Here is a 56706-nt window from a genome sequence, read left to right as displayed (position 1 = left end):
ATTAAGTTGTTCTGTAAATCACGGTTTGTATGGCTTGATAATTAGTGAGAGAAGTTATTTGCACGGTCATAAAAGAAAGCGGTACAATAGAAGATGATGATAAGGTATCGGTGTCATATCCGAACCTTTTGAACAATTACCTACTCTGTAAGAAGAAGTATAAGAAGAAGCATGCTCATTCTAAAGGTTGCGTTCTAACAGTGAGTTGCTTATGATAAATGAACAGAAGAGAATATTTTTTAGAATTAAAGGAGACGTTTATGCAAAAGTTTGAACAAGCTGTTTCATATATTGAAAATGGTGAGGCGGAAAAAGGATTACAATTATTAAAAGAACAATTAAAAATTGCAAATGATGAAGAGAAGTATGATATCGCTCGTTACTATCATACACTTGGATTTACAGATGAGGCATTAGCGATTACTGAAGACTTACGTTTACTGTATCCGGAAGAAAGTGAATTCACTGTATTTTTAGCAGAATTATATATTGATTTAGATAAAGAAGATGAAGCGATTGAAGTACTTCATGATATTCCAGAAAATGACGATTTATATGTTCAATCTTTATTACTTGTTGCAGATTTATTCCAAATGCAAGGTTTTGATGATGTAGCAGAGCAAAAACTATTAAAGGCAAAAGAAATGATGCCTGATGAACCTGTTATTACGTTTGGGTTAGCAGAATTATATAGTAGTAAAGGTGAAGAACAAAAGGCAATTACTTATTATGAATCGCTATTAGCTGAACATAAAGTAATGGGTGGTGTTGTGATCGCACTTCGCCTTGCAGAAACGTTAAGTGCGATTGGAAACTGGGAAGAGGCGATTTCTTATTATGAAGCAGGCCTAGAGGAACAAAAAGATATTCACTCATTATTTGGATATGCCTTCACATTATACCAAGGTGAAGAATATCAGAGAGCAATCGGTGCTTGGCAAGAACTAAAAGAATTAGACCCTGAGTACGCATCACTGTACATGTATTTAGCGAAAAGCTATGAAAAAGAAGGAATGCTTCAAGAAAGCTATGAAACGCTTCATGAAGGAATTAAAGTAGATGAGCTTTCAGTTCCGTTTTATGTAGAGTTAGCGAACATTGCGGCGAAATTAGGAAAAATAGTAGAAGCAGAGGAAGTTCTTCAAAAAGCACTTGAGTTAGACCCAGGGCATTTAGGCGCAACATTAAAATATGCGTATATCTTAAAAGGACAAGAAAAGTACGAAGAGTTAATTGCAATTGTAGAGCGTGCTATTGATAGTGGAGAACCAGATACACAACTACTTTGGGACCTTGCGTATGCAAAAAAACAATTAGAAATGTATTTGGATGCATTAAAACACTATGAAAGTGCATATACTTCTTTTAAGAATCATCCAGACTTCTTAGAAGAATACGGTTATTTCTTATTGGAAGAAGGAAAGCGAAAAGAGGCGAAAGAAGTATTTACCCAGTTATTACAACTAGACCCGACACAAATTCATATTGAAGAGTTGTTATATAATTTAGAGGATTTTTCATAAGTTGGAAGGAAACTGAATGCCGCTTCTTGAATCTAAAAAGAAAAGAGAAAGACAGAGGAGGGACTTAATTGCTATGAATACCCCTGTTTCTGTAAACGAGAAGAAGGATTTTGTAAAATGGTTTTTGAATAATTACCAACTGAAACAGCGTGAATGTGTATGGATTCTGAATTATTTAATGAGTCACGACCAATTGATGCATAAAGTCCACTTCGTAGAGCATGCAAAATATTGTCCGCGTGGCTTAGTGATGTCAGCGAATTGTGTGAAAGACACACCGTTTCACTTTTTTAAACAAAATGTTATGACAACAGATGCTGAAAAATCGTTTCATGATATTCGTTTAAATCGAGATGAGGATATTTATATTCAACTCAACTTTAAATCATCGTTTCAAAATGCGAATTATGTAGCTGTATTAGAAGAAAACCCATATCTACCAAAGCATATTGAAGTAAATGAAAAAGATCGTTTACTTGCAGAAAGGTTTTTGGAAGAAAGTGTATTTTCATTTAGGAGAGAACGCCTTTTGAAACAAATTGATGAAGCGTTAGATAAGCAAGATAAGGAAGCGTTTCATAGATTAACGGCCGAGTTAAAGACTTTATAGAATTTATTTGGATTAATAAATTTTTACAAATTTCAGACTTTCACCAAGAAAAACTACCTATATTGGGTAGTTTTTCTTTTTTTACCTCTTTTAGTATGGTTTAATATATATAAAGTGAAAGTTCTGTCATTTGCAAGTGAAGGAGGGAAGGAATTTGAAGTGGAGTGTAAAAGATGTGGAACAGTTTGAACAAGCAAGAGAGTATGTTGATACAGGAGTAATACCGCTTTTATCAATTTCGGCAGCACAAGAAATGAAAATGGTTGTAGAACAAGGTGAATTTATCGAATTGTTGAGCACGGAATTGGAAAGAGAGTATAAAGGAAGAGTGCTTTTACTACCTGCGTTTACGTATTTGGTAGAAAGTCAAAAGAATGAAAAAGGTCGTTTGCAAGAATGGACAAATCATTTACGAAGCGAAGGTTTTAAGCATATTGCTTATGTTACAAGTGATTTTTCATGGAAAGAGGATATGCAAGAGTTACAGGGAGATTTATTTTGGTTTCCTTCATTAGCATTAGAACAATTTAGTGATCAAGCAAAAAGAGAAGTTATTCATGCGCATATAAAAAATATAATGGTGATGTTGGAAGAGAAGTGGGGAAACTCGCAATAAACAGAAAGTTCTTATTATTATGAGTAGTATGATATTGACCTGTGCATGAGCGTATTATATCATGATAGTGTCCTAGTTTTTATTTTTTATATAATTTATCACGAGGGGACAATTTCTGATAGAGGGGGGAAATTTTCGTGAGCGAGAAAGAACATCGCGTGTCAAGAAGACAATTTTTAAATTACACACTCACAGGGGTAGGAGGCTTTATGGCTGCCGGTATTTTAATGCCGATGACGCGATTTGCGCTTGATCCGGTGTTAAGAAAAGAAGCCGGAACAGATATGGTTGCTGTTGCGCAAGTAAAGGATATTACAACAGAGCCGAAGCGTTTCGATTTTAAAGTGAAACAGGTTGATGGTTGGTACAAGTCTGAAGAACCAAAATCGGCTTGGGTTCATAAAGATGAAAGCGGAGACATTGTTGCGTTCTCTCCAGTATGTAAACATTTAGGATGTACAGTTAACTGGAATTCGGACAAAGCACATCCGAATCAATTCTTTTGTCCATGTCACGGGGGTCGTTATACAAAAGATGGGATGAACATTAAAGGTACGCCACCCCTTGCTCCGCTGGATGTGTACGAGTCTAAAGTGAAAGATGGAACGCTGTATCTAGGAAAAGCGAAGCCAAGAGGGGGTGCAAAGTAGATGTTAAATAAAATTTATGATTGGGTAGATGAAAGATTAGATATTACACCGATATGGCGTGATATCGCTGATCATGAAGTACCTGAACATGTAAACCCGGCACATCACTTTTCTGCATTCGTCTATTGCTTTGGAGGACTTACCTTTTTCGTTACTGTAATTCAAATTTTATCTGGAATGTTTTTGACGATGTATTATGTGCCTGATATTAAAAATGCTTGGGAATCAGTTTACTATTTACAAAATGAAGTTGCTTATGGGCAAATTGTTCGTGGTATGCACCACTGGGGTGCTAGTCTCGTAATTGTAATGATGTTTTTACATACACTCAGAGTTTTCTTCCAAGGTGCGTATAAAAAGCCCCGTGAGTTAAACTGGATTGTTGGTGTTCTTATTTTCTTTGTTATGTTAGGTCTTGGTTTTACCGGATATTTATTACCGTGGGATATGAAAGCTTTATTTGCTACAAAAGTAGGGATTCAAATTGCAGAGCAAACACCGCTCATTGGTCCTTATATTAAAACATTACTCGCTGGTCATTCCGAAATTGTTGGCGCTCAAACATTAACTCGCTTCTTTGCTATTCACGTCTTCTTCTTACCAGCAGCACTTCTAGGTTTAATGGCCTTCCACTTCATCATGATTCGCAAACAAGGTATTTCCGGTCCACTATAAGAGATTGCTAAATTAAAGGGGAAAGAACTAAAGGAGGGAGATTATGCATCGCGGCAAAGGGATGAAGTTTGTAGGAGATTCTCGGGTACCGGTAGCTCGGAAACCAAATATTCCAAAAGACTATTCTGAATACCCAGGGAAAACAGAAGCATTTTGGCCGAACTTCTTGTTAAAAGAATGGATGGTTGGTGCAGTTTTTTTAATCGGTTATTTATGTTTAACAGTGGCGCATCCGTCGCCGCTTGAGAGAATGGCGGATCCAACAGATGCTGGATATATACCACTTCCAGATTGGTATTTCTTATTCTTGTATCAGTTATTAAAGTATTCTTATGCTTCCGGTTCATTTACTGTAATTGGAGCGTTTATTATGCCAGGGATTGCGTTTGGTGCATTACTGTTAGCTCCATTTCTTGATCGAGGTCCAGAAAGACGTCCATTGAAGCGTCCTGTAGCAACTGGATTTATGCTTTTAGCAATTGCATCGATTATCTTTTTAACTTGGGAATCTGTAGCACACCACGACTGGGAAGCTGCAAAGAAACAAGGAGCAATTGTAAAAACCGCGCCAGTTGATAAAAATGATGATGGCTATAAATTAATGCAAAAAAATACTTGTTTAACATGTCATGGTGACAACTTACAGGGCGGGGCGGCAGCACCAGCACTGCAAAACTTAACTTTAAAGCCAGAAGAAATTGCTAAAATTGCGAAAGATGGAAAAGGTTCCATGCCTAAAGGTGTATTTAAAGGTACAGATGAGGAACTGAAGAAGCTTTCGGAATTCGTTGCAAAGTATAATAAAAAATAATAAAAAGCTGACTACAAAATTTGTAGTCAGCTTTTCTATTTAGTTGGATGAAGTTTGTTATAATAGAGTAGGATTTAGTGAATGAATTACTTTGCTTGAAAGGTGTTGGACATACAGATTGGTGTACTTGTATGCAATGTTAAGACAACGCTCGGTATTATTATTTTTATTGGTTGTTAACATATTAGGTACAATTTACGGGTTTATATGGTACGGAAATCAACTGAAAGAAACGTCACCTATATTTTGGCCGTTTGTACCAGATAGTCCTATGGCGAGTCTCTTTTTTGTCTTTGTTTTAATTGCTTTTTTGACAAAGAGAAACTGGGGATTAATAGAAGCGCTAGCAATTGTTACTTTAATAAAATATGGTATTTGGGCTGTTGTTGTAAATGCGATTATGATTTACGTAAAAGGTCCTATTGGCCTTATGGGCTACATGTTAATGCTTTCGCACTTTGCGATGGCAGTGCAAGGTGTTTTATATGCTCCATTTTACCGTATAAAAAAATGGCATTTTATAGTAGCGGGTGTATGGACGTTGCATAACGATGCAATTGATTATTTATTTTGGCAAATGCCACGATATGGAATTATGCATTTGTTTGTAGAGGAAATTGGTTATTTTACGTTTTGGTTAAGCGTTGCTGTACTATGTATTACATATTATTGTTGCTTACGTGAGCACAGGAAACAATTTTCTTTATGATGGTTAGAACATTTAGGGGGAGAACATGGAGAAAAATAAGAGTGGTACAAAAATATTGGATCGATTGATTACTTTAGTTGTTTCATATAGCATAGCATTTTCTATTTTTGCACTCGCAACAACGGCAGTTGTGTATGGAAAATGGCTGTATTATTTTGAAATTGATTTTTTAAATATTCCTGATTTAGCGGATATGACGAAGGATGAAATTAAAAGAAATTACGATGTGCTTATTACATATTTATCCCCGTTTTATGACGGAGCATTACATTTGCCAACATTAGATATGTCTACAAATGGCCGTATTCATTTTGTAGATGTTAAAAATATTTTAGTAAAGATTCAATATGTGATGTATGCGACAATTATGATTGCAGTGATAGGTGGAATTTATTTATTAAAAAAGAAAAATGAAAAGTTTTTACTGCACGGATCGATTTTAACAATCATTTTTCCGATAGCGCTTATGTTACCAATCGCTATTAATTTTGAAAAGAGCTTTGTATTATTCCATAAGCTTTTATTCAGTAATGATTATTGGATGTTTGATATTGAAACGGATCCAGTTATATTAATGCTACCAGAGGAGTTCTTTATGCATGCTGCGTGTGCTATTTTATTATTCATTTTAGGTGGTAGTATACTTTGTTATAGCTTATATAGATATTTCGTAAAAAAGAAAAGGATGTCAAAGAAAAAATTCTCTGCTTAAAGAGAATTTTTTCTTTGTAAAACGATAATATATTTTTCGGTTCAGTTCTGTTCTATTCTTGTCCCAATTAACATATTTTGTACTAGTAGTTATAGGGGGGACCGGGATGAAGAGAACATTAATTGGATTGATAGCATTTCTAATTATAATGTTTCCGTTACGTATATATGCTGAAGAGTGGAATGAGCTAACAGGGTTGTTAGACGACTCGTTACAGTTAGTGAAGCGTAATGAAGATGAAAAAGCGGTACAAGTATTACAACTTTTCTCAGAGCAATTTTTAATGAAGGGGAATGAAAAGAAGCATGAAGTAACACCAGATCAAGTTAGAGTTATTTCTTTAGCTTACGACAAGGCGCAGCAATCGCTCTCTGAAGAAGGTTTAGGTAAGCAAGCTAAAATGGATAATGTGTTGGCATTACAACTTGCTGTTGATGCACAAGTATCGAAATATCAACCACTTTGGATGGAAAGAGAAAGGAAAGTAATGGATGCCTTTTCTCAAATGGAAAAAGCGATGGAAAAAGAAGATGCTGGGCAGTTTCAACAAACATTAAATACATTTTTAAATGAATTCAATATTATTTATCCAAGTTTAATGATTGCTTTGCCAGAAAACGAGGTACAGCGTGTAAATGTTCATTTATCTTATTTGGATGAATTTCGTAACGTTATGTTAAAAACGAAAGGTGGCCAAATGCAATTAGGGATTATTAAAGGGGATTTGCAAAAGATATTTCACACAGTAAAAAAGGATGAAATTGCACCTTCTCTCATTTGGTTTATGACAATTACTGGGGGACTTATTTTATTCACATTAACTTATGTTGGATGGAGAAAGTATAAAGGAGAGAGAGAAAAAAGAAAAAGTAATGTGCATTCTAAAAATAGATAATGTAATAAGTAAAGATATGGATTGTAAGGTTTATTCATTGACAATAGTGGCAGAAGAAAATAGAATGAGAAGTACTATAATTAAAACTTCAATGGAGGTTCATGATGTTTTATTTAATTTACTTCGCGATCATAATGATCATACCGTTGTATGCACAGTCAAGAGTACGAAGTGCCTATAGCAAGTATTCACAAGTTTATTCAACATCAGGTATGACAGGAGCGGAAGTGGCTCGAAAAATTTTAGATGAAAATGGATTATACAATGTAGCTGTGGAAGAAACACCAGGTCATTTATCAGACCATTATGATCCAACGGCCAAGACGGTTCGATTATCAACAGATAACTATTATGGACATTCAGTTGCTGGTACAGCAGTGGCAGCACATGAAGTAGGACACGCAATTCAAGATGCGCAAGATTATAACTTTATGCGTATTCGTCATTCGTTAGTTCCTGTGGCGAATTTTGGATCGAATATATCATGGGTATTTATTATGATTGGTATATTTGCGACAATGTCGAAACTATTGTTATTAGGAATTATTTTAATGGCTGCAGGTGTTGTGTTCCAACTTGTTACATTACCAGTTGAGTTCGATGCTTCAAAGCGTGCAATGCAACAAATTGAAGCGTTAGGTATCGTATCAACAGATGAATATGGCCAAGCTCGTAAAGTATTAAATGCAGCAGCATTAACATATGTAGCAGCTGCAGCTGTAGCGGTATTTGAATTATTACGTCTCGTATTAATGTATACTGGTATGCAGCGTAGCGACGACTAAAGACTATCAATTTTGATAGTCTTTTTTTGTTGTGTGGATTGAATTATATAATGTATTACAAATAGAAATAATAGAAGTAATGCGGAAAGGCGGTGGGGGAAATGAAATATCCAGACCATTTAGTAAAACAAGTGAAAGAGCGTAGTGCTCCTTATCAACTAGAAGGTTTTTTAAGTGGACAAGGTCCTGAAAATCCCAAATTTATGTTGTTAGGAGAAGCGCCTGGTGAAACAGAAATTCATAATGGGATTCCGTTTAGCGGGAGGTCGGGAAAACAATTAATGGGTTTTTTAGAGCGTATTCACGTTACGAGGGAAGAAGTATATATTACGAGCGCTGTTCGGAGTAGACCTTATAAATGGCGAGAGAAAAAAGAACGAAATGGTGAAAGCATACAAAAAAAGTATAATAGAACGCCAAATCAAGGAGAAATAGTTGCCCATGCGCCTTTGTTAGATTATGAATTAGAGAAAATAAATTCGAGGCTTATCGTCACGCTTGGAAATATTGGTCTTCAACGTTTAACAGGAAAAAATAAAAAAATCACAGATGTACACGGGCAATTATTAAAACAGCCCATTCAAAAATTAAAGGATATGCAAAGTGCAGAGTTTACATGGTCAGAGAATGAATATCATGTTTTTCCAACTTTTCATCCAGCTTCCATTTTTTATAATCGGAGTTTATTGGAGCTTATTTATGAGGATTTGGAGAAGCTTAAAAGACTTGTAATAAAAAACTAGAAAAGCTAAGGCGCTTTTCTAGTTACATTTAATTATGTAAAGGGTTTTTATTTTCATCTAACGTAAATCCTTCACCAACTACATCATGTACATCACTTACAGCGACAAATGCATGAGGATCTACTGAAGTAATAATATTCTTTAATTTCACGATTTCATTTTTAGCAACAACGCAATACAGTACGTTACGTTCCACTTTTGTATACGATCCAACAGCCTTTAAAAAGGTTGCTCCGCGCTCCATTTCAGATAAAATTTTGGCAGCAATTTCATCGTTTTTCTCTGAGATAATAGTCGCTCCTTTGGCGGCATAGGCTCCTTCTTGCATAAAATCAATGACTTTAGCCCCGATAAAAACAGCAACTAACGTATACATACCCTCGCGGTATGATAAATAGGTAAGAATAGAGACGACGATAACGACAGCATCGAACATAAACATCGTTTTACCCATACTCCAGCCAACATATTTGTGAGCTAGTCGTGCGATAATATCTACACCGCCAGTAGTCCCGCCATATTTAAATATTATCCCAAGGCCGATACCGATAAATGCCCCGGCGAATAAAGCTGCGAGTGTCATATCATTTTGCAAGTTTAAATGTAAGTTGAGCACTTCGTAACGCTGGAAAATCCATAGAAATAAAGATACGCTAAATGTGCCGATTAATGTATATAAAAATGTCGTTCTGCCAAGTAACCTCCAACCAATAAAAAATATAGGGATATTTAAAATTAAGTTTGAGTAGGAAGGATCAAACTTAAATAAAAAATACAATAATAGTGTAATACCAGTAAACCCACCTTCTGCAAGGTGGTTTTCAATATTGATATTGACAATACCGAAAGAAAATATAGCGGAACCGATTAAAATAAAAATAATATTTCGCATCTTCAATTTTGATGTCATATAGAAATCCCCCTAATTATGTAATGATTACATTGCTCCGCTGAAACGGTAAAACATAATAATAAGTAATTTCTAGTTGCTAGTGAAAATAGTAAGAACTCGATTAGTATGGGCTAATCTTTTGCAAAAAGCGCAAAAGAAAGTTTCACTTTATTATAGTCTATCCAAAAAAGGGTCGCAAATAGGTGTTTGGCGGGGAATAATATTTGTCAAATCGCGATGAATTGGCTAACATGAAAGAGGAAGGATTAGAGGTGAATAGTATGGAAGCAAAAACGATGAAAGATATGCAGAAAGAAGTAGATGCATATATTGGTCAGTTTAAAGAAGGTTATTTCAGTCCGCTTGCAATGATGGCTCGTTTAACGGAAGAAATGGGAGAGCTTGCGAGAGAGGTAAATCATTATTATGGTGAGAAACCGAAGAAAACAACTGAAAAAGAAAGAAGTATTGAAGAAGAGCTTGGAGATGTATTATTTGTTATGATTTGTATGGCAAATAGTTTAAATATTGATTTAGAGACAGCACATAACATTGTAATGAATAAATTTAATACACGTGATAAAGATCGCTGGACACGTATTGATGAGGGAGAGAAAGAATAATGAAAGAAATTAAAGTAATTATCGCCGGACCAAGAGGACGTATGGGACATGAAGCAGTCCTTCTTATGGAAAGAACGGAACATTTTAATTTAGTAGCAGCAGTGGATTATAAGCATGGTGGTGAGAAGATTTCTGATTTACCTGGCATGCCAGCATTACATGCACCGATTTACGCTGATTTACATACTTGTTTAGATGAAGTAGAAGCAGATGTGTTGTTAGATTTAACAACACCAGAAGTTGGGAAACAACACGTTACACTTGCAGTTGAGCGTGGACTTCGTTCTGTTATTGGTACAACTGGATTTACAGAAGAAGAATTGGCACATTTAACAGAGAATGCAAAAGAAAAAGCAGTAGGAACAATTATTGCTCCAAACTTTGCAATTGGTGCAGTTCTTATGATGAAATTCTCACAAATGGCAGCGAAATATTTCCAAGATGTTGAGGTAATTGAATTACATCATGATCAAAAATTAGACGCACCATCTGGTACAGCTGTAAAAACGGTAGAATTAATTCGTCAAAATCGTGAATCAAAGCAGCAAGGTCATCCAAATGAAGTAGAGCAACTAGCAGGTGCACGTGGTGCAAATGTAGACGGTATTCACATTCATAGTGTACGTTTGCCAGGGCTTATTGCACACCAAGAAGTAATGTTTGGTGGAGATGGACAAATGTTAACAGTTCGTCATGATTCATTCAATCGTGCATCATTTATGTCAGGTGTAAAACTATCAATTGAGACAGTAATGAACCTTGATCATCTTGTGTACGGTTTAGAAAATATTATCGACTAAAGGGGAGACAACGGATGAAAATTGCCTTAATCGCACATGACAAAAAGAAAAATGATATGGTTTCGTTTGCATACGCATATAAACCAATTTTTGAGCAACATGAATTATTTGCAACAGGAACGACAGGGCTTCGTATTATGGAAGCGACTGGATTAGTTGTAACAAGATATCAATCTGGCCCTCTTGGTGGAGATCAAGAAATTGGTGCAATGATTGCAAAAAACGATTTAGATATGGTGATTTTCTTCCGCGATCCATTAACAGCACAGCCGCATGAACCGGATGTGAATGCATTGCTTCGTTTATGTGATGTATATGCGATTCCACTTGCAACGAATATGGCAAGTGCTGAAATGTTGATGCACGCATTAGAGCGAGGAGATTTAGATTATCGTAAGTTAAGAAAATGAGGGGAACAATTATGAGTGGATTACATATATTAGCGTTTGGTGCTCATGCCGATGATGTTGAAATCGGCATGGCTGGTACCATCGCTAAATATACAAAGCAAGGGTATGAAGTAGGTATTTGTGATTTAACAGAAGCTGATCTTTCTTCCAATGGAACGATAGAGTTGAGAAAAGAAGAAGCAGAGGTCGCAGCTCGTATAATGGGAGTAAAAACGAGGCTGAATTTAGCGATGCCAGACCGTGGTTTGTATATGAAAGAAGAGTATATACGTGAAATTGTCAAGGTGATCCGTACATATAAACCAAAACTAGTTTTTGCGCCATACTATGAAGATCGTCATCCAGATCATGCAAATTGTGCAAAGCTTGTGGAAGAGGCTATTTTTTCAGCAGGAATCCGTAAATATATGCCGGAACTTTCACCACATCGTGTGGAGTCTTTTTATAATTATATGATTAATGGTTTTCATAAACCGAATTTTTGTATAGATATAAGTGAGTACCTCTCTATAAAGGTGGAAGCATTAGAAGCATATGAAAGTCAATTTTCAACAGGAAGTGATGGGGTTAAGACACCGTTAACAGAAGGATACGTTGAAACTGTGATTGCTCGTGAGAAGATGTTTGGAAAAGAAGTTGGAGTCTTGTATGCCGAGGGATTTATGAGTAAGAAACCGGTTTTATTACATGCTGATTTATTAGGGGGATGTAAATGAAATTAAAAATAGGTATTACATGTTATCCTTCTGTAGGTGGTTCTGGAGTTGTTGGAACAGAATTAGGAAAGCAATTGGCGGAACGCGGGCATGAAATTCACTTTATTACATCGGGTTTACCATTCCGGTTAAATAAAGTATATCCAAACATATATTTTCATGAAGTGACGGTAAGCCAGTACTCTGTATTTCAATATCCACCATACGATTTAGCGTTAGCAAGTAAAATGGCAGAGGTTGCACAAAGAGAAAACTTAGACATTTTACATGTGCATTACGCAATACCACATGCAATTTGTGCATATTTAGCAAAACAAATGATCGGAGAGCGTATTAAAATTGTTACAACCTTGCATGGAACAGATATTACTGTGTTAGGTTCCGACCCTTCGTTAAATAATTTAATTCGTTTTGGTATTGAGCAATCGGATGTTGTTACTGCTGTCTCGCATTCATTAATTAACGAAACGCATGAGCTTGTAAAACCAAGTAAAGAAATTCAAACGGTATATAACTTTATAGACGAACGTGTATATTTCAAACGTAATATGTCTCAATTAAAGAAAGAATACGGTATAAGTGAGAGTGAAAAAGTACTTATTCATATTTCGAATTTCCGTAAAGTGAAACGTGTGCAGGATGTTGTTGAGGCATTTGCTAAAATTGTTAAAGAAGTAGATGCGAAGTTGCTTCTTGTTGGAGACGGACCAGAATTCTGTACGATTTTACAGATAGTGAAGAATTTACATATTGAAGATCGTGTTTTATTCCTAGGGAAGCAAGATAATGTTGCAGAACTACTTGCGATGAGTGATTTAATGTTGCTTCTATCAGAGAAGGAAAGTTTTGGTCTTGTTTTATTAGAAGCAATGGCGTGTGGTGTACCTTGTATCGGAACACGGGTTGGAGGTATTCCAGAGGTTATTCAACACGGGGAAACAGGATATTTATGTGAAGTTGGCGATACAACAGGAGTGGCAAATCAAGCTACTCAGCTATTAAAGGACGAGGAACTTCACCGTAATATGGGAGAACGAGCAAGAGAAAGTGTTTATGAGCAATTTCGCTCAGAAAAAATTGTTTCACAATATGAAACGATTTACTATGACGTACTAAGGGATGACAAAAATGGAAAGATTTAAAAAAGCTAGTTCTATTATTGAGACATTAAAACAACAAGGACATGAGGCTTACTTTGTTGGTGGGAGCGTACGAGATCTTATTATCGATAGGCCGATTGGAGATATTGATATTGCGACATCTGCTTTACCAGAAGAAGTGATGGCTATATTCCCAAGAAATGTTCCTGTTGGTCTTGAGCATGGAACTGTAATTGTTTTAGAAAATGGTGAGCCTTATGAGGTAACTACTTTTCGAACAGAAAGCGAATATGAAGATTTTCGAAGACCTAGTAGTGTTCAATTTGTTCGTTCATTAGAAGAGGATTTAAAACGTCGTGATTTCACGATGAATGCAATTGCTATGACAGAAGAAGGCGAAATGGTTGATTTATTTGCTGGACAGGAAGCCATTCAACAGAGAGAAATTGTGACAGTTGGAAATGCTGCGGATCGTTTTCAAGAAGATGCCCTGCGAATGATGCGTGGTATTCGGTTTGTAAGCGCGTTAGGTTTTTCATTAGAAACGAAAACGAAGCAAGCGATTGAAACGTATGGACATTTGCTAGAACATATAGCAATTGAGCGCATTACAGTAGAGTTTGAGAAATTGTTAACTGGTACATATTGTGTGAAAGGTCTCAAAGAATTAGTAGAGACGAAGCTATTTTCTCATTTGCCATATTTACAAATGTCAGAAGAGAGACTGTTAAAAGCTACGCAGTATAAATGGGATTCTTTCGAAACGGATATTGAGGCGTGGGCATTTTTCTTATATTGTATCGGAGAAGAACATCCATCTGTCTTTTTACGTCAATGGAAGTTTTCGAATAAAAAAATAAAAGATATTGTTGCAGTTTTATTGGCAATCCGTACTAGAAAGGAGAAGGATTGGGATACAGTCCTTCTTTATAAAACGGGAATTTATATCGCTGAAATGGCAGAGAGAGTATATGAAGCGATGATTGAAAGCTATGATCCTACATCTGTTAAACGAGTACAATCAATGTTTCATGCATTGCCAATCCAGGGTCGTCAAGAAATGAATGTGACTGGTAATGATTTATTAAACTGGGCAAACAAAAAGCCTGGTCCGTGGGTTGCTGACATGCTTCAGAAAATCGAGGAAGCAATTGTAAAAGGAAACGTAGTTAATGAGAAAGAGCGTATAAGGGAGTGGCTGCAAGGATGCAATCTACTATAAGAAAGCAGTTATTACAAGTTTTTTCTGAAGCGGATGGCGAGTTTGTATCCGGCCAAACGATTAGTGATAAACTTGGTTGTTCAAGAACTGCTGTGTGGAAACATATGGAAGATCTCCGGAGTGAGGGATATGAACTTGAAGCTGTGCGCCGATTAGGTTACCGAATTGCAAGTAAGCCAGACAAAGTGACTGCTAATGAAATTCAGTTAGGGCTACAAACGAAGCGAATTGGTAGAACAGTGTATTTTGAAGAAACTGTTGAATCAACGCAGCACATTGCAGCAAAACTTGCTTATGAAGGTGCAGAAGAAGGAACTATCGTTGTAGCAGAAGAACAAACAGCGGGAAGAGGTCGTTTAAGCAGAAAATGGCATTCACCAAAAGGAACAGGAATTTGGATGAGTATTATTTTACGCCCATCGATTCCAGTTCATCATGCACCGCAACTTACTTTGTTAGCGGCTGTTAGTGTTGCACAGGCAATTGAAAAATGTACAGGTGTAGACGTGGGAATAAAATGGCCAAATGACATTTTAATTCAAGGTAAAAAGGCTGTAGGTATATTAACAGAAATGCAAGCGGATCCTGATAAAATTAATGCTGTCATTATGGGCATCGGTATTAATGCGAATCAAAAGCAAGAACATTTTGATGAAGAAATTCAGCACATTGCTACTTCATTAGCGATTGAATCAGGTAAGCCGATTGTTCGTGCAGAACTTATGCAACAAATCTATTTACAACTAGAAAAATTATATGAAGAGTATTTAAAAAATGGTTTCTCTGTCATTAAAATTCTTTGGGAAAGTTACGCTGTGAGCATCGGGAAAGAAATTACCGCTCGAACGATGAGAGAGACGATTACGGGGTTAGCAAAAGGAATCACAGAGGATGGTGTATTACTTCTGGAGGATCATGAGGGGAAAGTACATCATATTCATTCTGCAGATATCGAAATTAAGTAAAAGAAGTTCCTCTTTTGGAACTTCTTTTTATTTCAATATTTTTGAGTTAAATTTGTAACATGATAATAAATCCTTTTCATATTTAAAGTTCATTTCAAGATATCTTCCGTCTAGTTGGCCTGGCATGTTATTTGACGATTACTTTGCCTTCCATTCCTTTAAGGAGATGGTATCGACATATTAATTCATATGTACCAGCATTTTTAGGTTTCACGGTAATATTCTTTTCTTTTCCTGACTCAACTACGACGTCAATGCCGAGTTTTTTCACTGTAAAGGTGTGCTCGTTTTTACCTTTATTTTTCAATAGTAATGTTGTTGATCCTTCAAGCGGAATCGTGATGACATTTGGATTAAAGTAATCATCATTTAGTTCAACCTCAATCACGTTCGTTACATCGGTGGGTTGTGTTACGACATTAACTGAGGCAAATACATGAAAGGATCCTAAAGACATCCACCATACAATCATTACAAGCAAACTGCTGAATCGAAATAACCACCTGTTCATAGACATCTGCAATTCTCCTTTGTTAAGTACTTTTCCTCAATTAACCTGCATCATTAGTTTAAGAGTTATACTATACAGTTAAATTGATTACAGAAGAAATTAACTTGGAATTTTTTAACATGCGTTGAAAAAACATGTATCTTTTCAGGATTGAATTATCTATAAAAACTTTATCCCGCTATTTACTGGGCAATAAGACCTCCACCTCAAAATTCAGCGGAAGCAAAGAAGTTAGGTGGGGATCGGGCTGATTAAAGTTTCACTTTCTAGCATATATACTCTCTTATTAAATTTCATATACCGTAATCAGAATAAAAAATTATTTTTTCAAAAAAATGTAGTAATTCCCTTTTGTAGTTTGCTATAATTAGTTCGAATGTGGGCAGTATCAGAGCGAACTGCACCATGATTCGAAGTAATACGAAAAATAATAACTTGGATTCTGCCTTGATCCAATAACGGACTGGGACAGAGGGATGAATAATGCCGACTAACACACAACCCTTCTGCCCTTTTATGGCCAGAGGGGTTTTTTATATGATTGCGGCCATCTCCTCTCTCCTGCATAAAGGAGGAGTAGTTTTTGAAAACAAAAACAGATTTTTTGAAGATGAAAGAGCAAGGTGAGCCGATTACAATGCTAACGGCGTATGATTATCCATCTGCTAAATTAGCAGAAGAAGCTGAAGTTGATATGATTTTAGTTGGAGATTCTCTTGGAATGGTTGTACTCGGATACGATTCAACAGTACCTGTAACAGTAGAGGATATGATTCATCATACGAAAGCTGTACGCCGTGGAGCGAAAGAGACGTTTATTGTAACTGATATGCCATTTATGTCGTATCACGTATCATTACAAGAAACGATGGTGAATGCACGCCGCATCGTTCAAGAGAGCGGGGCGCATGCACTGAAGGTAGAAGGTGCTGGAGAAGTTATATCAACGATTCAATATTTGACGAACGCAGGAATTCCTGTTGTAGCGCATTTAGGTTTAACCCCTCAATCTGTAGGAGTGTTGGGTGGATATAAAGTGCAAGGAAAAGATGCGGAGAGTGCAAAGAAATTAATAGAAGATGCAAAGAAATGTGAAGAAGCTGGTGCAATAGCGCTTGTGTTAGAATGTGTACCAATGCAGTTAGCAGAACTTATTTCAGAGCAACTAACAATACCGACAATTGGGATTGGTGCAGGACAAAAAGTAGATGGGCAAGTGCTTGTTTATCATGATCTTATCTCATACGGCGTGAATCGTGTGCCGAAATTTGTGAAGCAATATACATCTGTTCAAGAGGAGATTGTGCGTGGGATTTCACAATATGTTACTGAAGTAAAGACAAGGCAATTTCCTGAAGAAAAACATTCGTTCACAATGAAAGAGGAAGAATGCTTAGCGTTATACGGAGGAAAACAATAATGAAAATCGTAACTACAGTGCAAGAGATGCAGCAAATTACAAACGAACTTCGTGCAAGTGGAAAGAGTATTGGTTTTGTTCCAACGATGGGTTATTTACATGAAGGGCATGCTACCTTATTACGTAAGGCAAGAGAAGAAAATGAAATTGTAGTTTTAAGTGTATTTGTAAACCCGCTGCAATTTGGCCCAAATGAAGATTTAGATCGATATCCTCGTGATATTAATAGAGATGAAAATGTAGCAAAAGAAAACGGTGTAGATTATTTGTTTTATCCGAGTGTAGAAGAAATGTATCCAGCAGAACAAACAACAACAGTAGAAGTTGTGAAGCGCACGGACGTATTATGCGGTCAACAAAGACCTGGTCATTTTGCTGGTGTTGCAACTGTACTAATGAAACTATTTAATATTACGCTGCCAACGCGTGCTTATTTCGGTATGAAAGATGCTCAACAAGTTGCAGTAATTGAAGGATTTGTAACTGATTTCAATATTCCGGTTACAATCGTACCAGTTGATATTGTAAGGGAAGAAGATGGATTAGCGAAAAGTTCTCGTAACGTGTACCTATCACCAGATGAACGTGAAGAGGCTCTTCATTTATACCGCAGCCTATGTATAGCGAAAGAAAGAATTGAGGTAGGTGAACGTAATCCGGAAATCATTACAAATCTTGTGAAAGAGTATATTGAGACGCATACGAAAGGCACTGTAGATTATGCGGATTTATATGCATATCCGTCATTAACAATGGTAGAGAAAGTCGAAGGACGAATCATTTTAGCTATTGCAGTTAAGTTTGAAAATGTAAGATTAATTGACAATATAACATTAACGGTTAAATAAGGGGGAGCACCTATGTTTCGCACAATGATGAGAGCAAAGTTACATCGTGCAACTGTAACGGAGGCAAATTTAAATTATGTAGGTAGTATTACAATTGATGAAGATTTAATGGATGCAGTAAATATTGTAGAAAACGAAAAAGTCCAAATTGTAAATAATAATAATGGTGCTCGTTTAGAGACATACGTTATTAAAGGGGAACGCGGTAGTGGTGTTGTTTGTTTAAACGGTGCTGCGGCAAGGCTTGTACAACCAGGGGACAAAGTAATTATTATTTGTTATGGGCTAGTTACGGAAGAAGAGGTTCATAAACAAGAACCCAAAATTGCAGTACTAGACGATAATAATCAAATTATTGAAATGTTAGGTGCTGAAAAAGCGGGTACGATATTATAAGTAGAAAGGCTATCTCCATTGCGGAGATAGCTTTTTTGTGCATCTTTTCATTAAGATGAGATAAAACGTGGTATAGTAACATTATATAAATTATTGTTGTTTGAAAGGTAAGAAATTGAGGTGTTACATATATGAGTAAGCGTTATGTCGTTGTTGATTTAGAGACGACAGGGAACTCCTGGAAAGATGGGAAGGATAAAATTACCCAAATTGCAGCTGTTGTAGTAGAAGATGGAGAGATATTGGAGATTTTTTCGTCTTTTGTTAACCCAAAGAGAGAGATCCCACCATTTATTACAGAATTAACAGGGATTGATGAAAGTCTTGTAAAACAAGCCCCGTTATTTCAAGATGTAGCCCCGATGATTGTTGAGCTATTACAAGGTGCGGCTTTCGTTGCGCATAATGTTCACTTTGATTGGAATTTTTTAAATGAAGAATTAAGACAGGCTGGATATACAGAAATACATTGTCCTAAAATCGACACGGTTGAATTGGCTCAAATTCTTTTGCCGACAGCTGATAGTTATAAATTACGTGATTTAGCTAAGAAGCATGAACTAGAACATGATCAACCACATCGTGCGGATAGTGATGCTCTTGCAACAGCGGAATTATTTTTACAATTTTTAAATGAAATTGAAAAGTTACCACTTGTCACGTTGCAATCACTTTATGAATTAAGCGATGTGTTCCAAAGTGATATAGCTGATGTGCTTTCTGAAAATATTTTAAAGAAAGTAATGAATGGTAAAGAAGATATAGCGGAGTATGAAATACATCGAAATATTGCGCTGAAAAAGCGGAACTATTCCTTAAACCTTGGAGAAACGTGTTCATCAAAGTTTGATGCTTTCTTGAATAAAACGATGGATAAATTGGAATCACATATGCCAAAGTTTGAAAGAAGAGAAAGTCAACAACTGATGATGAAAGAGATATATACGGCGTTAAGAGACTCTCGTTTTTCACTAATTGAAGCCGGTACAGGAACAGGAAAGACTCTTGCATATTTGCTTCCTAGTCTTTATTTTGCAAAGAGAAAAGAAGAACCTGTCATTATAAGTACACAAACGGTACAACTCCAACAACAAATATTAGAAAAAGAAATACCGTTATTACAAAAAATAATGCCATTTTCATTTGAGGTAGCTCTTCTTAAAGGAAGAAAGCATTATCTTTGCTTACACAAATTTGAGTATGCTTTACAAGAGGAAGAAAAAAATTATGATATGGCACTTACGAAGGCGAAGATTTTAGTTTGGCTATTGCAAACTGAAACGGGTGATCAAGACGAATTAAATATTCCTGAGGGCGGAAAGTTACTTTGGAATCGTATTTGTAGTGATGCGTATAGTCCAGGCGGTATGCAAAGTAATTGGTTTAGTCGTTGTTTTTACCAGCGAGCGAAGAATAAAGCTTTATTTGCAGATATCGTTATCACAAATCATGCGTTATTATTTCAAGATTTTTCAAGTGAAGAACCGCTGTTTGCTTCATGCGAACATATTATTTTTGATGAAGCTCACCATATTGAAGAAGCTGCGAGTAGAACATTGGGTGAACAGTTCTCTTGTATGTATTTTCAATTGGTTATATCTCGTCTTGGGACGCTAGAAACAGAAGATGTACTCTCCAAAGTATATAAAATGATGAAAAAATCAGAGCAAGCATCTCGTTCAACTTTCCGTATGATAAGTTATAGTTTGAAGGAACTTAAGTTTGATGCGGATGAACTCTTCCAAATGTTACGTACTTTTATATTTAAACAAACAAAGCAAGAACAAGGAACGAATAATATGCCGCTCATCTATAGATATAACGCAGAACTAGAAAAAGGTAAGTTGTGGGATAGTATCGTTGAATTAACAAATCGTTTTATATATGAATTAAGGAGGGTAGTAACTGCTCTTGAGAAGCAAGTGGATATATTGCAAAGTAAGTTAGAATGGGAGATGCATGTTGTAACAGGTGAATTTATGCATTTAATTGAGTTGCTGAGAAAGATGGCAGAATCATTACAGTTACTCGTATTAGAAAAGAATTCGTATGTAACTTGGATGGAGACTGAAACGAAAGGGACGATTCATTCAACAGTTCTATATGCACAGCCTGTTCATATTGGTGAAAGATTTGCTGATGAATTTTTAACAGAAAAAAAGAGTGTTATTTTTACATCCGCAACACTAACAGTTAACGATACGTTTGATTATATAAAAGAGGAACTTGGTTTACATGATTTCGCTCCAAATACTTTAAAGGTTCCATCGCCATTTCGTTATGATGAACAAATGAAATTAATGGTTTCAACGGATGTACCTTTTATTAAGCAAGTAAGTAATGAGCGATATATTGAATCTGTATCGGAACATATTGCAAAGATAGCGAAAGCCACAAAGGGCAGAATGCTTGTTTTATTCACTTCGTATGAAATGTTAAAAGAAGCGTATGCGAATTTAAAAAATAATGATGAATTAGAGGGTTATTTATTACTCACACAAAGTGTGAATAATAGAAGTCGAAGCCGTTTAATTCGAAAGTTTCAAGAGTTCGACAAATCAATTTTATTAGGGACGAGCAGTTTCTGGGAAGGGATAGATATTCCAGGAGATGCCTTAAGTTGTCTTGTTATTGTCCGTCTACCATTTACGCCGCCTCATCAGCCGATGATGGAAGCGAAAGGTGAGTGGCTAAAAAATCAAGGTGAGGATGTATTCGCTAAATTAGCGCTGCCACAAGCAATATTACGTTTCAAACAAGGATTCGGCCGCTTAATTCGAACGAATACAGATACAGGAACGGTAGTAGTGTTAGATCGTCGTTTGACGAGTTCTTCCTATGGAAAACGATTTCTACAATCGATCCCTAACGTACCTCTTTATGAAGGACCATTAGAAGAATTATTAGTACAATTAGAAGAACCATCAAATGAATAAAAATGGAAGAAAAATACGCCTGAAATACTTATAAACTTCAGGCGTAAAAAATGTGGGTAGGAGGAATTTTATTTTTCTTACTTCTTGTATACAAAATGTGTTGGTTTTCGACTTGAAACCTTTTTTTGCTGTACATGTCCTGCTATAATAGATGGGTGATGAAGCAGGGGTTGTAAAGAATGTACTCTTATTGTAACCGCATTGCGTTCTTCTATAATTAGAAATTTTTGTGTAACGGAGGAGTTTTTTCATGGAGAAGAAAATCGAAGTACTATCAACGACGCGTATTAAATATTCGTCTGATTTGTATAAAATTGTTGATAGTTTGAATCGTACGTTAAAAGAGCAGGACCTCATGTTCGGACTAGCATTAGACGAAAAAGATAAAGAAACAGCTGTATTTACGATTTACAGAACGTAGTGATACAATGAAAAAGTGGATCTTTGCAATCATTATTGTTATCGTTGCTAGCGGAATATATGGGGCGTATGTTTATAATAAAGCAATGGGGAAGAAAATTCCAAAAGAGTCGAAATTTGTAGAAATTGCTAAAGAAAAAGCAAAGCTTACAAAGGTGAAATCTGTTGATTATTACAACGGAAAATCTGCATATATAGTCGTGCAAGGTACAGATGAAAAGGGAGAACAACTTATCGTTTGGGTGCCGGAGAAAAAAGGGGATACTGTAGTAAGGAAAAAGAGCGAAGGTATTTCTGAAAAAGAGGCTATACAAAGAACATTAGAACAAGTCGGCAATGAAAGTAAGGAATCAAAAAGTAAGCCGAAAGAGATTATGAAAGTGAAATTAGGCTTTGAAAATGATGTACCACTATGGGAAGTTACATATATTGATGATGACAATCGTTATAGTTATTACTATCTTGAATTTAAAGATGGAAAATTTTTAAGACGATATAGCATTGAAAAATAGATGTAGGGGGAACTACAAATGAAATTAGCAAAGCGAGTAGCTGCTTTAACACCGTCTTCAACTTTAGAAATTACAGCAAAGGCACAAGCATTAAAAGCAGAGGGTCATGATGTAATTGGATTAGGGGCAGGGGAACCTGACTTTAATACACCAGAGCATATTATGGATGCTGCACATAAAGCGATGTTAGAAGGGCATACGAAGTATACACCAACAGGTGGATTACAATCGTTAAAACAAGAAATTGTGAAGAAATTTACTCGCGATCAAGGTATTGCGTATGATCCATCTGAAATTATTGTATGTAATGGCGCAAAGCATGCATTATATACATTATTCCAAGTATTACTTGATGAGGGAGATGAAGTTATCATTCCAACTCCTTACTGGGTAAGCTATCCAGAGCAAGTAAAGCTTGCTGGCGGTAAGCCGGTTTATGTAGAAGGTTTAGAAGACAATGAGTACAAAATTACAGCAAAGCAGCTGCGTGAGGCAATTACAGAGAAAACGAAAGCAGTTATTATTAATTCACCGAGCAATCCAACAGGAATGATTTATAGCAAAGAAGAATTACAACAGCTTGGAGAAGTATGTTTAGAACATGATATTTTAATCGTTTCTGATGAAATTTATGAAAAATTAATTTATGGTGGCGTAGAATATACATCAATTGCCCAGCTTTCTAATGCATTAAAAGAACAAACACTTATTATTAATGGTGTATCTAAATCTCATTCTATGACAGGATGGCGTATTGGATATGCAGCAGGAAATAAGCAGCTTATTAAAGCGATGACGAACTTAGCGAGTCATAGTACGTCAAACCCTACTTCAATCGCTCAATACGGCGCAATTGCGGCATATGCAGGCTCACAAGAACCTGTGGAAACAATGCGTCAAGCCTTTGAAGAGAGATTAAACATCATTTATGATAAATTAATTCAAATCCCTGGCTTTACTTGTATTAAACCGCAAGGTGCATTTTACTTATTCCCTAACGTAAAAGAAGCTGTAGCTTTATCAGGATATGCAACAGTTGATGATTGGGCAAAGGCTCTATTAGAAGAGGAAAAAGTGGCTCTTGTACCAGGTACAGGATTTGGTGCTCCAAATAATGTTCGTTTATCATATGCGACATCTCTTGAACAAGTAGAGAAAGCATTAGAACGCATCCATACATTTATGAAAAGTAAAGTGCAAGCTTAATTTTATATTTCATTCATGTAATATAAAAAACCTCCCTATTGATGGGGAGGTTTTTTTGACGAATTGTGGCAAAAAGAAATAGCTAAAGGTGTGTTATACTAGAGAGCGAGGTGTTTGGTGATGAAAAAGAAAATGATGCTACAGTGGTTTGAGCAGGGAAGCATTGCAATTCCAAAATTGCTTATGATGCATTATAAAAAATTAGGTTTAAATGAGACGGAATTTATGGTTGTACTTCATGTACACACATTTTTAGAATCAGGTAATTCGTTTCCGACTCCTTCAGAGATTTCTGAACGGATGACGATAACGGAAATGAAATGTATGGAAGTAATTCAAGCGTTGATTCAAAAAGGTTTTTTATCACTAGAAGGTGGACAAAGATCAGAAGCAATGATGTGCGAAAGTTATTCTTTACAACCGTTATGGGAAAAAATATTACATTTCTTAATGGATGAATCAATAGAGGAAGATCAAAAAGAAAAAAAACAGCTGCAAGTAAATTTATATACAGTATTTGAAAAAGAATTTGGAAGACCACTTTCGCCGTTCGAATGTGAAACGTTAGGAATGTGGGAGGACCAAGATCAACATCATCCAAATTTAATTCAGGCAGCTCTTAGAGAAGCTGTAATGAGTGGGAAACTAAATTTCCGATATATTGATCGTATTTTATTTGAGTGGAAAAAGAATGGAATTAAAACGGTAGATCAGGCTCAAAATCAAGGTCAAAAATTTAGAGCGAATCAACAAAGAGCAGAACAAATGACAAAACAAGAGACGAAATTTACTGGAAAAGTGCCTTTTTATAATTGGTTGGAGCAGTAATATAGGAGGAGAAATATGCTTAACAAAACGCAAATCCGTTATTGTTTAGACACAATGGCGGATATGTATCCAGAAGCGCATTGTGAATTGGTTCATGATAATCCATTTGAACTTGTAATCGCGGTGGCGTTATCTGCACAATGTACAGATGTACTTGTAAATAAAGTGACAAGAAATTTATTTCAAAAATATAAAACACCAGAAGATTATTTAAGTGTTTCTCTAGAAGAATTACAACAAGATATACGCTCTATCGGATTGTATAGAAATAAAGCAAAAAACATTCAAAAATTATGCCGAATGTTATTAGATGACTATAATGGGGAGGTACCGAGCGATCGAGATGAACTTACGAAATTACCCGGTGTAGGAAGGAAAACAGCGAATGTTGTAGTTTCCGTAGCGTTTGGGATTCCTGCAATTGCTGTCGATACACATGTGGAGCGAGTGAGTAAACGATTAGCGATTTGTAGATGGAAAGATTCTGTGTTAGAAGTAGAAAAAACGTTAATGAAGAAAGTACCGATGGATGAGTGGGGGGTTACGCATCATCGTATGATTTTCTTTGGACGTTATCATTGTAAAGCACAACGACCGCAATGTGAGGAGTGCAGACTGTTAGAAGTATGTCGTGAAGGAAAGAAGCGAATGAAGGTGAAATAAGGGATGGAGCGAGTTATAGAAATACCGAAAGAATTTCACTGCTTACCATTTTTTAAAGAAAGCGTAAATTCAATTGAGTATCATACAGACGATTCTTTTGAAGAAATAATACAAAATACTTACTTTATATTTGATATTGAAAGACAGTATGAGCCATGGAAGGAAATTGAAAACAGTATTCCAGCGATGTTGAATGTATGGAAAAATAAGCATGAAGACATTGCTATACTGTTTCGAAATAGAAATAAGCAAGAGGCTGAGGGGCCAATGATTCTTTTTGCAGCTCACTTGTTATCGGTTGTCTATTGGCTAAATGAGCAACCTGTTCATAGTTTGAATGAAATGCAAATAAATACGAATAAATTAAAAGTGCAACCTGTTAATTTTATGGAAAGATATTCATTCATAATAAAGAAACCGAGTAATTATCATTCTTATATTCAATTAGCGCAGTTGTATATCGAAATAGAAAAGCTATATGTAAAGAAAATGATAACAAAAAAGAAGTCCGCTTCTCGTTAAGAGAAACGGACTTCTTTTTTGTTTATTAGGACTCTGTTGTAATAACAGTACCGTCTGCGTGAGGTGTATCTCCTCCGGTATTTTGATGTTGCTGTTCTTGTTGTTTCTTAGCATCTTCTTCAGCTTTTTTCTTGGCCTCTTCTTCAGCTTTCTTCTTAGCTTCTTCTTCAGCTTTTTTCTTAGCTTCTTCTTCAGCTTTTCTTCTAGCTTCCTCATCAGCTTTCTTTTGAGCTTCTTCTTGCTGTTTACGTTGTTGTTCTTGTTGCTGTTCTTGTTGTTTCTTAGCCTCTTCATCAGCTTTTTTCTTAGCTTCGTCTTGTTTTACTTTATCTTCATTAGCCTTTTTCTGGGCTTCCTCATCAGCTTTTTTCTTAGCTTCTTCATCGGCCTTTTTCTTAGCATCTTCTTCAGCTTTTTTCGCATCTGGAGTTCCGCCAGGCGCAGTGAAGGATGCACCAACTGCTGGGCTTGTTCCAGTGCCTTTTTTCGCTACTACAGAGAAGCTGTAAGTAACACCTGGTTTAATACCACCAAGAGTAGCTGTCGTACCACTTATTGATAGGCTACCACTTGAACCGTCAGTTGCTTTATAGCTGGCTGCATATGCATCAACTTCTGCTGGTCCAGACCAGTTTAGTGTAACTGTGCTAGCGCCATCAAAAGTGACATTCAGACCACTAGGAGCATCTACTTTAATTTGTTTAATTGCATCTTTTTTCGCACCTTTTACGTATAACTCTCCGTTTATTTCTTGTACAGAAGAAGGACGTTCAAAGCGTGATTTATCTGTAGCGAATTTGCTCATCATTACTTGGAACATTTGCTGTGCAATTCTAGTGGAGCGATCGCTAACATAATTTTTTGGACCATCTTTTTCGTAACCGGTCCAAACAGCCATTGTGTATTGTGGCGTATATCCAGCAAACCAGCTATCTCTGTTTGCATCAGCTGGGATGTCATATTTTTGAAGAACTGATTCATCAAAGTTTTGTGTTCCTGTTTTACCTGCTACGTCAACACCTGAAACGTATGCTGTTGGACCTGTACCACCAGAACCAGGTTTTACTACGTCACGAAGAACGTCAGTAACCATATAAGCTGTATAGTCTTGCATTGCGCGATGTTCTTTCGGTTTAAAGCTTTTCTTTTTCCCGTCCGGGAAGGTTACTTCTTTTACGAAGTGTGGTTTATTATAGTTACCACTATTACCAAAGGTTGCATATGCACCTGCTACTTCTAATGGAGAACTATCGTTACTACCGATTGCTGTTGATTCGTAGACTTTTCCTTCTTTAAAGGTCATGCCTAAACCTTCAGCAAATTCTTTTGACTTATTAAGACCAACTGTTTGTGCTGTCTTTAAAGCTGGAATGTTTAATGACTTTTTCAAAGCTTCACGTAGTGAAACGTCACCTTTGTAACTCTTTGTTGCATTTTGTATTTTCTTACCATTGGAATACGTATACTCTGAGTCGTTTAATTGATGGTATGTAGACCATTGTAAATTTTCAATTGCCGGACCGTAGTCGAAAATTGGTTTCATTGTTGAACCAACTTGGCGTTTTAAATCAGTTGCCATATTATGACCTTTGAAAGTAGACTTACTTTCTTTACGTCCAGCACCAATTGCTCGAACTTCTCCAGACTGTGTATCCATAAATACGAATGACCCTTGGAATTGATCGTCCGGATACTTAATAAGATTGCCATCCATAATTTTGTCGGCGTAATCTTGAGCATCTTGATCAAGTGTTGTATGAATCGTTAAACCATCTGAACCGATATTTACATCAGGATATTCTTTTTCAACTTCTTTTACAACCGCATCTAAAAATGCTTGATACTTCATCTCAGTTACTTCTGAAGACGGTTGAAGGCCCTCAGTTACTGGAATCTTAACGGCGTTATTCATTTCTTCTTTTGTTATATAACCATGTCGATTCATTAATGATAATACGACATTACGACGATTTGTTGCTCGTTCAACATTTTCCTTTTTTGTTGGATCATAAATGTTTGGACCTTGGGGTAAACCAGCGAGCATAGCAGCTTCATGTAATTGCAAGTCTTTTAAATCTTTACCATAATATTTTTGCGCTGCTGTCGCAATACCGTATGAACGGTTACCTAAATTAATCTTATTTAAGTACATTTCTAAAATCTCATGTTTAGAGTATTGTTGCTCTAATTTGTAAGATAAGTACCATTCTTGCACTTTTCTTTTAGCAGTTTTGTCCATCGTTAGAAAATAGTTTTTAACGACTTGCTGTGTAATCGTACTACCACCTTGGGAACCGAAACCACCAGTGACATTTTCCATAACTGCTTTTGTAGTTCGTTTAAAGTCAATTCCATTATGATCATAGAAACGCGAATCCTCAGTTGCAAGGAATGCATTTTCAACTACTTTTGGAATTTGATCATAAGTAACATGCGTTCGTTTTTCAGCACCGTATTCATAGAAGAAATTTCCGTTTTTATCAAGAAACTTTGTTGATAAAGGATTAACAAGTTTGGATTTATCTAATTTTGGAGCGTCCTTTACCATAACAAAGAAAGCGGAAACGCCGGCTACAAGACCAACGATACCAAGAAGTAGACAACCTATAAGGAATTTCTTGAAAAAGGAGCCTTTTTTCTTTGGTTTTTCTTCTTTATTTGTTTTTTTCTCTTGATTTTTTACATGATTTCGTTCTGTACGAGAACGATAATTATCTGACATTATACTTTCTCCTACCTTTCATTCTCTCCCCCAAAAGTCGAAAAAAGAGCCTTAGTGATGACTCTATCACGAAAAATAAACCGTGTCTAGTACACGGATATAGTCAATCCGAGGGTGATAACCGCATGATAATAAGGATCCATGCTCTTCTATTTCTTCTTTCGTAATCGACTTGCGTCCACCTGTATTTTGACGATTCCAAAATGCAATAATATGTTTTGCATCTAATAAATAAAATTCATCAAAAAGTGTAAATTTAATAATGACAAATGCAATTCCATTATGAGCAACCACTTGCTTCATATGTTCTATTTGATGAAGGTGGAAGTTTTGAAGTGGGAAACTAGTTTTATTTTTTGTTTCCTTTGCTTCAAAATCGATGTATTTCCCTTTGTATACACCGTTGTAATCTGTCGTAGAAGGTTGTTTAAAATACGCTTCTTTTACCACTGCAGCACTTCGAGCGGGGTAATCTACTTTTACAATTTGAAGAGGTGTAGGCTTTTTATGTACACATGCAATATTATGGGTTAAGTAATATTGATTTGTTTCATTCAATTCCTCTTCAAGGGACATACCTCTATTACTATAAGTATGTGTTTTTATAGGTGTTTTTTGAGGTTGTGAAGCTTGATTATACCTTTTTCCATTTGGGTAACGAATGGTCATAGTGTGTCCACTCCCAACTTGCTAAGAATTACTTACAAAGGTGATTATATCAAAAAATGAAAAAAGATGTGACCTTTTTGATGAAAGGTATGATGACTTATTTATGTTTACATGGAATGATTATATGAAAATTAAACAAAATCGAGAAAAAAATTTTTGTACAGAGAAAGAAAAAGCGATCATTCGCAATATTAAAAAGAAAACAGAAATAGCTAATGTGGACAATATTTCTCGGACACAATCTTATCACGAATATTATTTAAGAAATAGTGAAATCAGGTGGGCCTTTTTAGCGAGTATGGTTTCGAGAAATGCGGGATGGAATATGACTGATTTAGAAGGGAGATATTATGCCACTGTATTACCTGAAACGGTAAAAAAACATTTATTTCTTCTGTACGAACAAGCTAATTGGATTATTTTCTTAGATGCATTTCCTCAGCTATTATTGTATGAGGAAAGTAAGAAGAGACGGGCACCTCTCTTTCATTTGTTGCAATATTTCAGCGTATCAATTTTTATGGAAAAAGAATGGTTACTTTTCTGGGAAAGAAGAGATATGAATAGGCTTATGACAGCGCTTATTATAAATGAACAAAATAAAATTCAAAAACCAGTCATTGAGAACACATTTTTTAAAAAACATGTATTCCATACTGCACTTTTTAAAGTACAAGAAAGATTTCATATTAGTGCAGTTATCTTCCCAACAATTGAAGGGAGGATGTATGGATTTTCGGTTTATCAATTTGAAACGTTACAACAGCGTATAGAACTAGGAAAAAAATTAGCATGGTTATTATTTCATCCAATTTATAATGGTTCGTTTTATAAGTTTGCATTGCAAACTACACATACTGGGTCTAGAGAAGATTATGAAGTTTACGCACAGGAAACTCGAAAGTCTTATACGCCAACACTTAGAGATATTTATCCTGTTATTTTACATGAAGAAATAAAAATGAGAGATTGGTTTTGTGCAAATATGAAAATGAATGTGCTATTTGTACTTGAAGAACCTAAAGAGGAAGTTAATATAACAGAATGGTATAGAAGAAAGAGAGAACAAATCTATAGGCTATCTATCGTAAATCGTTTTGCTAAAAGGATGGATGAGTTCATGATATAATAAAAAAGAAGTCCCGTCTTCCATTTTGAAGACGGGACTTCTTAATTTGAAACAATCCTGCTATGCGTGCTACAACTTTAATTTCAAAACGTAATGCTAGTAGGAGATTAAGGATGATTTGAAATCTACCTGTTCGTAATAAAGTCTCGCTTTATGTAGCAGGGAAGTTTGGACCATCTAGCTTTGGATTGCCAGTCTCAGGTTTATTTTGTTGTTTGTTTTGGTTTTTCTTTTTTTCATTTTTGTTCTTTGCCATTGTAATACACCTCCTTTTTGTATTGTTACCATTTCTATAAATGACATACGAAATGATTTCTTTGACGAATAACAACTAGTTTTGTCATGTGGGCAGGAGTGGTGAATCATTCGGCGAAATTACATGACAAAGGAAAAGCAAAGAAGGAGGCGTTTTGTATATGGCGATGGTTCAGAAGGAAGATGTAATGAAAAAAATGGATCAAATGTTAAGTTCTCTCGATTTGCTGGAAATGAATATAGGGATTAGAATGAATCATGCATTAAAGGATGCGAGTGAAAAAATATGCAATAAGATAGAAATAACAGAAATGCATATTGAACATATGGAAAATAAATTAGTGCATCACGAAGAAAAAGGGAATTGGGTAAAGACATTTCAAAACGTCGTAGTGAGTGCATAATAAGGTGGGAAAGAAATGAAGAATGAATCATTAATACAGTCTTCAGAAAAACTCATGCAGTATAATAATGAAGCGAATGTAAAAAAAAGAGAACTAACCGAATACGACTTTTATAAGGATATGAAACCGTTTGTAGATATGGTAGATGAGGAATTAGAGAAGTGGAAAGAATTAGCTTATACGTGGATTAAAGAAGAAAAGCCAAAGTATATACATGTACAGCAAATTGATCAAGTATACGATAATTTACAAACGAATGTGTTACAATGCTTTGTAAATAAAGGTAAAGGTAAACGATTCTTTGAAACACACCAAGCCGTTTCGTATACTTTGCAAAATATAGTTGAGCAATGTAAATAACAAGAGGGAGAACCCTCTTGTTATTTTTATGCTTCTGTCATTGTTGTAGGTTTTGTTGCGCCGTTTATTTCTAATTCTTTTATTAATGTTCGATAATCTGATATGCATATTTTTCCTTCGAGATACCAATGTCTCGCAAAGTCTAATAATTCATTTGCATTCTCTGTGCAATACCCCTTTTTTTGAGAAAACGCTTGTTTTAAATCCCCTAATACCATGTTGATTCCTCCCCCATGAGAATCTTCTTCTTAATTATCATAGCATGGAAGGGTTTTCTTTTTTAATTTTTTAAAAATTTAAACTTCCGACAAAAATAGACAGATACTCCATCACACATATTATTTTATAGGTACATATTATATATGTAGAAACTTATGTAAAGGAGGAGAGAATGCATGTTTCAACAATCTAACGTATATCAGCAAACGTATCCATATGCACAGCAAAATATGTACCAATATAATACGGATACATATTTACGGTATAATATGTATCCTTTCGAGCCTTATTATGGAAATCAAAATTATTATCAACCGTTTGAAGTGTCATTTATGAATCAAGCTCAACAACAGCAGCAACCTTATGTAAATCAGGCCCAACAACCACAACAGCAGCAACCTTATGTGAATCAAGCTCAACAATCACAAGCTCAGCAACCATACATGAATCAACAACAGCAGCAGCCTTATATGAATTCACAATATTATATGCCACCACAAGCGCCCTATGCTAATCAACAAGGGATGTTTTATCCACCAAAACAACCGTATCCGACACAGAGTAAACAAAAGCAACAACAGCCAAGTCAGTTTTCTAGTTTTGTTTCTCAATTTAAAACATCAGATGGTAACTATGATGTAAATAAAATGATGAACACAGCTGGCCAGATGATGAATGCGATGAATCAGGTGACAGGTATTGTAAAACAAGTTGGAGGCTTCTTTGGTAAGTAATGTTGAAGGGTTGTCTATGAAAGTATTGTATATGAAATAAAGGACTAGACAAATTTCCTTGTAATAAATGGGTATATATAACAATCGGCTTTCTCTCTTTTCTCATACTGTAAAGTGTAATCAGATTTTTTTAACGAGAGAGGAGAGAAAAAACTATGCATCATTGTCATCCTTGTTTTGGAGGGCATAAGCCTGTAGGACCTATTTGTACAACTGCTCCTGTCGTTCATCCGACGAAACAATGCGTAACACACTCTTTTTCAACAACGGTGGTGCCACACATTTTCCCAACACATACAACACATGTACATCATCAACAAATTAAAAACCAAAACTTCTTCCCACAAACAAATTCAAATGTAAATGTTGTGGACCCAATCGACCCAGGATTCGGCGGTGGATGTGGACCGTGTGGTCATGGACATCATGGACATCATGGACATCACGTATCTCCATTTGGTCCAGGACCAAATGTATCTCCGTTTGGACCAAACGTATCACCATTCGGACCGAATATTGGACCAAACGTATCACCATTCGGTCCAAATATTGGACCAAACGTTGGTGGAATGTTTAAAAAGTAAATGATATGTTAGAACTAGCGAAATGCTAGTTCTTTTTTTGTAATTGGAGTGTTGATATGAAAGTTATTGCAGTAACAGGATATAAGCCATTTGAACTTGGAATATTTAAAAATGATCATCCAGGGGTGGAGTGTATAAAAAAGGCATTATACCGTAAATTAACCACTTTTGTAGAAGATGGTTTAGAGTGGGTTATAATAAGCGGCCAGTTAGGTGTAGAATTATGGGCTGCTGAAGTTGTTTTTGAAATTCAAGTAGAATATCCAGATTTAAAATTAGCGGTATTCACTCCGTTTTTAGAACAAGAAGAAAATTGGAAAGAAGATAATCGTGAATATTACGAATTTATTCTTTCTCAAGCAGACCATGTTGATAGTATCACGAAAAGGAAGTATGAAAGCCCAGAACAATTTAAATTAAAAAATCAATTTTTTATTGAAAAAAGTGATGCGCTTTTAGCGGTATATGATGAAGAAAAACCAGGAAGTCCCAAATATATTGTAGAAGCAGCAAAGAAAAAAGGGGAAATAGAAAATTATCACAGTTATTTCATTCTTTTTTCTGATTTACAAGATATAATAGAAGAGGAACAGTGGAATAATGCAGAGTAATATGTAATATAGTACTCGTATATATGATTGACAAAAAGCATTGTTTCTGAAAAAATTTAGTTAATGAAAGTTTTGGTAAAAATTTGAGGTGAAGAAAATGATTTCGGATAAAATTAAATTAACAGCGAAAGATATTTTAGAAAAAGAATTTAAAACAGGTATGAGAGGTTATCAGCAAGAAGAAGTAGACAAGTTTCTTGATATGATCATTAAAGACTATGAAGCTTTCCACAAAGAGTTTGAGCAATTAAAGCAACAAAATGCTCGTTTAAAGCGTGAATTAGAGGAACAAAAACTAGCAGTAACGCAAGTTCCACAACAACCTGTACAAACACCAGTTGCACAACCGGTTTATAACAACACGAATACGGATATTTTAAAACGCTTATCTAACTTAGAAAAAGCTGTATTTGGAAGTAAGTTATACGAATGATGTAAGGTGGGAAAAGGTTTAAGCGTTTTACATAGAAAAAAACGTTGCAAAATCTTTTTGTTTCCACTATACTAATGGATGTCATAACGTTTGGGTAATCGCTGCAACGCCAACGTTGTAGAGGAAAGTCCATGCTCGCACGGCCTGAGATGGCTGTAGTGTTCGTGCCTAGCCAATTCATAAGCTAGGGTATTCTGGCTGTAAGGCTGGTTTAACGGCAGGGAAAAAACCTAAGTCCTTTCGGATATGGTTTGACTACCTTTAAAGTGCCACAGTGACGAAGTCCTTGAAGAAATGATAGGAGTGGAACGAGGTAAACCCCACGAGCGAGAAACCCAAATAATGGTAGGGGAATCTTTTCCAAGGAAATGAACGACGGGAAAGGACAGGTTTTATAACCTGTAGATAGATGATTGCCACCGGAGTACGAGGCGTGGGCCGTTTGTAGTACAAAGGAACAGAACATGGCTTACAGAACGTTATGAACCAACTATGAAATAACTCAGCTCTCCTTTGTTAGAGGAGGGCTTTTTATTTGTATGAAGTTGTAAAGTATGAGTTAAAATGGTTAATGAGAAAATTTTTCGTAAAATGTAATGATTAATAGGACCAATTGCTATTAATTATTGTTTGAATATACATAAGAGGTGAATGCAAATGGGAAAAGTTACTTTAATTGCAACAGCGGCAATGGGTATTGAAGCGTTAGTTGCCCGAGAAGTTCGCGATCTTGGTTATGAATGTCAAGTAGAAAACAGCAAAGTAACATTTGAAGCAGATGAAAAGGCGATTTGTCGTACGAATTTATGGTTGCGTACTGCGGACCGTGTAAAAATTAAAGTTGGCGAATTTAAAGCAACAACATTTGATGAGCTATTTGAAAAAACGAAAGCATTAAACTGGGGAGATTATATTCCAGAGAATGGCGAATTCCCTGTTATCGGTAAATCTTTAAAATCTGAATTATTCAGTGTTTCGGATTGCCAACGTATCGTTAAAAAAGCTGTCGTTGAAAAATTAAAAACAACATATAAACGTACAACTTGGTTTGAAGAAGATGGTCCGTTATTCCGTATCGAGATTGCAATGCTCAAGGATATTGCAACATTAACAATTGATGCGAGTGGTGTTGGACTTCATAAACGTGGATACCGTATGGATCAAGGGGAAGCTCCGTTAAAAGAAACATTAGCTGCGTCTTTAATTAAATTAACAAACTGGAAGCCAGATCGTCCATTTGTTGATCCATTCTGTGGATCAGGTACAATTCCGATTGAAGCAGCATTAATTGGACAAAACATTGCACCAGGATTTAACCGTGGTTTCGCATCTGACGAGTGGGGCTGGGTAGGTAAACAAAACTGGCGTGAAGCTCGTCAAGAAGCTGAAGATTTAGCGAACTATGATCAACGCTTACAAATCATTGGATCAGATATTGATCATCGTATGATTCGAGTTGCTCAAGATAACGCAGAAGAAGTAGGCTTAAGCGATTTAATTACATTTAAACAAATGCAAGTAAAAGATTTCACAACAAAAGAGGATTATGGCTACGTTGTAACGAATCCTCCATACGGAGAACGTTTAAGTGAAAAAGCACTCGTTGAACAACTGTATAAAGAAATGGGACAAGTATTCCGCCCGTTAGATACATGGTCAGCGTATGTATTAACAAGCTACGAAGCATTTGAGAAGTGTTACGGAAAAGATGCGTCGAAGAAGCGTAAACTATTTAACGGATTTATCCGTACAGATTACTACCAATACTTCGGAAAACGTCCACCGCGTAATTCATAGTATAAAACTCCTCCAGCGCGCATATACTGGCTATTATGTAATGCGTAAAGGAGGAAGTGATATGGATAATTTCCAATTATCAATGATTCAAAAAGCTATTCACCGTACGTATGATGAGCTCGGAAAAGAAGTGGATAGTCAAGGTGCGATTGTAGATGAAATACAAAAAGCACAAGAAGAATATTTGTCAGCTCTTTCACATGAAACAGCGATTGATAAACGGTATTTAAAGTCATTAATATAGAAGAAAATTTTCCTTTTTCGAAAGGAAAATTTTTTTTCGTGAATTTCTATGTATTGCAACAGGGGAAAGCAAATGCATACATATGCGTAGCAGTTGCTATTATTTTTTTATAGAAAAACTTTTTGGTTGGAGGCTAAGGATGTTTACTGAGAAGAGATTACCATTTGAAGTAGGAAAACAAGATAATTTTTATGATAAGTTGAATGAGTGGATTGGAGATGTGTTTTACGACATCCTTCCGGAAAAAGGCTTTGAAGAGCGTGATGAACAAATTTTTATGGCGTTTCAGTTAGAACGCGCTTTCCAAGAAAAGAAAGTTATGTTCGCAGAAGCTGGTGTAGGAACAGGGAAAACAATTGTATATCTTCTATATGCAATTTGTTACGCGCGTTATACTGGGAAACCAGCTATTATTGCTTGTGCAGATGAAACGTTAATTGAGCAGCTTGTAAAAGAAGAAGGGGACATCGCTAAGTTATCTGAAGCATTAGGGCTATCTGTTGATGTAAGGCTTGCAAAATCAATGGATAATTATTTATGCTTACGTAAACTTGAAGATGTTATGAGTGGACGAGCTCCAGAAGTAATTGAAGACGTATATTACGAGTTACCACAGTTTGTATTCGATCATGGTACGATGCAAAACTTTACTCACTATGGTGACAGAAAAGAATTTCCACTTTTAAATGACGAAGAATGGTCAAAAGTAAATTGGGATTACTTCCAAGATTGCTTTACTTGTGATTCTCGTCATCGTTGTGGACAAACTCTTTCTCGTGAACATTATCGTAAAGCAGCAGATTTAATTATTTGTTCTCAAGATTTCTATATGGATCATATTTGGACGTACGATGCTCGTAAGCGTGAAGGGCAAATTCCGTTATTACCAGAAAGTAGCTGCGTTGTATTCGATGAAGGACATCTTGTAGAATATGCAGCTCAAAAAGCTTTAACATACCGTTTAAAGCAAACGATGATGGAGCAACTTTTAACGAGATTGCTACAAAACGATATTCGTGAGGAGTTTGCACATTTAGTAGAAGAAACAATTTGGCAAACAGAGCGATTCTTTGATGTGTTACAAGAAAACAAAAAAGAAATTGCCGGTTCTGATCGTTTAGAAATTACTGTGACAGAAAAAGTAACAGCTGAAGCGAAACGACTTTATGCAAAAATTGGTGAAGTTGGAGATGCATTAGTATTCGAAAGTGAAATGCATACAGTAAACACGTATGATTTAAATATTGTTGATGAGCATTTAGATGTATTAGAACATTCACTTCGTCTGTTCATGCACGAGAAAAATGTAATTACTTGGGGTGAAGAAGGTGATGGTGCCTTCACGTTAGTGATTATGCCGCGTGCAGTTGAAGAAGTATTACAAGAGAAAGTGTTCTCGAAGAAAATACCGTATATTTTCTCTTCTGCGACATTATCGAACAATGATTCATTCGCGTTTACAGCTAATAGCCTAGGGGTAAAAGATTACTTATCATTCTCAGTTGCTTCACCGTTTGATTACGAAGAGCAAATGGCAGTAAACTTACTATCGCATACGAAAGAAAATGAATGGGAAAGAAAGTGTCAATATACACTTGAAAATATACAAAAAACAAATGGACGTACGCTTGTATTATTCCGTACAACGCAAGAGCTTGCAGCGTTCAAAGAGTATGTAAGTAAGGAGCAAATGTCGGTTCCGTTCTTATATGAAGGAGATCAGGAAATTAGCCAGCTCGTTTCTCGTTTCCAAAATGAAGAAGAGACTGTACTTTGTGCGGTTCATTTATGGGAAGGTTTAGATATTCCTGGTTCATCATTATCACACGTTATTATTTGGTCATTACCATTCCCTCCAAACGATCCTGTGTTTGAAGCGAAACGTAAGCACGTAAATGATTCATTCTGGGATGTAGATGTACCATATATGATTTTACGACTTCGTCAAGGAATTGGGCGTTTGATTCGTACAAGTGAAGATAAAGGTGCTATATCAATCTTCTTATCTGATTCAGAAGATGAGAAAGTAGTTGCAGCTGTGAAAAATGTACTGCCAGTAGAAGGTAAAGAATTATAAGGAGAAAGCTTGGCGCTTGCCAAGCTTTTTTTCTATTATAAAAGGAATTTATGTTTCCGTGTCGAATTAAGTTTGAGGTAGAAAAAGGAGGCTTTTATACGATGACAGTTGCTACATATGAGGTAGAAAAACAATTTTTAACATACGTGAAGAAGATACAGAATTACGGAGAAGCATTAAGTTTAATGTTTTGGGATTTAAGAACAGGTGCACCAAAAAAAGGTGTAGATCAGCGTTCAGAAGTAATTGGTATGCTTTCGTCAGAAGTGTTTGCTATGTCGACTTCAGATGAGATGGGAAACTATTTAACAGAACTTGAAGCTTTAATACGTGAAGATAAACTTTCTGAAACGACGAAGAAAATGGTTGAAGAGTGTCGGAAAGAATATGATAGAAATAAAAAAATTCCACAAGCTGAATATGAGGCTTATGTGAAATTAGAAGCGAAAGCAGAGAGTGTGTGGGAAGAAGCTCGCGAAAAATCTGATTTCGAAATGTTCCGCCCGTACTTAGAAAAAATTGTTGAATTTAAAAAGAAATTTATTACATATTGGGGTTATGAGACATATAAATACAATACATTATTAGACATGTATGAGCCAGGTATTACAGTAGAAGTTTTAGATCACGTATTTGGTCAACTTCGTGAGCGTATCGTGCCGCTTGTAAAAGAAATCTCTGAGTCTAAAAAAGGATTAAAAACAAGTGCTTTATCGGAACAATTTTCAAAAGAAAAACAAAAGAACTTTACATTAGAACTATTAAAGCAATTGAATTATGACTTTGAAGCAGGTCGTCTTGATGAAACAGTACATCCTTTCGAAATTACATTAAATAGAGGGGATGTTCGTATTACGACACGCTATGATGAAAAAGATTTCCGTATGGCTGTATTTGGAACAATTCATGAATGTGGTCATGCAGTATATGAACAAAACATTGCAGAACAATTTGAAGGTACACCACTTTGCAGTGGTACATCTATGGGTATTCACGAATCACAATCATTATTCTTTGAGAACTTTATCGGCCGTAATAAATCATTCTGGAAGAAAAATTATGATTTATTAAAAGAGTATAGCGATGGTCAATTTGATGATATGTCAGTCGATGAGTTTTATGATGCAATTAACGAATCGAAGCCGTCATTCATTCGTATAGAAGCAGATGAGCTTACATACCCGCTTCATGTTATGGTGCGTTATGAATTAGAGAAAGAATTATTTGATGGTACATTACAAGTGAAGGACTTACCAGCAGCTTGGAATGATAAGATGGAAGCATATTTAGGAATTCGTCCGGAAAATGATGCGCAAGGTGTATTGCAAGATGTTCACTGGGCTGGTGGCTCATTTGGATACTTCCCATCTTATGCGCTTGGTTACATGTATGCAGCGCAATTTAAGCAAAGAATGTTAAAAGACATTCCGAACTTTGATGCATTATTAGAAGAAGGAAAGGTAACACCGATTCGTGAATGGTTAACAGAACATATTCACCAATATGGTAAAACGAAAAAGCCGCTTGAAATTTTAGAAGATGTAACAGGTGAAGGCTTAAATGCAAACTACTTAGCCGATTATTTAGAAGCGAAATATAGAGCGATTTATGAGTTGTAAAAAAAGAGCTGCTTAATTGCAGCTCTTTTTGTTAAAGGGGATGGGAGAATGGGTTATACATATACAGTAATGAAGCAAGAAGAAGCGGAGGAAATTGCGTATAACTGGCATTATGAAGGGAAATATTCTTTTTATGATATAGAGGCAGATGAAGAAGATTTAGCTGAATTTTTACATGATGAGAGTAGAGGGAATCATACATTTTCAGTGAAGCAAAATGGCATTCTCGTTGGTTTTTTTACTATTTGTAAAATAAATAATGGAACGGTTGATATAGGACTTGGAATGAGACCTGATATAACTGGCAATGGATTTGGTTTACAGTTCGTGAATGCTGGACTAGCTTTTAGCAAAGAAAAATACGGATGCAATTATATAACACTATCAGTAGCGACATTTAATGAGAGAGCAATCAAAGTGTATAAAAGAGCAGGATTTGAGGCGGTTGGAACGTTTATACAGAAAACAAATGGTAGTTGTTTTGAGTTTTTGAAAATGAACTACATATGTAAACATGATTAAAAAACAGAGGGGTCTTCTGTTTTTTATTTTGATTTAGAAATATATGATACATATTTTTGTACTTGTTGTATGTAATAGAGGGTTTTGAAATTTTCGTAAAGGATGTGTATGATAGAAGTTTAGTAGCGAATAGTAGGTTTAGCAAGGAAAGGTAGAGGTAGTATGATTACAATTAAAACGAAAAATGAAATAGATTTGATGCATGAATCTGGAAAATTACTTGCTTCATGTCATAAAGAAATTGCGAAAATGATAAAGCCAGGTATAACGACGCAAGAGATTAATACGTTTGTTGAAATGTATTTAAAAAAGCATGGTGCCACATCTGAACAGAAAGATTACAATGGGTATCCATATGCGATATGTGCATCTGTAAACGATGAAATGTGTCATGCGTTTCCGGCCGATGTTCCTTTAACTGAGGGTGATATTGTAACAATTGACACGGTAGTAAACTTAAATGGGGGTCTTTCAGATTCTGCTTGGACGTATAGAGTTGGAAAAGTTTCTGATGAAGCAGAAAAGTTGTTGTTAGTAGCTGAGAATGCTTTGTATAAAGGAATTGATCAGGCGGTAATTGGTAATCATGTAGGAGACATTGGCTATGCAATTGAAAGTTATGTAACAAATGAAGGTTTTTCTGTCGCAAGAGACTTTACGGGACATGGAATTGGTAAAGAGATTCATGAAGAACCAGCAATTTTTCATTTTGGGAAACAAGGACAAGGACCTCAGTTACAAGAAGGAATGGTAATTACAATTGAACCGATTGTAAATATAGGTATGAGATATTCTAAAGTAGATTTAAATGGGTGGACTGCACGAACGATGGACGGGAAATTATCAGCTCAATATGAGCATACAATTGCGATTACAAAAGATGGGCCAATCATTTTAACGAAGTTGTAATTGGAAATGAAAGAGTTTGCAAAACTCGAACAAAAATAGTGGTTTTTAAAAATTTGTACGTGTTTTTTTGATAAATGCTTTTCAAAGCATAAAAAGTACGTTATAATCCTTCTATAAAATAAATAGTTAGCTACACTCATATAATCGCGGGGATATGGCCTGCAAGTTTCTACCGAAGTACCGTAAATACTTTGACTATGAGTGAGGACGAATATAATTGCTTGTTTAGCATTCTTTTTTTGCGAAACTCCAAAAGCGCGTCTCTCACTTGTAACGAGTGGTGGCGGCTTTTGGAGTTTTTTTATTGCATAAGAGGGGGAACAAACATGAAAGTATTACAAGAAAAGATTTTGAACGAAGGAAAGGTTTTATCTGGTGATGTATTAAAGGTGGATGCATTTTTAAATCACCAAATTGATCCAGTACTTATGCAAGAAATCGGAAAAGAATTTGCCAAACGTTTTAAAGAAGAGAACATTACAAAAATCGTGACGATTGAATCTTCAGGCATTGCACCAGCGGTTATGGCTGCATTAGAGCTTGGTGTAAAAGTAATTTTTGCACGAAAACGTAAATCGTTAACGTTACAAGATAATATGTACGTTGCAAACGTATATTCATTTACAAAACAAGAAACAAATGAAATTTCATTATCTCGAAATCATATTGATGAAAATGATCGCGTGCTAATCATCGATGACTTTTTAGCAAACGGTCAGGCTGCTTTAGGTTTAATGAGTTTGGTAGAGCAAGCAGGAGCAAGTATTGCAGGAATTGGAATTGTTATTGAAAAAGCATTTCAAGATGGAGGAAAGAAGCTTCGTGAACAAGGCGTTCGTGTTGAATCACTAGCAGAAATTGCATCACTTGATAACGGCACAGTTACATTTGTACAGCAAGAAACTGCGGAGGTGAAATAAACGATGAAGCAGCATCCATTTAAAATTGCATCGCTTGGTATGCAGCATATGCTGGCAATGTATGCTGGAGCAATTATCGTTCCGCTTATTGTGGGCGGTGGACTTGGTTTAAATCAAAAAGAATTAACATATTTAGTCTCAATTGATTTATTAATGTGCGGCGTTGCGACAATTTTACAAGCATTATCAAATCGCTTTTTCGGTATTGGACTTCCCGTTGTACTCGGTTGTACATTTACAGCCGTTGGACCGATGATTGCGATTGGAAAACAATACGGTGTGTCTTCTATTTATGGAGCAATTATTGCTGCTGGGTTATTCGTTGTTATTTTTGCGAAATTATTTGGAAAGCTTGTAAAACTATTTCCACCTGTTGTAACAGGATCTGTTGTTACTGTAATTGGAGTTACACTTGTTCCAGCAGCAATTAATGATATGGCTGGAGGAGTAGGAAGTAAGGATTTCGGTAGTCTTGAAAATTTAGCATTAGCATTTGGTGTGTTACTATTTATCATCATTATGTATCGTTTCTTTGATGGATTTATTCGTTCAATCTCTATTTTACTAGGTCTATTGTTCGGTACAATCGTTGCAGCGTTTATGGGGAAAGTAAGCTTGCAAGCGGTTGGAGAGGCTGATTGGTTCCATGGTATTCAACCATTTTACTTCGGTACACCAACATTTGAATTAACACCAGTTATTACGATGATTCTCGTCGCTTGTGTAGGGATTGTAGAAGCAACGGGTGTATACTTTGCATTATCTGATATTTGCAATAAAAAAATCGGTGAAAAAGAATTAACAAAGGGCTATCGAGCAGAAGGATTAGCGATGGTGTTAGGTGGTATTTTCAACGCGTTCCCATATACAACTTACTCTCAAAACGTAGGACTTGTTCAATTAACTGGAGTAAGAAATCGCGTTATTATTTATACTTGCGGTGGTATGTTAATCGTTCTTGGATTCATTCCTAAAATCGCAGCTATTACAACAATCATTCCGAAATCAGTACTTGGCGGTGCTATGCTCGCAATGTTCGGTATGGTAATGGCATATGGTATTAAAATGTTAAGTAGCGTTGATTTTGGCAAACAAGAAAACTTATTAATTGTTGCATGTTCTGTCGGAATTGGGCTTGGGGTTACAGTTGTTCCTACATTATTCTCACAACTTCCTGAAAACATTCGTATTTTAACAGATAACGGAATTGTACTTGGAAGTGCGTCAGCAGTACTTTTAAATATCGTATTTAATATGGTGCCGCAGCGTAAAGTGAAAGTAAAAGAAGAGCCGGTGTCTATGCAAAGTGCAGTAAGAGAAGCGTAAAAAAGCAAGGTCTCGTTATGAGACCTTGCTTTTCTTTTTAAGTGGCATCATTTTCCCGTAAGTACCAAGACGCCAAATGTACTCAAGTGGTCCGTATTGGTAATGTGAAAGCCACCAGCGGCTAATAAAGATTTGTAACGTGTAGAAACTAATGCAGAATAGTGGTCCAACCCATAGTGGAGCCAGATAATCATTTTTAAACAATAGCCCGAATACAAGTAATGTAACAATTGTATGCGAGATGTAATTTGTTAATGCCATTCGTCCAACGTATTGGAATGGACGTAATAACGTTTGCCATTTTTCTTTTTGTAATAAACGCATTAACGTGACAATGTAGAAGATGAACAATGTCTTTCCGCTTATCATCGTAATGCCCATAAGTGAAAATGGTGTGTATGGTTGATTGTTCATAAAGAAGTAAACCATAATAAACCACATCGGTAATGTTAAAATGAACATAATGATTTGCCATTTTTTAAGTTTTGGATCTAATTCCTTAGCACGGCGGAAAATGTCTTTTTTACCGGCATATAATCCGAGTAAAAACAATCCTAGTGTTTCAGGAAGCATAATAAGACTGTTACTTATTGCTTCAGAATAGAAAGAATAGAATCTGTCTGTAATTTGTAAGCCCCAGTTTTCTAACGGCATAATGGCTATGGAAAGGCCTAGTTCATCTACCGGCACTAATAACATGACAAGAGAACCTAATAATGTGAACAATTGCATGAAACTTAATAGTACAATTGACCATATTAAAATAGTACGTGTCTTTCTTTTGTAAAATAAAAATAAGAAAAACCCGGTAATTGCATAAGTATGTAAAATGTCACCGTCCCATAAAAGAACGTAATGTAAGAACCCGAATAATAATAAGATAAGTAAGCGGCGAACAAACAAAGTTTTTGGACGATCGGTCTTCGCCTCAGCACGATTCATAAAAATATAAAAACCTAATCCGAATAAAAACGAAAAAATTGTATAAAATTTCGTTTGAATAAACATATCGTAAAATAGGCGAATATAGCTGTCTATCCCTTCGTAAATTCCTGTAATATCACGTGAGTCAACCCCGGCAATAATTGGCCAGTTAACAAGAAAAATACCTAATACAGCTATTCCTCTAATAATATCAATGGAGTGTATCCTCTCGCCTTGTGTGAGATTTTGTGTCATTTTTTTCCTCCTTGTTAAGTAATTCCCTTTTATTATACAAAATGTAAGATGGAGGGGGTAGGGGATATTTCCATTTTTTTAAACTGTTAAGTTATGTAGGATGAGATATAATAAGAGTGCACAACAAGTTTTAACCTTTTTCAAAACAGGCAGTAAAGCTCCTTCTTATAAGGAGCTTTCTTTATGAAAAGTGTTGATAATGATTCTCTTTAATGATAAAATGTATTCAAAAGTGATAATCATTATCAAAAAAGGTTGGTGCATGAGTATGGTATATGCATTAGTAGCAGGTACAGTTGCTGTATATGCAGTTATTGCAAAGTATGTTTTAAATGGAGTAGGAACAGCAAAATGAGTGATATGACATAAAATCCCTTTCATTTGTAAAAAGAATGAAAGGGATTTTTTATTTTTAATGAGAATATGCTGAAAATTTAGTATGATAGTAAAGTGAAACTGTAATCAATGGGTAGGTGTAACTCTCACTGGTTATGAGCTCGCAATTAGCGGGGAAAAGTATATACATCTTGGATAAAGGGGAACAAGGGGATGACAAACATAGTACAGACAAACGGTATGAAAAAACTTGTTTGTTTTTATGAAGAGTGGCAAAAACACGGCGATGCAGAGAATAGCTTAAAGTTGTTTGAAGTAATTCAAAAATATAAACGAGAGCAGCTTATGATAGCGTTCTGCGGTCACTTCTCAGCAGGGAAATCAACGATGATGAATCATCTATATAAAGCGCAGTTGTTACCAACAAGTCCAATTCCGACAAGCGCTAACGTCGTTAAAATTGAAAAGGGATTTGATCGTGTTGTTGTAACGATTAAATCTGGAGAACAGTATGAATATGACGGTGCATATTCAGCAGAAGAATTAAAGCAAATTTGTAAAGATGGCGATGAGGTAATTGGTGTTCATATTTATCGGAATGATGCACCAATTCCTGAGGGTGTTATGTTAGTTGATACACCAGGGATTGACTCAACAGATGATGCCCATCAACTAGCGACAGAATCAACGCTACATCTAGCAGACGTAATTTTTTATATGATGGATTATAATCACGTCCAATCGGAAGTGAATTTGCAATTTGTTAAAGAATTGAAACAACGTAATAAAACGGTTTATCTCGTTGTAAATCAAATAGATAAACATAAAGAAAATGAATTATCATTTGAGGATTATAAAGATAGTGTGAAACAATCGTTCTCTAACTGGGATATTGAAGTAGATGGAGTTTATTATACGTCATTACGAATGATGAACCATCCACATAATGAAATTGGAAGCTTAGAAACATTAATTACTTCTATTATGAAAGAAAAAGAGCAGTATGTAAGAGAGGGAATGGAGCGAGAAACAGAACATTTAATGGGAGAACATTTCTCGTTTATTGTTTCTGAAAATGAAAAAGCTCTTTTGACATATGAGGAAGAGTTAGCATCACCGCTTTTGATTTCAGAAATAGTTGAAAAGAAAGAAGAGCTAACGGAAACTAAACACCGCGAGGCTAGTAAAGAATCTCATGTGAGAAACGAATTTATAAAAGGTTTACAAGCTATATTAGATAACGCGTATTTAATGCCATTTGAAATGAGAGAATTGGCAAATGCATATTTAGAAACGAAATTAACAAAGTTTAAAGTTGGTTTGCTATTTGCGAAAGGAAAGACGGAGCAAGAAAAACAAAGACGTGTAGAGGCGTTTTATTCTGCCCTTCAAAAGACTGTTGAAACGCAACTTGATTTTCATGTGAAAGAATTTATTGTAGCCTTCTTAAAAGAAGAAGGATTGTTCACGGAGGAAATTGGGAAAGACATATATGCTTTAGAAATTGCTTTTGGACCAGAAATGTTAGCTGAAGTCATTAAACAAGGTGCAGGTTTCACAGGTGATTACTTACTTCTTTATACAGCGGATGTAGCGAATGAACTGAAGAAACGTTATTTTACAAAAGCACAGCAAATTTTTGATAAAAGTGCAGTCGTTTTAAAGCAAAAAGTGAAGGAAGCAGTTGCTCGTATGGAAGAAGAGATTGAAAAATATACGATGTTGCAAACGGCAAAAGAGACGGAATTACAATACAGTAACAATTTAGAGACATATGAAAGTTATTTACAAAATGTTTGGCACGAGCGTGTTGCTACACCAGAAGGATTGCAAATAGAGGAGATATTGCAACGTGAAAAACAAATTGTTAGTGAGAAATTCACACTACAAGAGCAGGAAATGGTAAATGATAACGTAGTGGCTCATGAAGAAGAGATAAAAGGAACGGCAGCTTTAAATATTCAGCGTATATTAGAGAAAGTGAAGAAAGCTGAAATGATATTAGAGCCATTGCCAGCGCTGAAACATGTACAGCAAGAGGTGATAGAAAAAAGGCGTCGTGTGGAAACGAAACAATTTACAGTAGCGTTATTCGGAGCTTTTAGTGCTGGGAAATCATCATTTGCCAATGCCTTACTTGGTGAGAAGGTACTTCCTGTATCACCAAATCCGACGACGGCAACGATTAATCAAATTTTGCCGGTTACAGAGGAAAAACCACACGGAACAGTAATGGTTCAATTCAAATCAAAGCAAGCTCTATTAGAAGATATGAAAGCTGTTTATAAGCTGTTTCATTATGAGATTACTACGTTAGATGAGGCGTTAGCACAAATTGATAAAGTTATGAAATATCCTTCACCGACTGGGAAGCAAAAAACAACATTTAGCTTTTTACGAGCGGTACAAAAAGGGTATGATGCAGTTTCTACTTATTTAGGAGAACAAGTACAAGTCACATTAGAAGAGTTCTCTGATTATGTAGCGAATGAAGAAAAATCATGCTTCGTTGAGTATATGGAGCTTTATTATGATTGTGCTTTAACAAGGCAGGGAGTAGCGCTTGTAGACACACCTGGAGCGGATTCTATTAATGCTCGCCATACGGATGTTGCATTCCAGTATATTAAAAATGCAGATGCTATTTTATTTGTAACATATTATAACCATGTATTCTCTCGTGCTGATCGTGAATTTTTAATTCAGCTTGGGCGTGTAAAGGATACTTTTGCCCTTGATAAAATGTTCTTCTTAATTAATGCGGCGGATTTAGCAGAGTCTGAAGAAGAACTTGAAATGGTAAAAGGTTATATCGCAGATCAGCTACTGCAATACGGTATTAGAAATCCGCGTTTATTTGCAATTTCAAGTTTATGTGCGCTTGAAGAGAAACAAGGAAAGAATGTTGAAAAAGAGAAGTATGGTATTTTACAAAACTCTGGAATTACTAAGTTTGAGGAATCATTTACGTCCTTTATGATGAGAGATTTAATGCTTGTTTCTGTGCATGCTCTATATGGTGCGTTGCAAGGGGCAGATCAACTTTTAGTAAACATGATAAATGGTGCAAAGCAGGGGAATGAAGAGAAAGAGAAGCAAACGAAAAAATATGAAGCAGAGCGTGATCAACTACTTCATATTATTTCATCATATAGTGTACTTGCTGAAGAACAGGCGATGCAAAATGAAGTGAAAGAGTTGCTTTATTACGTGCAACAGCGTCTATTCCTACGTTATAACGATGTGTTTACTGAATTTATTAATCCGGCGTCACTTCGAACGGATGGAAATGTGAAAACACAATTGCAACAGTGTGTTATGGAATTAGTAGCATTTATTCAGCATGATTTATTACAAGAAATGCGTGCGACATCATTACGTCTTGAAAAATGGATAGACGAAGCGATGAAGCGTGCAAAGGACGAAATTGTAGTGAACTGTAAAGTAGAAAATCAATCAATTTCTATGAATGGAACAGTTGAGTATGAATATAAAGATATTACACATAAAGAACCGTTCCCTTCAGTTGAAATAAAAGATTTCAAAAAAGCACTGGCACATTTTAAAAATGAGAAAAGCTTTTTTGAAAAGAATGACAAAGCTTTTATGCAAGAAGACGCTAAATCTGTATTAGAACCGCTTGTATCAAACTATGTAGCCGATGAAAAAGATTTATTTGTCCATCATTATAAGCAAGAATGGGATATGAAGTGGAACTTATTCCAAAAAGTGATGCAACAAGATGTAATGAACTATTATGAAAGTATATTGTTTGCATTGGCTGAAACGATCGATGTATCTCTATATGAACAAAGTAAAGAACAATTGCACAATCAGTTAGTAGAGATTGAAAAAGAAATTTATGTTATATAGTCGTTATGAGAAAAAGATTCGTTCAATTTTCTTTTGCAGTACAGTATCTAAAGATTTGACAAATCCAGCAAATTCATCGGTAGAAATCATATGAGTAAGAACGAGTCGTCTGCCATCTGGTGTTTCACCGCATAAGACGAATGAAGAAAATTCGTATGTTTTATTTTCAACTACTAATTTTGGATAGGAATACGTGTCGCTTTTCTTCTTCTTTCCATCAATAGAGATGACGTTGCATTTTTTCTCATTGTTGTCCATGGTGAATCCCTCCTTTCTATTATTTATGGTAGACAAGGAGGGTTTAGAACAATAGAGATGGGGGGATTTTTTATGTCTTTTGTAATAGAACGTATTTTAAAAGAGGCTATACCGAAGTCTTTATTGCTACTTGCTGATCCAAGTGAACGGCAAATAGCTATATATGTACAAAGAGGGTTAACATACGTAGCAAAGCAAGGGGGCAGCATCATCGGTGTGTATGTTCTTTTGGAAACAAGGCCGAAGACGATGGAAATCATGAATATTGCGGTTGCAGAGCATTTGCAAGGAAAAGGGATTGGGAAGAAGCTATTAAGGCATGCCGTAGAAACTGCTAAAGGATATGGTATGTCAAAACTTGAAGTTGGTACAGGCAATTCTAGTGTTTCACAACTTGCTTTATATCAAAAATGTGGATTTCGTATTTTTTCTATTGATTTTGATTACTTTTCGAAGCATTATGAAGAAGAGATTATTGAAAATGGCATTGTATGCCGTGATATGATTCGGCTTGCAATGGAATTGAATTAGAACGTATAACTTATTTAGGGGGAAGAGAAGATGGAAGTACATAAAGCAATTACAGCACATTCTCGTAAACAAAATGAAAGTGTAAAAGCATGTTTACAATTAGATGCGCAGCGTGAAGCAGCTATTGAAGCAGCCGTATCTCTTGCGTCAAATGGGAAAGAATTTTCGGTTGATGTCATTAATGTTGTAACAAAGCAAATTAATGATCTTGCAAAAAATGGTGTTACCTTGCAGCGTAAATATGTTACAGAAGAAATGGTTATGGAGTATGTAAGTCGTTTACAAGAGAAAGAAGGTCGTTAAAGATGATAGTTACAGTCGAATGGTTACGTGAGCATATAGAAGATGAGAACGTCCGTGTAATCGATTGTCGTTTTGATTTAGCGAATCCTAATTGGGGTAGAGAAAAGTATGAAGAAGAACATATTCCTCATGCGTTATATTTTGATTTGAATTTAGATTTATCAAGTCCTATAGCAGAACATGGTGGCCGCCATCCGTTGCCAAGCATTGAAGAGTTTGCGGACAAGCTTTCGGAGGTTGGTATTGATGAACATACGACAGTAATTGCGTATGACAGTCAAGCTGGTGCAAATGCTGCTCGTTTATGGTGGTTATGTAACTATGTAGGACATGAGAAAGTATATATATTAGATGGTGGTTTCCCGGTTTGGAAAGAGAATGAACTACCGACAACAACGGAAATTTCTGTTGTTATACGAAAAACATTTAAAACAAACATACAAGATCATATGCTTGTATCGATGGAAACAGTAAGAGAGAATATCCAGGCAGGTGCAGATGTTACGTTAATTGATTCAAGAGAGCCAAAACGTTATGCTGGTGTAGAGGAACTTGTCGATCATAAAGCAGGACATATTCCGACAGCAACAAACTATTTTTGGAAGGATGGAATGTTGCAATCAGGACAATTTAAGAATGAAGCTGAGCAACAAGAACGATTCCAAAATCTGTCGAAAGATAAGGAAACCATTGTATATTGTGGTTCTGGTGTTACGGCATGTCCAAATATCATTGCGTTAAAATTGGCTGGATTCCAAAATGTTAAATTGTATGCAGGTAGCTGGAGTGATTGGATTTCTTATCCAGAAAATCAAATTGCAAAAGAAGAAGATTAATCACTTGCATGCAAAAATAATTTGTATTAAAATAAGGTCACAAGCAAGAGATTGCTCGAAAAACTTTGTATTTTACACATTGGAAACAATGTGATAATATAACGACAAGTAAATAATACATCCTGCGGTGTACGTAACTTATTTATGTCTAAAACCGATGTTAGTTATACGGAAGCTCAATATTTAGCGACCATCATCAAGCCTTCCTTGTGGAGGAAGATGTACGGTAACTGTGAGGGCATCCACCTGCGAGTAGCGGGTTTTTGGACATTTACGAGGAGCGGCACGTGCGGGGGTCTTATTTCAACTAACCTTATATAAAATTCCTACGGTGTACGTAGCTTATGCATGTCTTAAACCAATAAGTTTAATATGGAAGTTCAATATTTAAATGTAGCTAACATGCCATCTTTTTAAGAAGGAAGTTACAAACATTTGTGAGAGCATCCACCTGTGAGAGCAGGTTTATGGACATCTAGAGAGAACGGCATATGTGGGGCTATATAAAAACCTTACGTTTTATACGTAAGGTTTTTTTGTTGCATAGATATATCAATATTATCTTGATTCACCTGTGAAGTTTCCGTAATAAATGTAGCACTTTCTGTCTTCATCAATCTCTCTTGAATCCAAGGAGAATTCCATAGACATGCCGTCTCGCTGAATATATATAATATCTGAATGAAGAGATGGTAAAATTTCTTCGTAGTTCCATACATCTTGACTATCTACTAAGCTTGAACTCGTTTCACTTAGTTCTCTAATTTCAAAACCGATGTGGGAGTATGTAGGGTCTGAAGGGTCATTGGCGAAAACTTCTTTTTGAATATAAATAACTGCTGTTCCGTCTGGATCAACCGAAGTTGCAGTAACAACATAAGTATTTTTCTCTTTAATAAAATATTCACAAGTCATGCGTGCGATAATTTCAGAATTAGAAATATTGGCGTAGTTCCATAAAGCAGGATACCCTTTCGTTTCATCATTAAGTCGATATTCTAAGCGCATTTAATCCCTCTTCTTCCTTTTTCTTCTACTTTATCATGCCATCCTATATAATAGGAATAGAATTTAAAAAGGGGAGTGCGAAGGTGACAAAAACGAAATGGCTAGTAGGTGGTGTCGTAACGTCTTTAATGACTGGCACTTTATTTGGCTGCGCACAAGATCTTCCCCCAAAACCGAATGATAATAGTTGTTCTGATTGGGATTGGGATGATGAACTTGGGGTATGGCAGTGTGATGATAGTAGTTCAGGTTATCGTGGGCATTATTTCTATGGTGGGCGATACTATCAAAATAAATCCACTTTTAAAAATTCATCGGCATTTAAATCGTATCAATCGTCTGCTGAATTTAAAGGTGGAATTGGAAGCGGTTCAAAGGGAGGATTTGGGGGCTAAAATATGTCGCAATACATAAGGGATCGAAAAGAATTTTATTTAAAATATCCGAATTTTTGGTCGGATTTATATGAATGTGAGTATAGTTTGTTTCATGTTTTTTCTATAACAAATCAGACTTTGGACCAATTACACTTAGCGACTGAACGAATGGGGAAAATATTTTTTAAGACTGCTAGACTGCTGCGTAATTTAAGTGACGAACAGCTTCTAGATCTTGGCTTTCCATCCGCGAGTTTATCATTCATTAGAATGAAAGGGATTTATCCTGAATCTGTAATTTCGCGATTTGATTTTGCTGTAACAGAGGATAATAAAATCAAAATGCTTGAGTTTAATAGTGATACACCAACTTTTATTGTGGAATGTTTTCAAATGAATGGGAAAGTATGTGAAAATCTAGGCTATGATGATCCAAACTCGGATCAAGAACGATTGCTATCTTCTGGTGTAACGAAAGCAGTAATGGAAGCGACAAAGGGATTAGATAATCCAAATGTTGTTTTTACAGCACATCATGAACATATCGAGGATTGGAATACCACTATGTATTTAAGTCAGCTATGCCATGTTGAAAATAAAGTAGTGCCAATGTCAGAACTTAGAATTACAAAGGATGCTCTAGTCGATAAAGATGGGGCGAAGATTGATGTTTTATATCGCCAAACATATCCGATAGAAGATTTAATTGAGGATCAAGATCCTGAAACAGGAGATTTGGTAGGTGTGGAACTGTTACAACTTGTAAAAGCCGGAAAGCTTTTTATAATAAATCCTTTGTCAGCATTTTTACTTCAGCCAAAATCAATTCAGTGTCTTATTTGGGGGTTAGCAGAAGAAGAGGTCTTTTATACAAATGAGGAACAACAGTGGATTAAAGAATATATGTTACCTACATATTTAGAACCAGATTTATTTTTAGGAAAAGGTTCTTTCGTTCAAAAACCTTCATTTGGGAGAGAAGGAGATACAATTACGATTCGCGATAAAGACGAAAATATTATGCTTCAAAATGCACAGGAAACGTATAAAGCGTCACTGCCGATATTTCAAAAGTATACCGAACTGCCAGTCGTATCCTTGGAAACAGAAAAAGGGATCGAGAAACTGTCATATGTGTTTGGTTCGTTTTTAATTGCTGGAAAAGCGAGTAGTATCGGTATTCGTGCGGGAGAAAAGATTACAGGAAATGAATCGTACTATTTACCGGTAGGTATAAAAAGGAGGGGAAAAAATGATTAATTTTTTATTATATTTAGCAGTAACACTCGGCCTTTTATGTATAGGTCTGTTCTTGATGGAAGTGACAACGAAAGTAAAGGAATTTAAGTTAATGGCTCAAGGAAATAAGGCGGTAAGCTATGTGCTTGGAGGACGATTACTTGGGTTAGCTGTTGTTTTATATTCGACAGCAGCTAATTCAATTTCACTTCTTGATATGATTTCGTGGGGAGCAGTTGGGATTTTGGCTCAAATTATCGTCTTTTATTTAGCTGAGTGGCTTACACCACGCTTTAATATAAACAAAAGTCTCGAAGAAGATAATCAAGCAGTCGGTCTTTTTCTTATGTTTTTATCGCTTTCAATTGGGATTGTAATCGCTGGTTGTATAACTTATTAAAAACTTTACGTTTAAACGTAAAGTTTTTTATTTTATCCCGCTATTTGCCGGGCAGCCCGATTGGTGAGGGCTAATAATCAGTGGGGGATGAACAAAACCCCCACTGATTAAAGTTTCACTTTATATACGTTAGTTTGCCATACCTTTTGAAAAAATTGTAGGCTACGGTTGACATCTATTTTAAATAAGAGTAACATTTTCAATGTAATGAAAATAAGTCTCTGTTAGGTGAGGCTCCTGTATAGAGAAATGCTACTGCCCAAAAATGTCGAGAGACGCCAATGGGTCAACAGGAATGATCGAATTAAGGTTTTTCTTAACGTAGCTGGTAATGTACCTATGCTATACAGTGCTAAAACTCGGTGAGGGAGAGGTCCGTAGATTTCTAATTATATTAGAAATCGTTTATTTGTGTATGTAATGGCCGCTACTCTCTTAAGGGTAGGGGTCTTTTTTGTTACCAAGCTATGAGTAATTTCATAGTATAAACTATAAAATTAAACGAGGAGGTGAGGAGCATGTCAAATTCTGACTCGGTTCCGTTACCCATATACTTCAAATCAAAAATGTATGATGTAGGCAGGAAACGATTTGTTCCTCCCTCTATATTTATCACAATGTAGCGTTTATAAAGCGCTAGACAAAAAGTGGATAAATTGAGAAACAAAGCGTTTCTTCCTATGTTGTAAAGGAGGAGACGATAATATGTTATATGCAAACAAAACAGTGGGTAACACGTCATATAAACTAAATAAAAAATCAATAAAAGAACAAACAATGCTCCAAAAAAATAAAGATTTATTAATTGAAATTGCAACAAGAGATGTAAAATCTGTATTTGCATATTTTAAAACAACAAGAGACGGACTATCAATGAAAGAGGCGCAAAAACGTATTCAAGTATATGGCCGAAATGAACTAACTTCAAAAAGAGCAATTCTTGCAGAAGTAATGATGAAGCTTGGTGGCATGATTCCAGGTTTTTCAAAACAACGTGTGTGTGATGAATTACAACGTGAAACGATTACTGTATCTAGAGTAGAATGTTCTAGTAGTACAGGGCTAAATAGTGAACTGAAAATGATGGAGATACCAGTGCAAGAACTTGTACCTGGAGATATGATTTTTCTTTCGGCTGGAGATGCTGTGCCAGCTGATGTACGTATTATTTATGCAGATGATTTATTAGTGAATGAGTCTGTGTTAACGGGAAACGAAGCGAGTATAGAGAAGTTTGAAAGCTGCTATCACCTTGAACGTAAACGATTTATTCCATTAAAACGGATGAAAGATTATAATCCACTTGAGCTTGAAAATGTATGTTTTAAAGGTTCACATATCGTTAGTGGAAGTGCAAAGGCTGTCGTTGTTTCTACTGGAAAAAATACGTATTCAGGCATATTGCATACTTGTTGTAGTAGAACGTCTTAATGTGTTAATGGTGCTAAATATACAAAAACAATGTATAATAGACAAAGTTGAGCAAAAACGTAGAATGGTAATCTATTTATATAACCTTACGTGATAACGTGAGGTTATTATTTTTTTAATAGGAGAGGAATTATGAAAAAAGTATTATTAGTTGATGGTATGGCACTATTATTTCGTGCTTTTTACGCAACAAGTGTCTACGGACAATTTATGAAACGACAAGATGGAACCCCTACGAATGGGATTCATGGTTATATGAAACACTTGTTAACAGCTACGCAAGCGATTGAACCAACACATATCGTTACATGCTGGGATATGGGAAGTACGACATTTAGAACAGAATCGTTCTCGAATTATAAAGCAAATCGTGCAGCGCCACCAGAAGAATTAATTCCTCAATTTGATTTAGTGCAAGAAATGACTGCGAAATTATCCATTCCAGTTATCGGTATGAAAGGCTACGAAGCGGACGATTGTATCGGTACGCTTGCAAAACAATACTGCAATGAAGCTGAAGTTTATATTTTAACTGGTGATACAGATTTACTTCAACTTGTTGATAAGAGCGTTACAGTTATGCTTCTGCGTAAAGGAATTGGAAATTACGAATATTACACACCGGAGAAAATCATGGAAGAAAAAGGTGTAGAGCCGTGGCAAATCGTCCATGCAAAAGCTTTCATGGGAGATACAAGTGATAATTATCCAGGTGTAAAAGGTATCGGTGAAAAAACAGCGTATAAGCTTATTCAAGAGCACGGAACAGTATCCGCTGTACTAGAAAATGTAGAATCATTAACAAAAGCGCAGCGTACGAAGATTGAAAGTGATTTAGAGAACTTAAATATTTCGTTGCAATTAGCACAAATTCACTGTGAAGTTCCAATTTCATGTTTACTAGAAGAGGGATTACACACAATGGATGAAGAAAAACTTAGATTTGTTTGTGAAGAAATGAATTGGGGAAGACCTGAAATATTAATAAATATGCTATAAATAGTTTGGAAAGAGGGATGTTGCATAAGTCGAAATTTGACTTGGTGACACCTTCTTTTTGTTTTTGTAAACAGTATTATAGTAAATAAAATTATGTCGAACTCAATTTTAAATATATAAATGTTTCGACAAGATATAATGATAAAAGTTGATGGGAATAGTAATTTTTATAATGAAGTGAATTAATTTCAACATAGTTTTAGAGAGTCTTTTTTTCGTGTTCACAAAGTTGTCAGAAAATAAACGGAATTTTCATATGAAGTTCAAATAGAATTCACAACAATCAATTATTATAAGGACACACAGATAATTCTTTATCTTTTATATAAACCATCCCCCAAGGAGGACAATGAAAATGAGAAAAAAAGTGAGAAAATCTTTTAAACAATTATTAATTGAAAATAAACAATCACTATTAAATAATAAAGAAAATATGAAAGAAATTGAAGAGAGAATTGAGAAACGACATGTAGCATATAGTGGTGCCAGTAATTAAATAAAATAAAAAAAGATAGCCTATATAGGCTATCTTTTTTATTTTATATTGAAAAAACGCTATTCATCTCTTTAATTTTGTAAATATGCAAGATATTTTTATAGTGTTTTTCTATCAATATTACTCATTTTTCGAGGTTGAAATTGGTATATACCAATTTTTGAGATTTACTATTCATAATATTACA

General features: G+C 35.7%; 62 protein-coding genes, 3 other RNA genes and 2 riboswitches. Of the genes, 56 read left to right on the top strand and 9 right to left on the bottom strand.

What is annotated here, in order from left to right; all coding sequences use genetic code 11:
* The first annotated feature begins 260 nt into the window (after positions 1–260).
* The 11 genes from CQ064_RS01810 to CQ064_RS01760 all read left to right on the top strand — a co-directional run bounded on the left by CQ064_RS01810 (position 261) and on the right by CQ064_RS01760 (position 8729).
* Positions 261–1523 (top strand): tetratricopeptide repeat protein, encoded by a 1263-nt coding sequence (locus CQ064_RS01810; protein ID WP_001168672.1) that lies wholly within the window; start codon positions 261–263, stop codon positions 1521–1523.
* A gap of 73 nt (positions 1524–1596) precedes the next feature.
* Positions 1597–2133: a ReoY family proteolytic degradation factor gene (locus tag CQ064_RS01805; RefSeq protein ID WP_001095925.1), complete on the top strand. Its 537-nt coding sequence runs from the start codon at positions 1597–1599 to the stop codon at positions 2131–2133.
* Positions 2134–2287: 154 nt separating this feature from the next.
* Entirely contained in the window at positions 2288–2749 is a 462-nt protein-coding gene (locus tag CQ064_RS01800) for a YpiF family protein (RefSeq protein WP_000872171.1), read from the top strand.
* A gap of 137 nt (positions 2750–2886) precedes the next feature.
* On the top strand, positions 2887–3399 hold the full coding sequence (gene qcrA / locus CQ064_RS01795) for a menaquinol-cytochrome c reductase iron-sulfur subunit (RefSeq protein WP_001290420.1): 513 nt from the start codon (positions 2887–2889) through the stop codon (positions 3397–3399).
* Complete coding sequence (qcrB, locus tag CQ064_RS01790) at positions 3400–4074, top strand: menaquinol-cytochrome c reductase cytochrome b subunit (protein ID WP_000932700.1); 675 nt, start codon at positions 3400–3402, stop codon at positions 4072–4074.
* A gap of 43 nt (positions 4075–4117) precedes the next feature.
* Positions 4118–4885 (top strand): menaquinol-cytochrome c reductase cytochrome b/c subunit, encoded by a 768-nt coding sequence (qcrC, locus tag CQ064_RS01785; protein WP_000554601.1) that lies wholly within the window; start codon positions 4118–4120, stop codon positions 4883–4885.
* 118 nt (positions 4886–5003) lie between these two features.
* Positions 5004–5594, top strand: coding sequence for a lipoprotein heptaprenylglyceryl N-acetyltransferase LhaT (lhaT, locus tag CQ064_RS01780; protein WP_000262838.1), 591 nt, complete (start codon positions 5004–5006; stop codon positions 5592–5594).
* Between the two features lie 25 nt (positions 5595–5619).
* Entirely contained in the window at positions 5620–6306 is a 687-nt protein-coding gene (gene lit / locus CQ064_RS01775) for a lipoprotein intramolecular transacylase Lit (protein ID WP_000414374.1), read from the top strand.
* Between the two features lie 106 nt (positions 6307–6412).
* The gene (ypjB, locus tag CQ064_RS01770; protein WP_000831589.1) at positions 6413–7201 is read left to right on the top strand and encodes a sporulation protein YpjB; all 789 of its coding nucleotides are present in this window, start codon (positions 6413–6415) and stop codon (positions 7199–7201) included.
* A 101-nt stretch (positions 7202–7302) separates the two neighbouring features.
* Positions 7303–7986, top strand: a complete 684-nt coding sequence (locus CQ064_RS01765; protein ID WP_011109966.1) for a zinc metallopeptidase — start codon at positions 7303–7305, stop codon at positions 7984–7986.
* A 101-nt stretch (positions 7987–8087) separates the two neighbouring features.
* Complete coding sequence (locus CQ064_RS01760) at positions 8088–8729, top strand: uracil-DNA glycosylase (protein ID WP_000876863.1); 642 nt, start codon at positions 8088–8090, stop codon at positions 8727–8729.
* A gap of 28 nt (positions 8730–8757) precedes the next feature.
* On the opposite strand, the gene CQ064_RS01755 is transcribed toward CQ064_RS01760, so the two are convergent.
* Positions 8758–9639, bottom strand: coding sequence for a YitT family protein (locus CQ064_RS01755; protein ID WP_000202121.1), 882 nt, complete (start codon positions 9637–9639; stop codon positions 8758–8760).
* A 263-nt stretch (positions 9640–9902) separates the two neighbouring features.
* On the opposite strand from CQ064_RS01755, the gene CQ064_RS01750 reads away from it, so the two are divergent.
* Genes CQ064_RS01750 through CQ064_RS01720 form a run of 7 tightly spaced genes read left to right on the top strand, consistent with a single transcriptional unit; the run spans position 9903 to position 15457 of the window.
* Positions 9903–10244, top strand: a complete 342-nt coding sequence (locus tag CQ064_RS01750) for a nucleotide pyrophosphohydrolase (protein ID WP_002108639.1) — start codon at positions 9903–9905, stop codon at positions 10242–10244.
* Positions 10244–11044 carry a dihydrodipicolinate reductase gene (dapB, locus tag CQ064_RS01745; RefSeq protein ID WP_000658808.1) on the top strand — a complete coding sequence of 267 codons (801 nt, stop codon included), beginning with the start codon at positions 10244–10246 and terminating at the stop codon, positions 11042–11044. Before CQ064_RS01750 ends, dapB begins: the two co-directional genes overlap by 1 nt.
* A 14-nt stretch (positions 11045–11058) precedes the next feature.
* Positions 11059–11454, top strand: a complete 396-nt coding sequence (mgsA, locus tag CQ064_RS01740) for a methylglyoxal synthase (RefSeq protein ID WP_000684765.1) — start codon at positions 11059–11061, stop codon at positions 11452–11454.
* Between the two features lie 11 nt (positions 11455–11465).
* Positions 11466–12170 (top strand): bacillithiol biosynthesis deacetylase BshB1, encoded by a 705-nt coding sequence (bshB1, locus tag CQ064_RS01735; RefSeq protein WP_000015660.1) that lies wholly within the window; start codon positions 11466–11468, stop codon positions 12168–12170.
* Positions 12167–13312, top strand: a complete 1146-nt coding sequence (gene bshA / locus CQ064_RS01730) for an N-acetyl-alpha-D-glucosaminyl L-malate synthase BshA (protein WP_000768317.1) — start codon at positions 12167–12169, stop codon at positions 13310–13312. Before bshB1 ends, bshA begins: the two co-directional genes overlap by 4 nt.
* Complete coding sequence (locus tag CQ064_RS01725) at positions 13299–14492, top strand: CCA tRNA nucleotidyltransferase (RefSeq protein ID WP_000439311.1); 1194 nt, start codon at positions 13299–13301, stop codon at positions 14490–14492. Before bshA ends, CQ064_RS01725 begins: the two co-directional genes overlap by 14 nt.
* The gene (locus tag CQ064_RS01720) at positions 14477–15457 is read left to right on the top strand and encodes a biotin--[acetyl-CoA-carboxylase] ligase (protein WP_001192055.1); all 981 of its coding nucleotides are present in this window, start codon (positions 14477–14479) and stop codon (positions 15455–15457) included. Before CQ064_RS01725 ends, CQ064_RS01720 begins: the two co-directional genes overlap by 16 nt.
* Positions 15458–15584: 127 nt before the next feature.
* Here the strand turns inward: CQ064_RS01720 and CQ064_RS01715 are convergent, their stop codons facing one another.
* The gene (locus CQ064_RS01715; RefSeq protein ID WP_000062381.1) at positions 15585–15974 is read right to left on the bottom strand and encodes a cupredoxin domain-containing protein; all 390 of its coding nucleotides are present in this window, start codon (positions 15972–15974) and stop codon (positions 15585–15587) included.
* A gap of 577 nt (positions 15975–16551) precedes the next feature.
* On the opposite strand from CQ064_RS01715, the gene panB reads away from it, so the two are divergent.
* From panB to CQ064_RS01660, 10 genes are all read left to right on the top strand, one after another.
* Entirely contained in the window at positions 16552–17388 is an 837-nt protein-coding gene (gene panB, locus CQ064_RS01705; RefSeq protein ID WP_000851108.1) for a 3-methyl-2-oxobutanoate hydroxymethyltransferase, read from the top strand.
* Entirely contained in the window at positions 17388–18236 is an 849-nt protein-coding gene (gene panC, locus CQ064_RS01700) for a pantoate--beta-alanine ligase (RefSeq protein WP_000707014.1), read from the top strand. The genes panB and panC overlap by 1 nt, the downstream gene beginning before the upstream one ends.
* A 12-nt stretch (positions 18237–18248) precedes the next feature.
* The gene (gene panD, locus CQ064_RS01695; protein ID WP_000490186.1) at positions 18249–18632 is read left to right on the top strand and encodes an aspartate 1-decarboxylase; all 384 of its coding nucleotides are present in this window, start codon (positions 18249–18251) and stop codon (positions 18630–18632) included.
* 131 nt (positions 18633–18763) lie between these two features.
* On the top strand, positions 18764–21568 hold the full coding sequence (gene dinG / locus CQ064_RS01690) for an ATP-dependent DNA helicase DinG (RefSeq protein WP_000044967.1): 2805 nt from the start codon (positions 18764–18766) through the stop codon (positions 21566–21568).
* Between the two features lie 250 nt (positions 21569–21818).
* A complete protein-coding gene (locus CQ064_RS01685) occupies positions 21819–21989 on the top strand; it encodes a YpmA family protein (RefSeq protein ID WP_000412179.1) in 171 nt (56 codons plus the stop codon).
* A gap of 7 nt (positions 21990–21996) precedes the next feature.
* Positions 21997–22500: a cell wall elongation regulator TseB-like domain-containing protein gene (locus CQ064_RS01680; protein ID WP_000758740.1), complete on the top strand. Its 504-nt coding sequence runs from the start codon at positions 21997–21999 to the stop codon at positions 22498–22500.
* Positions 22501–22518: 18 nt separating this feature from the next.
* Positions 22519–23706: an aspartate transaminase AspB gene (gene aspB / locus CQ064_RS01675; protein WP_000761571.1), complete on the top strand. Its 1188-nt coding sequence runs from the start codon at positions 22519–22521 to the stop codon at positions 23704–23706.
* Between the two features lie 120 nt (positions 23707–23826).
* On the top strand, positions 23827–24534 hold the full coding sequence (gene dnaD, locus CQ064_RS01670) for a DNA replication protein DnaD (RefSeq protein WP_000728541.1): 708 nt from the start codon (positions 23827–23829) through the stop codon (positions 24532–24534).
* Between the two features lie 15 nt (positions 24535–24549).
* On the top strand, positions 24550–25197 hold the full coding sequence (gene nth, locus CQ064_RS01665) for an endonuclease III (RefSeq protein WP_000933035.1): 648 nt from the start codon (positions 24550–24552) through the stop codon (positions 25195–25197).
* A 3-nt stretch (positions 25198–25200) separates the two neighbouring features.
* Positions 25201–25719 carry a YpoC family protein gene (locus tag CQ064_RS01660; protein ID WP_000442658.1) on the top strand — a complete coding sequence of 173 codons (519 nt, stop codon included), beginning with the start codon at positions 25201–25203 and terminating at the stop codon, positions 25717–25719.
* A 25-nt stretch (positions 25720–25744) separates the two neighbouring features.
* Here CQ064_RS01660 and CQ064_RS01655 read toward each other — a convergent pair whose 3' ends face one another.
* On the bottom strand, positions 25745–28441 hold the full coding sequence (locus tag CQ064_RS01655) for a PBP1A family penicillin-binding protein (RefSeq protein WP_001283108.1): 2697 nt from the start codon (positions 28439–28441) through the stop codon (positions 25745–25747).
* Between the two features lie 66 nt (positions 28442–28507).
* Positions 28508–29110, bottom strand: a complete 603-nt coding sequence (gene recU, locus CQ064_RS01650; protein WP_000155599.1) for a Holliday junction resolvase RecU — start codon at positions 29108–29110, stop codon at positions 28508–28510.
* A gap of 103 nt (positions 29111–29213) precedes the next feature.
* On the opposite strand from recU, the gene CQ064_RS01645 reads away from it, so the two are divergent.
* Positions 29214–30239, top strand: a complete 1026-nt coding sequence (locus CQ064_RS01645; protein ID WP_000495657.1) for a DUF2515 domain-containing protein — start codon at positions 29214–29216, stop codon at positions 30237–30239.
* A gap of 151 nt (positions 30240–30390) precedes the next feature.
* Here the strand turns inward: CQ064_RS01645 and CQ064_RS34295 are convergent, their stop codons facing one another.
* Entirely contained in the window at positions 30391–30570 is a 180-nt protein-coding gene (locus CQ064_RS34295; protein ID WP_001987054.1) for a hypothetical protein, read from the bottom strand.
* A gap of 85 nt (positions 30571–30655) precedes the next feature.
* Between CQ064_RS34295 and CQ064_RS01635 the strand changes: the two genes are divergently transcribed.
* Together CQ064_RS01635 and CQ064_RS01630 are read left to right on the top strand one after the other, a co-directional pair.
* The gene (locus CQ064_RS01635; protein WP_001252036.1) at positions 30656–30898 is read left to right on the top strand and encodes a hypothetical protein; all 243 of its coding nucleotides are present in this window, start codon (positions 30656–30658) and stop codon (positions 30896–30898) included.
* Positions 30899–30913: 15 nt separating this feature from the next.
* Positions 30914–31258 (top strand): YppE family protein, encoded by a 345-nt coding sequence (locus CQ064_RS01630; protein ID WP_000787408.1) that lies wholly within the window; start codon positions 30914–30916, stop codon positions 31256–31258.
* 26 nt (positions 31259–31284) lie between these two features.
* On the opposite strand, the gene CQ064_RS01625 is transcribed toward CQ064_RS01630, so the two are convergent.
* On the bottom strand, positions 31285–31476 hold the full coding sequence (locus CQ064_RS01625; protein ID WP_000242652.1) for a YppF family protein: 192 nt from the start codon (positions 31474–31476) through the stop codon (positions 31285–31287).
* A 177-nt stretch (positions 31477–31653) separates the two neighbouring features.
* On the opposite strand from CQ064_RS01625, the gene CQ064_RS01620 reads away from it, so the two are divergent.
* The 13 genes from CQ064_RS01620 to pbuX all read left to right on the top strand — a co-directional run bounded on the left by CQ064_RS01620 (position 31654) and on the right by pbuX (position 43253).
* Entirely contained in the window at positions 31654–32211 is a 558-nt protein-coding gene (locus tag CQ064_RS01620) for a YppG family protein (protein WP_000487718.1), read from the top strand.
* A 155-nt stretch (positions 32212–32366) separates the two neighbouring features.
* The gene (locus CQ064_RS01615; RefSeq protein ID WP_000546290.1) at positions 32367–32795 is read left to right on the top strand and encodes a CotD family spore coat protein; all 429 of its coding nucleotides are present in this window, start codon (positions 32367–32369) and stop codon (positions 32793–32795) included.
* A 56-nt stretch (positions 32796–32851) separates the two neighbouring features.
* Complete coding sequence (locus CQ064_RS01610) at positions 32852–33406, top strand: SLOG family protein (protein WP_000862925.1); 555 nt, start codon at positions 32852–32854, stop codon at positions 33404–33406.
* A 97-nt stretch (positions 33407–33503) separates the two neighbouring features.
* Entirely contained in the window at positions 33504–33839 is a 336-nt protein-coding gene (gene gpsB, locus CQ064_RS01605) for a cell division regulator GpsB (protein WP_000622431.1), read from the top strand.
* Positions 33840–33925: 86 nt separating this feature from the next.
* Positions 33926–34316: RNase P RNA component class B (rnpB, locus tag CQ064_RS01600), an RNA gene on the top strand.
* Positions 34317–34496: 180 nt separating this feature from the next.
* Positions 34497–35636 (top strand): THUMP domain-containing class I SAM-dependent RNA methyltransferase, encoded by a 1140-nt coding sequence (locus tag CQ064_RS01595; protein ID WP_000521227.1) that lies wholly within the window; start codon positions 34497–34499, stop codon positions 35634–35636.
* A 61-nt stretch (positions 35637–35697) separates the two neighbouring features.
* The gene (locus CQ064_RS01590; protein WP_000368570.1) at positions 35698–35880 is read left to right on the top strand and encodes a DUF3921 domain-containing protein; all 183 of its coding nucleotides are present in this window, start codon (positions 35698–35700) and stop codon (positions 35878–35880) included.
* 139 nt (positions 35881–36019) lie between these two features.
* Positions 36020–37957: an ATP-dependent DNA helicase gene (locus CQ064_RS01585; protein WP_000493704.1), complete on the top strand. Its 1938-nt coding sequence runs from the start codon at positions 36020–36022 to the stop codon at positions 37955–37957.
* 101 nt (positions 37958–38058) lie between these two features.
* Entirely contained in the window at positions 38059–39576 is a 1518-nt protein-coding gene (gene ypwA, locus CQ064_RS01580; protein WP_000215073.1) for a carboxypeptidase, read from the top strand.
* 48 nt (positions 39577–39624) lie between these two features.
* Positions 39625–40098, top strand: a complete 474-nt coding sequence (locus tag CQ064_RS01575) for a GNAT family N-acetyltransferase (RefSeq protein ID WP_000542514.1) — start codon at positions 39625–39627, stop codon at positions 40096–40098.
* Positions 40099–40260: 162 nt separating this feature from the next.
* Positions 40261–41007, top strand: a complete 747-nt coding sequence (locus CQ064_RS01570; RefSeq protein ID WP_000628419.1) for a type I methionyl aminopeptidase — start codon at positions 40261–40263, stop codon at positions 41005–41007.
* Positions 41008–41123: 116 nt separating this feature from the next.
* A riboswitch (purine riboswitch) is annotated at positions 41124–41225 on the top strand.
* A gap of 108 nt (positions 41226–41333) precedes the next feature.
* A complete protein-coding gene (locus tag CQ064_RS01565; protein WP_000866483.1) occupies positions 41334–41927 on the top strand; it encodes a xanthine phosphoribosyltransferase in 594 nt (197 codons plus the stop codon).
* A 3-nt stretch (positions 41928–41930) separates the two neighbouring features.
* On the top strand, positions 41931–43253 hold the full coding sequence (pbuX, locus tag CQ064_RS01560) for a xanthine permease PbuX (protein WP_000809230.1): 1323 nt from the start codon (positions 41931–41933) through the stop codon (positions 43251–43253).
* A gap of 15 nt (positions 43254–43268) precedes the next feature.
* Here pbuX and CQ064_RS01555 read toward each other — a convergent pair whose 3' ends face one another.
* Positions 43269–44432, bottom strand: a complete 1164-nt coding sequence (locus CQ064_RS01555; protein ID WP_000193179.1) for a DUF418 domain-containing protein — start codon at positions 44430–44432, stop codon at positions 43269–43271.
* A gap of 549 nt (positions 44433–44981) precedes the next feature.
* On the opposite strand from CQ064_RS01555, the gene CQ064_RS01545 reads away from it, so the two are divergent.
* Positions 44982–48641 (top strand): dynamin family protein, encoded by a 3660-nt coding sequence (locus CQ064_RS01545; RefSeq protein ID WP_000182158.1) that lies wholly within the window; start codon positions 44982–44984, stop codon positions 48639–48641.
* A gap of 3 nt (positions 48642–48644) precedes the next feature.
* Here the strand turns inward: CQ064_RS01545 and CQ064_RS01540 are convergent, their stop codons facing one another.
* Complete coding sequence (locus CQ064_RS01540) at positions 48645–48899, bottom strand: DUF3931 domain-containing protein (RefSeq protein ID WP_000369740.1); 255 nt, start codon at positions 48897–48899, stop codon at positions 48645–48647.
* 72 nt (positions 48900–48971) lie between these two features.
* Between CQ064_RS01540 and CQ064_RS01535 the strand changes: the two genes are divergently transcribed.
* From CQ064_RS01535 to ssrS (CQ064_RS01515), 5 genes are all read left to right on the top strand, one after another.
* Complete coding sequence (locus CQ064_RS01535; RefSeq protein ID WP_000011411.1) at positions 48972–49430, top strand: GNAT family N-acetyltransferase; 459 nt, start codon at positions 48972–48974, stop codon at positions 49428–49430.
* A gap of 30 nt (positions 49431–49460) precedes the next feature.
* Entirely contained in the window at positions 49461–49733 is a 273-nt protein-coding gene (locus tag CQ064_RS01530; RefSeq protein ID WP_000451820.1) for a YpbS family protein, read from the top strand.
* 2 nt (positions 49734–49735) lie between these two features.
* Positions 49736–50569 carry a sulfurtransferase gene (locus tag CQ064_RS01525; protein WP_000637577.1) on the top strand — a complete coding sequence of 278 codons (834 nt, stop codon included), beginning with the start codon at positions 49736–49738 and terminating at the stop codon, positions 50567–50569.
* A 116-nt stretch (positions 50570–50685) separates the two neighbouring features.
* Positions 50686–50868: non-coding RNA, 6S RNA (gene ssrS / locus CQ064_RS01520), on the top strand.
* A gap of 21 nt (positions 50869–50889) precedes the next feature.
* A non-coding RNA gene (gene ssrS / locus CQ064_RS01515) (6S RNA) lies at positions 50890–51073 on the top strand.
* Between the two features lie 54 nt (positions 51074–51127).
* Here the strand turns inward: ssrS (CQ064_RS01515) and CQ064_RS01510 are convergent.
* Positions 51128–51577, bottom strand: coding sequence for a hypothetical protein (locus CQ064_RS01510; RefSeq protein WP_001235522.1), 450 nt, complete (start codon positions 51575–51577; stop codon positions 51128–51130).
* Positions 51578–51660: 83 nt separating this feature from the next.
* Here CQ064_RS01510 and CQ064_RS01505 point away from each other — a divergent pair, with 83 nt between their 5' ends.
* The 6 genes from CQ064_RS01505 to CQ064_RS01475 all read left to right on the top strand — a co-directional run bounded on the left by CQ064_RS01505 (position 51661) and on the right by CQ064_RS01475 (position 56519).
* Positions 51661–51972, top strand: a complete 312-nt coding sequence (locus CQ064_RS01505) for a hypothetical protein (protein ID WP_000169030.1) — start codon at positions 51661–51663, stop codon at positions 51970–51972.
* A 3-nt stretch (positions 51973–51975) separates the two neighbouring features.
* Entirely contained in the window at positions 51976–53214 is a 1239-nt protein-coding gene (locus CQ064_RS01500; protein ID WP_000084934.1) for a glutathionylspermidine synthase family protein, read from the top strand.
* Complete coding sequence (locus tag CQ064_RS01495; protein ID WP_000606862.1) at positions 53207–53593, top strand: DUF350 domain-containing protein; 387 nt, start codon at positions 53207–53209, stop codon at positions 53591–53593. The genes CQ064_RS01500 and CQ064_RS01495 overlap by 8 nt, the downstream gene beginning before the upstream one ends.
* A gap of 213 nt (positions 53594–53806) precedes the next feature.
* A riboswitch (M-box (ykoK) riboswitch) is annotated at positions 53807–53972 on the top strand.
* Between the two features lie 326 nt (positions 53973–54298).
* Complete coding sequence (locus tag CQ064_RS01485; RefSeq protein WP_000964944.1) at positions 54299–55024, top strand: P-type ATPase actuator domain-containing protein; 726 nt, start codon at positions 54299–54301, stop codon at positions 55022–55024.
* A gap of 132 nt (positions 55025–55156) precedes the next feature.
* Positions 55157–56023: a 5'-3' exonuclease gene (locus CQ064_RS01480; protein WP_000757074.1), complete on the top strand. Its 867-nt coding sequence runs from the start codon at positions 55157–55159 to the stop codon at positions 56021–56023.
* 355 nt (positions 56024–56378) lie between these two features.
* The gene (locus tag CQ064_RS01475; RefSeq protein WP_001228048.1) at positions 56379–56519 is read left to right on the top strand and encodes an FbpB family small basic protein; all 141 of its coding nucleotides are present in this window, start codon (positions 56379–56381) and stop codon (positions 56517–56519) included.
* Positions 56520–56706 lie beyond the last annotated feature (187 nt).

The organism is Bacillus sp. MYb78 (genome assembly GCF_002975115.1).
Lineage (GTDB): Bacteria > Bacillota > Bacilli > Bacillales > Bacillaceae_G > Bacillus_A > Bacillus_A cereus.
The sequence above is the reverse complement of the archived record's forward strand: the minus strand, read 5'-3'. Positions and strand labels throughout refer to the sequence as shown.

What these genes read in the sequence shown, in the direction of transcription:
- CQ064_RS01620 (WP_000487718.1), top strand. Translation starts at nt 31,654, where the DNA reads ATGTTTCAACAATCTAACGTATATCAGCAAACGTATCCATATGCACAG.
- CQ064_RS01755 (WP_000202121.1), bottom strand. Translation starts at nt 9,639, where the DNA reads ATGACATCAAAATTGAAGATGCGAAATATTATTTTTATTTTAATCGGT.
- bshA (WP_000768317.1), top strand. Translation starts at nt 12,167, where the DNA reads ATGAAATTAAAAATAGGTATTACATGTTATCCTTCTGTAGGTGGTTCT.
- CQ064_RS01545 (WP_000182158.1), top strand. Translation starts at nt 44,982, where the DNA reads ATGACAAACATAGTACAGACAAACGGTATGAAAAAACTTGTTTGTTTT.
- CQ064_RS01810 (WP_001168672.1), top strand. Translation starts at nt 261, where the DNA reads ATGCAAAAGTTTGAACAAGCTGTTTCATATATTGAAAATGGTGAGGCG.
- CQ064_RS01725 (WP_000439311.1), top strand. Translation starts at nt 13,299, where the DNA reads ATGGAAAGATTTAAAAAAGCTAGTTCTATTATTGAGACATTAAAACAA.
- panD (WP_000490186.1), top strand. Translation starts at nt 18,249, where the DNA reads ATGTTTCGCACAATGATGAGAGCAAAGTTACATCGTGCAACTGTAACG.
- CQ064_RS01590 (WP_000368570.1), top strand. Translation starts at nt 35,698, where the DNA reads ATGGATAATTTCCAATTATCAATGATTCAAAAAGCTATTCACCGTACG.
- CQ064_RS01480 (WP_000757074.1), top strand. Translation starts at nt 55,157, where the DNA reads ATGAAAAAAGTATTATTAGTTGATGGTATGGCACTATTATTTCGTGCT.
- CQ064_RS01540 (WP_000369740.1), bottom strand. Translation starts at nt 48,899, where the DNA reads ATGGACAACAATGAGAAAAAATGCAACGTCATCTCTATTGATGGAAAG.
- CQ064_RS01805 (WP_001095925.1), top strand. Translation starts at nt 1,597, where the DNA reads ATGAATACCCCTGTTTCTGTAAACGAGAAGAAGGATTTTGTAAAATGG.
- aspB (WP_000761571.1), top strand. Translation starts at nt 22,519, where the DNA reads ATGAAATTAGCAAAGCGAGTAGCTGCTTTAACACCGTCTTCAACTTTA.
- CQ064_RS01495 (WP_000606862.1), top strand. Translation starts at nt 53,207, where the DNA reads ATGATTAATTTTTTATTATATTTAGCAGTAACACTCGGCCTTTTATGT.
- ypjB (WP_000831589.1), top strand. Translation starts at nt 6,413, where the DNA reads ATGAAGAGAACATTAATTGGATTGATAGCATTTCTAATTATAATGTTT.
- CQ064_RS01475 (WP_001228048.1), top strand. Translation starts at nt 56,379, where the DNA reads ATGAGAAAAAAAGTGAGAAAATCTTTTAAACAATTATTAATTGAAAAT.
- CQ064_RS01585 (WP_000493704.1), top strand. Translation starts at nt 36,020, where the DNA reads ATGTTTACTGAGAAGAGATTACCATTTGAAGTAGGAAAACAAGATAAT.
- CQ064_RS01575 (WP_000542514.1), top strand. Translation starts at nt 39,625, where the DNA reads ATGGGTTATACATATACAGTAATGAAGCAAGAAGAAGCGGAGGAAATT.
- dinG (WP_000044967.1), top strand. Translation starts at nt 18,764, where the DNA reads ATGAGTAAGCGTTATGTCGTTGTTGATTTAGAGACGACAGGGAACTCC.
- CQ064_RS01530 (WP_000451820.1), top strand. Translation starts at nt 49,461, where the DNA reads ATGGAAGTACATAAAGCAATTACAGCACATTCTCGTAAACAAAATGAA.
- CQ064_RS01615 (WP_000546290.1), top strand. Translation starts at nt 32,367, where the DNA reads ATGCATCATTGTCATCCTTGTTTTGGAGGGCATAAGCCTGTAGGACCT.
- CQ064_RS01645 (WP_000495657.1), top strand. Translation starts at nt 29,214, where the DNA reads ATGTTTACATGGAATGATTATATGAAAATTAAACAAAATCGAGAAAAA.
- CQ064_RS01630 (WP_000787408.1), top strand. Translation starts at nt 30,914, where the DNA reads ATGAAGAATGAATCATTAATACAGTCTTCAGAAAAACTCATGCAGTAT.
- CQ064_RS01510 (WP_001235522.1), bottom strand. Translation starts at nt 51,577, where the DNA reads ATGCGCTTAGAATATCGACTTAATGATGAAACGAAAGGGTATCCTGCT.
- CQ064_RS01555 (WP_000193179.1), bottom strand. Translation starts at nt 44,432, where the DNA reads ATGACACAAAATCTCACACAAGGCGAGAGGATACACTCCATTGATATT.
- ypwA (WP_000215073.1), top strand. Translation starts at nt 38,059, where the DNA reads ATGACAGTTGCTACATATGAGGTAGAAAAACAATTTTTAACATACGTG.
- dnaD (WP_000728541.1), top strand. Translation starts at nt 23,827, where the DNA reads ATGAAAAAGAAAATGATGCTACAGTGGTTTGAGCAGGGAAGCATTGCA.
- pbuX (WP_000809230.1), top strand. Translation starts at nt 41,931, where the DNA reads ATGAAGCAGCATCCATTTAAAATTGCATCGCTTGGTATGCAGCATATG.
- CQ064_RS01570 (WP_000628419.1), top strand. Translation starts at nt 40,261, where the DNA reads ATGATTACAATTAAAACGAAAAATGAAATAGATTTGATGCATGAATCT.
- bshB1 (WP_000015660.1), top strand. Translation starts at nt 11,466, where the DNA reads ATGAGTGGATTACATATATTAGCGTTTGGTGCTCATGCCGATGATGTT.
- CQ064_RS01760 (WP_000876863.1), top strand. Translation starts at nt 8,088, where the DNA reads ATGAAATATCCAGACCATTTAGTAAAACAAGTGAAAGAGCGTAGTGCT.
- dapB (WP_000658808.1), top strand. Translation starts at nt 10,244, where the DNA reads ATGAAAGAAATTAAAGTAATTATCGCCGGACCAAGAGGACGTATGGGA.
- gpsB (WP_000622431.1), top strand. Translation starts at nt 33,504, where the DNA reads ATGATTTCGGATAAAATTAAATTAACAGCGAAAGATATTTTAGAAAAA.
- CQ064_RS01655 (WP_001283108.1), bottom strand. Translation starts at nt 28,441, where the DNA reads ATGTCAGATAATTATCGTTCTCGTACAGAACGAAATCATGTAAAAAAT.
- CQ064_RS01565 (WP_000866483.1), top strand. Translation starts at nt 41,334, where the DNA reads ATGAAAGTATTACAAGAAAAGATTTTGAACGAAGGAAAGGTTTTATCT.
- CQ064_RS01535 (WP_000011411.1), top strand. Translation starts at nt 48,972, where the DNA reads ATGTCTTTTGTAATAGAACGTATTTTAAAAGAGGCTATACCGAAGTCT.
- CQ064_RS01635 (WP_001252036.1), top strand. Translation starts at nt 30,656, where the DNA reads ATGGCGATGGTTCAGAAGGAAGATGTAATGAAAAAAATGGATCAAATG.
- lit (WP_000414374.1), top strand. Translation starts at nt 5,620, where the DNA reads ATGGAGAAAAATAAGAGTGGTACAAAAATATTGGATCGATTGATTACT.
- CQ064_RS01610 (WP_000862925.1), top strand. Translation starts at nt 32,852, where the DNA reads ATGAAAGTTATTGCAGTAACAGGATATAAGCCATTTGAACTTGGAATA.
- qcrB (WP_000932700.1), top strand. Translation starts at nt 3,400, where the DNA reads ATGTTAAATAAAATTTATGATTGGGTAGATGAAAGATTAGATATTACA.
- CQ064_RS01765 (WP_011109966.1), top strand. Translation starts at nt 7,303, where the DNA reads ATGATGTTTTATTTAATTTACTTCGCGATCATAATGATCATACCGTTG.
- CQ064_RS01625 (WP_000242652.1), bottom strand. Translation starts at nt 31,476, where the DNA reads ATGGTATTAGGGGATTTAAAACAAGCGTTTTCTCAAAAAAAGGGGTAT.
- panC (WP_000707014.1), top strand. Translation starts at nt 17,388, where the DNA reads ATGAAAATCGTAACTACAGTGCAAGAGATGCAGCAAATTACAAACGAA.
- mgsA (WP_000684765.1), top strand. Translation starts at nt 11,059, where the DNA reads ATGAAAATTGCCTTAATCGCACATGACAAAAAGAAAAATGATATGGTT.
- CQ064_RS01680 (WP_000758740.1), top strand. Translation starts at nt 21,997, where the DNA reads ATGAAAAAGTGGATCTTTGCAATCATTATTGTTATCGTTGCTAGCGGA.
- CQ064_RS01715 (WP_000062381.1), bottom strand. Translation starts at nt 15,974, where the DNA reads ATGTCTATGAACAGGTGGTTATTTCGATTCAGCAGTTTGCTTGTAATG.
- CQ064_RS01685 (WP_000412179.1), top strand. Translation starts at nt 21,819, where the DNA reads ATGGAGAAGAAAATCGAAGTACTATCAACGACGCGTATTAAATATTCG.
- CQ064_RS01595 (WP_000521227.1), top strand. Translation starts at nt 34,497, where the DNA reads ATGGGAAAAGTTACTTTAATTGCAACAGCGGCAATGGGTATTGAAGCG.
- CQ064_RS01660 (WP_000442658.1), top strand. Translation starts at nt 25,201, where the DNA reads ATGGAGCGAGTTATAGAAATACCGAAAGAATTTCACTGCTTACCATTT.
- CQ064_RS01750 (WP_002108639.1), top strand. Translation starts at nt 9,903, where the DNA reads ATGGAAGCAAAAACGATGAAAGATATGCAGAAAGAAGTAGATGCATAT.
- recU (WP_000155599.1), bottom strand. Translation starts at nt 29,110, where the DNA reads ATGACCATTCGTTACCCAAATGGAAAAAGGTATAATCAAGCTTCACAA.
- nth (WP_000933035.1), top strand. Translation starts at nt 24,550, where the DNA reads ATGCTTAACAAAACGCAAATCCGTTATTGTTTAGACACAATGGCGGAT.
- CQ064_RS01525 (WP_000637577.1), top strand. Translation starts at nt 49,736, where the DNA reads ATGATAGTTACAGTCGAATGGTTACGTGAGCATATAGAAGATGAGAAC.
- CQ064_RS01500 (WP_000084934.1), top strand. Translation starts at nt 51,976, where the DNA reads ATGTCGCAATACATAAGGGATCGAAAAGAATTTTATTTAAAATATCCG.
- qcrC (WP_000554601.1), top strand. Translation starts at nt 4,118, where the DNA reads ATGCATCGCGGCAAAGGGATGAAGTTTGTAGGAGATTCTCGGGTACCG.
- CQ064_RS01485 (WP_000964944.1), top strand. Translation starts at nt 54,299, where the DNA reads ATGTTATATGCAAACAAAACAGTGGGTAACACGTCATATAAACTAAAT.
- CQ064_RS01720 (WP_001192055.1), top strand. Translation starts at nt 14,477, where the DNA reads ATGCAATCTACTATAAGAAAGCAGTTATTACAAGTTTTTTCTGAAGCG.